At 39.5% G+C, this 57,671-nt stretch carries 54 protein-coding genes (2 of these 54 running past the window's edge); 15 read left to right on the top strand and 39 right to left on the bottom strand.

All coding sequences use genetic code 11. The features are described from left to right. Positions 1 to 961: the 5' portion of a DNA polymerase IV gene (gene dinB / locus HJP15_RS11200; protein ID WP_170173794.1), read on the bottom strand. 92 nt of this gene lie to the left of the window's left edge; only the first 961 of its 1,053 coding nucleotides appear in the window; its start codon is at positions 959 to 961; the stop codon falls past the left edge of the window. Positions 962 to 1,025: 64 nt separating this feature from the next. Beyond that, positions 1,026 to 1,232, bottom strand: a complete 207-nt coding sequence (locus HJP15_RS11195) for a hypothetical protein (protein ID WP_054206172.1) — start codon at positions 1,230 to 1,232, stop codon at positions 1,026 to 1,028. 143 nt (positions 1,233 to 1,375) lie between these two features. Here HJP15_RS11195 and HJP15_RS11190 point away from each other — a divergent pair, with 143 nt between their 5' ends. Both HJP15_RS11190 and HJP15_RS11185 read left to right on the top strand, forming a co-directional pair. Continuing rightward, complete coding sequence (locus HJP15_RS11190) at positions 1,376 to 1,804, top strand: acyl-CoA thioesterase (RefSeq protein WP_054206173.1); 429 nt, start codon at positions 1,376 to 1,378, stop codon at positions 1,802 to 1,804. Positions 1,805 to 1,824: 20 nt separating this feature from the next. Further along, the gene (locus HJP15_RS11185; protein WP_169326795.1) at positions 1,825 to 2,877 is read left to right on the top strand and encodes an aldo/keto reductase; all 1,053 of its coding nucleotides are present in this window, start codon (positions 1,825 to 1,827) and stop codon (positions 2,875 to 2,877) included. 77 nt (positions 2,878 to 2,954) lie between these two features. On the opposite strand, the gene HJP15_RS11180 is transcribed toward HJP15_RS11185, so the two are convergent. From HJP15_RS11180 to HJP15_RS11155, 6 genes are all read right to left on the bottom strand, one after another. Further along, positions 2,955 to 3,569, bottom strand: a complete 615-nt coding sequence (locus tag HJP15_RS11180) for a fumarylacetoacetate hydrolase family protein (RefSeq protein WP_054206175.1) — start codon at positions 3,567 to 3,569, stop codon at positions 2,955 to 2,957. An 18-nt stretch (positions 3,570 to 3,587) separates the two neighbouring features. Next, the gene (locus HJP15_RS11175; protein WP_170173793.1) at positions 3,588 to 5,549 is read right to left on the bottom strand and encodes a response regulator; all 1,962 of its coding nucleotides are present in this window, start codon (positions 5,547 to 5,549) and stop codon (positions 3,588 to 3,590) included. Positions 5,550 to 5,676: 127 nt separating this feature from the next. Next, a complete protein-coding gene (locus tag HJP15_RS11170) occupies positions 5,677 to 6,138 on the bottom strand; it encodes a response regulator (protein WP_054206177.1) in 462 nt (153 codons plus the stop codon). Continuing rightward, the gene (locus HJP15_RS11165) at positions 6,139 to 7,617 is read right to left on the bottom strand and encodes an ATP-binding protein (protein ID WP_170173792.1); all 1,479 of its coding nucleotides are present in this window, start codon (positions 7,615 to 7,617) and stop codon (positions 6,139 to 6,141) included. A 22-nt stretch (positions 7,618 to 7,639) separates the two neighbouring features. Continuing rightward, positions 7,640 to 7,840, bottom strand: coding sequence for a hypothetical protein (locus HJP15_RS11160; protein WP_054206179.1), 201 nt, complete (start codon positions 7,838 to 7,840; stop codon positions 7,640 to 7,642). A 23-nt stretch (positions 7,841 to 7,863) separates the two neighbouring features. Continuing rightward, complete coding sequence (locus HJP15_RS11155) at positions 7,864 to 9,204, bottom strand: sigma-54-dependent transcriptional regulator (RefSeq protein WP_169326791.1); 1,341 nt, start codon at positions 9,202 to 9,204, stop codon at positions 7,864 to 7,866. Positions 9,205 to 9,371: 167 nt separating this feature from the next. Here HJP15_RS11155 and HJP15_RS11150 point away from each other — a divergent pair, with 167 nt between their 5' ends. Beyond that, complete coding sequence (locus HJP15_RS11150; RefSeq protein ID WP_169326790.1) at positions 9,372 to 9,884, top strand: NUDIX hydrolase; 513 nt, start codon at positions 9,372 to 9,374, stop codon at positions 9,882 to 9,884. A 24-nt stretch (positions 9,885 to 9,908) separates the two neighbouring features. Here the strand turns inward: HJP15_RS11150 and HJP15_RS11145 are convergent, their stop codons facing one another. The 3 genes from HJP15_RS11145 to HJP15_RS11135 are packed head-to-tail and all read right to left on the bottom strand — an operon-like array spanning position 9,909 to position 12,072. Then, positions 9,909 to 10,415 (bottom strand): YgjV family protein, encoded by a 507-nt coding sequence (locus HJP15_RS11145; protein WP_054206182.1) that lies wholly within the window; start codon positions 10,413 to 10,415, stop codon positions 9,909 to 9,911. Positions 10,416 to 10,464: 49 nt separating this feature from the next. Next, positions 10,465 to 11,031: a Crp/Fnr family transcriptional regulator gene (locus tag HJP15_RS11140; protein ID WP_054206183.1), complete on the bottom strand. Its 567-nt coding sequence runs from the start codon at positions 11,029 to 11,031 to the stop codon at positions 10,465 to 10,467. Next, positions 11,032 to 12,072, bottom strand: coding sequence for an NAD(P)H-dependent flavin oxidoreductase (locus tag HJP15_RS11135; protein ID WP_054206184.1), 1,041 nt, complete (start codon positions 12,070 to 12,072; stop codon positions 11,032 to 11,034). 192 nt (positions 12,073 to 12,264) lie between these two features. Between HJP15_RS11135 and HJP15_RS11130 the strand changes: the two genes are divergently transcribed. Continuing rightward, entirely contained in the window at positions 12,265 to 13,638 is a 1,374-nt protein-coding gene (locus HJP15_RS11130) for an NAD-dependent succinate-semialdehyde dehydrogenase (protein WP_054455260.1), read from the top strand. A 150-nt stretch (positions 13,639 to 13,788) separates the two neighbouring features. Here HJP15_RS11130 and HJP15_RS11125 read toward each other — a convergent pair whose 3' ends face one another. From HJP15_RS11125 to HJP15_RS11115, 3 genes are all read right to left on the bottom strand, one after another. Further along, on the bottom strand, positions 13,789 to 14,862 hold the full coding sequence (locus tag HJP15_RS11125; protein WP_349304625.1) for an endonuclease/exonuclease/phosphatase family protein: 1,074 nt from the start codon (positions 14,860 to 14,862) through the stop codon (positions 13,789 to 13,791). A 418-nt stretch (positions 14,863 to 15,280) separates the two neighbouring features. Continuing rightward, entirely contained in the window at positions 15,281 to 15,664 is a 384-nt protein-coding gene (locus HJP15_RS11120) for a PH domain-containing protein (protein WP_054206187.1), read from the bottom strand. A gap of 43 nt (positions 15,665 to 15,707) precedes the next feature. Then, positions 15,708 to 16,232, bottom strand: a complete 525-nt coding sequence (locus HJP15_RS11115; RefSeq protein WP_170173791.1) for a DUF2867 domain-containing protein — start codon at positions 16,230 to 16,232, stop codon at positions 15,708 to 15,710. Positions 16,233 to 16,615: 383 nt separating this feature from the next. Between HJP15_RS11115 and HJP15_RS11110 the strand changes: the two genes are divergently transcribed. The 3 genes from HJP15_RS11110 (at position 16,616) to HJP15_RS11100 (ending at position 21,279) form a co-directional block, all read left to right on the top strand. Next, a complete protein-coding gene (locus HJP15_RS11110; RefSeq protein ID WP_170173790.1) occupies positions 16,616 to 18,211 on the top strand; it encodes an ATP-binding cassette domain-containing protein in 1,596 nt (531 codons plus the stop codon). A 111-nt stretch (positions 18,212 to 18,322) separates the two neighbouring features. Beyond that, on the top strand, positions 18,323 to 19,159 hold the full coding sequence (rhlP, locus tag HJP15_RS11105) for a rhombotarget lipoprotein (RefSeq protein WP_054206190.1): 837 nt from the start codon (positions 18,323 to 18,325) through the stop codon (positions 19,157 to 19,159). A gap of 65 nt (positions 19,160 to 19,224) precedes the next feature. Next, positions 19,225 to 21,279 (top strand): TonB-dependent receptor, encoded by a 2,055-nt coding sequence (locus HJP15_RS11100; RefSeq protein WP_170173789.1) that lies wholly within the window; start codon positions 19,225 to 19,227, stop codon positions 21,277 to 21,279. Positions 21,280 to 21,402: 123 nt separating this feature from the next. Here HJP15_RS11100 and HJP15_RS11095 read toward each other — a convergent pair whose 3' ends face one another. Beyond that, positions 21,403 to 22,542: a Na/Pi symporter gene (locus HJP15_RS11095; RefSeq protein ID WP_054206192.1), complete on the bottom strand. Its 1,140-nt coding sequence runs from the start codon at positions 22,540 to 22,542 to the stop codon at positions 21,403 to 21,405. A 396-nt stretch (positions 22,543 to 22,938) separates the two neighbouring features. Here HJP15_RS11095 and HJP15_RS11090 point away from each other — a divergent pair, with 396 nt between their 5' ends. Then, on the top strand, positions 22,939 to 23,607 hold the full coding sequence (locus tag HJP15_RS11090; protein ID WP_170173788.1) for a hypothetical protein: 669 nt from the start codon (positions 22,939 to 22,941) through the stop codon (positions 23,605 to 23,607). A gap of 10 nt (positions 23,608 to 23,617) precedes the next feature. On the opposite strand, the gene HJP15_RS11085 is transcribed toward HJP15_RS11090, so the two are convergent. The 7 genes from HJP15_RS11085 to HJP15_RS11055 form a co-directional block, all read right to left on the bottom strand. Continuing rightward, complete coding sequence (locus HJP15_RS11085) at positions 23,618 to 24,577, bottom strand: helix-turn-helix domain-containing protein (RefSeq protein WP_197279083.1); 960 nt, start codon at positions 24,575 to 24,577, stop codon at positions 23,618 to 23,620. A gap of 28 nt (positions 24,578 to 24,605) precedes the next feature. Continuing rightward, positions 24,606 to 25,181 carry a hypothetical protein gene (locus tag HJP15_RS11080; RefSeq protein ID WP_054455276.1) on the bottom strand — a complete coding sequence of 192 codons (576 nt, stop codon included), beginning with the start codon at positions 25,179 to 25,181 and terminating at the stop codon, positions 24,606 to 24,608. 11 nt (positions 25,182 to 25,192) lie between these two features. Beyond that, a complete protein-coding gene (locus HJP15_RS11075; protein WP_054206195.1) occupies positions 25,193 to 25,915 on the bottom strand; it encodes an SDR family NAD(P)-dependent oxidoreductase in 723 nt (240 codons plus the stop codon). Continuing rightward, complete coding sequence (locus HJP15_RS11070) at positions 25,908 to 26,534, bottom strand: hypothetical protein (RefSeq protein WP_249365849.1); 627 nt, start codon at positions 26,532 to 26,534, stop codon at positions 25,908 to 25,910. The genes HJP15_RS11075 and HJP15_RS11070 overlap by 8 nt, the downstream gene beginning before the upstream one ends. A 268-nt stretch (positions 26,535 to 26,802) precedes the next feature. Further along, the gene (locus tag HJP15_RS11065) at positions 26,803 to 27,378 is read right to left on the bottom strand and encodes a hypothetical protein (RefSeq protein ID WP_170173786.1); all 576 of its coding nucleotides are present in this window, start codon (positions 27,376 to 27,378) and stop codon (positions 26,803 to 26,805) included. Continuing rightward, on the bottom strand, positions 27,371 to 28,003 hold the full coding sequence (locus tag HJP15_RS11060) for a sigma-70 family RNA polymerase sigma factor (protein WP_169326780.1): 633 nt from the start codon (positions 28,001 to 28,003) through the stop codon (positions 27,371 to 27,373). Before HJP15_RS11060 ends, HJP15_RS11065 begins: the two co-directional genes overlap by 8 nt. A 327-nt stretch (positions 28,004 to 28,330) precedes the next feature. Then, positions 28,331 to 30,085 (bottom strand): vWA domain-containing protein, encoded by a 1,755-nt coding sequence (locus HJP15_RS11055; protein ID WP_170173785.1) that lies wholly within the window; start codon positions 30,083 to 30,085, stop codon positions 28,331 to 28,333. Between the two features lie 184 nt (positions 30,086 to 30,269). Here HJP15_RS11055 and HJP15_RS11050 point away from each other — a divergent pair, with 184 nt between their 5' ends. Next, the gene (locus HJP15_RS11050; RefSeq protein ID WP_249365851.1) at positions 30,270 to 31,475 is read left to right on the top strand and encodes an MFS transporter; all 1,206 of its coding nucleotides are present in this window, start codon (positions 30,270 to 30,272) and stop codon (positions 31,473 to 31,475) included. On the opposite strand, the gene HJP15_RS11045 is transcribed toward HJP15_RS11050, so the two are convergent. The 8 genes from HJP15_RS11045 to HJP15_RS11010 all read right to left on the bottom strand — a co-directional run bounded on the left by HJP15_RS11045 (position 31,453) and on the right by HJP15_RS11010 (position 37,997). Continuing rightward, positions 31,453 to 31,680: a hypothetical protein gene (locus tag HJP15_RS11045; protein ID WP_054455286.1), complete on the bottom strand. Its 228-nt coding sequence runs from the start codon at positions 31,678 to 31,680 to the stop codon at positions 31,453 to 31,455. The genes HJP15_RS11050 and HJP15_RS11045 overlap by 23 nt on opposite strands. Before the next feature lie 169 nt (positions 31,681 to 31,849). Continuing rightward, positions 31,850 to 32,101 carry a TIGR03643 family protein gene (locus HJP15_RS11040; protein WP_054206201.1) on the bottom strand — a complete coding sequence of 84 codons (252 nt, stop codon included), beginning with the start codon at positions 32,099 to 32,101 and terminating at the stop codon, positions 31,850 to 31,852. Positions 32,102 to 32,175: 74 nt separating this feature from the next. Further along, a complete protein-coding gene (locus HJP15_RS11035) occupies positions 32,176 to 33,177 on the bottom strand; it encodes a fatty acid desaturase (RefSeq protein ID WP_054455288.1) in 1,002 nt (333 codons plus the stop codon). 251 nt (positions 33,178 to 33,428) lie between these two features. After that, entirely contained in the window at positions 33,429 to 34,088 is a 660-nt protein-coding gene (locus tag HJP15_RS11030; protein ID WP_170173783.1) for an outer membrane beta-barrel protein, read from the bottom strand. A gap of 272 nt (positions 34,089 to 34,360) precedes the next feature. After that, positions 34,361 to 34,828, bottom strand: a complete 468-nt coding sequence (locus HJP15_RS11025; protein WP_170173782.1) for a GNAT family N-acetyltransferase — start codon at positions 34,826 to 34,828, stop codon at positions 34,361 to 34,363. 199 nt (positions 34,829 to 35,027) lie between these two features. Continuing rightward, the gene (locus HJP15_RS11020) at positions 35,028 to 35,279 is read right to left on the bottom strand and encodes a hypothetical protein (RefSeq protein WP_054206205.1); all 252 of its coding nucleotides are present in this window, start codon (positions 35,277 to 35,279) and stop codon (positions 35,028 to 35,030) included. A gap of 53 nt (positions 35,280 to 35,332) precedes the next feature. Beyond that, complete coding sequence (locus HJP15_RS22310; RefSeq protein ID WP_349304624.1) at positions 35,333 to 36,634, bottom strand: sensor histidine kinase; 1,302 nt, start codon at positions 36,632 to 36,634, stop codon at positions 35,333 to 35,335. Further along, complete coding sequence (locus tag HJP15_RS11010) at positions 36,627 to 37,997, bottom strand: sigma-54-dependent transcriptional regulator (RefSeq protein WP_170173781.1); 1,371 nt, start codon at positions 37,995 to 37,997, stop codon at positions 36,627 to 36,629. The genes HJP15_RS22310 and HJP15_RS11010 overlap by 8 nt, the downstream gene beginning before the upstream one ends. Before the next feature lie 173 nt (positions 37,998 to 38,170). Between HJP15_RS11010 and HJP15_RS11005 the strand changes: the two genes are divergently transcribed. The 3 genes from HJP15_RS11005 to HJP15_RS10995 are packed head-to-tail and all read left to right on the top strand — an operon-like array spanning position 38,171 to position 42,538. Beyond that, positions 38,171 to 39,418: an efflux RND transporter periplasmic adaptor subunit gene (locus HJP15_RS11005; RefSeq protein WP_170173780.1), complete on the top strand. Its 1,248-nt coding sequence runs from the start codon at positions 38,171 to 38,173 to the stop codon at positions 39,416 to 39,418. An 11-nt stretch (positions 39,419 to 39,429) separates the two neighbouring features. Further along, positions 39,430 to 40,119 carry an ABC transporter ATP-binding protein gene (locus HJP15_RS11000; RefSeq protein WP_054206209.1) on the top strand — a complete coding sequence of 230 codons (690 nt, stop codon included), beginning with the start codon at positions 39,430 to 39,432 and terminating at the stop codon, positions 40,117 to 40,119. Then, on the top strand, positions 40,112 to 42,538 hold the full coding sequence (locus tag HJP15_RS10995) for an ABC transporter permease (protein WP_170173779.1): 2,427 nt from the start codon (positions 40,112 to 40,114) through the stop codon (positions 42,536 to 42,538). Before HJP15_RS11000 ends, HJP15_RS10995 begins: the two co-directional genes overlap by 8 nt. 184 nt (positions 42,539 to 42,722) lie before the next feature. Here HJP15_RS10995 and HJP15_RS10990 read toward each other — a convergent pair whose 3' ends face one another. Beyond that, positions 42,723 to 43,952 carry a DUF3667 domain-containing protein gene (locus HJP15_RS10990; RefSeq protein WP_170173778.1) on the bottom strand — a complete coding sequence of 410 codons (1,230 nt, stop codon included), beginning with the start codon at positions 43,950 to 43,952 and terminating at the stop codon, positions 42,723 to 42,725. 217 nt (positions 43,953 to 44,169) lie between these two features. On the opposite strand from HJP15_RS10990, the gene HJP15_RS10985 reads away from it, so the two are divergent. Continuing rightward, positions 44,170 to 44,721 (top strand): YkvA family protein, encoded by a 552-nt coding sequence (locus tag HJP15_RS10985; RefSeq protein WP_054206212.1) that lies wholly within the window; start codon positions 44,170 to 44,172, stop codon positions 44,719 to 44,721. A gap of 250 nt (positions 44,722 to 44,971) precedes the next feature. Here HJP15_RS10985 and HJP15_RS10980 read toward each other — a convergent pair whose 3' ends face one another. The 8 genes from HJP15_RS10980 to HJP15_RS10945 form a co-directional block, all read right to left on the bottom strand. Then, positions 44,972 to 45,340, bottom strand: coding sequence for a VOC family protein (locus HJP15_RS10980; RefSeq protein WP_054206213.1), 369 nt, complete (start codon positions 45,338 to 45,340; stop codon positions 44,972 to 44,974). Positions 45,341 to 45,495: 155 nt separating this feature from the next. Continuing rightward, entirely contained in the window at positions 45,496 to 46,308 is an 813-nt protein-coding gene (locus HJP15_RS10975; RefSeq protein ID WP_170173777.1) for a helix-turn-helix transcriptional regulator, read from the bottom strand. A 112-nt stretch (positions 46,309 to 46,420) separates the two neighbouring features. Further along, positions 46,421 to 46,894 (bottom strand): DUF4410 domain-containing protein, encoded by a 474-nt coding sequence (locus HJP15_RS10970; protein ID WP_054206215.1) that lies wholly within the window; start codon positions 46,892 to 46,894, stop codon positions 46,421 to 46,423. A gap of 231 nt (positions 46,895 to 47,125) precedes the next feature. Continuing rightward, positions 47,126 to 48,100, bottom strand: coding sequence for a transposase (locus HJP15_RS10965; protein WP_170173776.1), 975 nt, complete (start codon positions 48,098 to 48,100; stop codon positions 47,126 to 47,128). A gap of 266 nt (positions 48,101 to 48,366) precedes the next feature. Then, positions 48,367 to 50,802: an ABC transporter permease gene (locus tag HJP15_RS10960; RefSeq protein ID WP_170173775.1), complete on the bottom strand. Its 2,436-nt coding sequence runs from the start codon at positions 50,800 to 50,802 to the stop codon at positions 48,367 to 48,369. Continuing rightward, on the bottom strand, positions 50,802 to 53,267 hold the full coding sequence (locus tag HJP15_RS10955; RefSeq protein ID WP_170173774.1) for an ABC transporter permease: 2,466 nt from the start codon (positions 53,265 to 53,267) through the stop codon (positions 50,802 to 50,804). Before HJP15_RS10955 ends, HJP15_RS10960 begins: the two co-directional genes overlap by 1 nt. Positions 53,268 to 53,293: 26 nt before the next feature. Then, positions 53,294 to 54,031 (bottom strand): ABC transporter ATP-binding protein, encoded by a 738-nt coding sequence (locus HJP15_RS10950; RefSeq protein ID WP_054203175.1) that lies wholly within the window; start codon positions 54,029 to 54,031, stop codon positions 53,294 to 53,296. Between the two features lie 17 nt (positions 54,032 to 54,048). After that, positions 54,049 to 55,299 carry an HlyD family secretion protein gene (locus tag HJP15_RS10945; RefSeq protein WP_054456100.1) on the bottom strand — a complete coding sequence of 417 codons (1,251 nt, stop codon included), beginning with the start codon at positions 55,297 to 55,299 and terminating at the stop codon, positions 54,049 to 54,051. Positions 55,300 to 55,839: 540 nt separating this feature from the next. On the opposite strand from HJP15_RS10945, the gene HJP15_RS10940 reads away from it, so the two are divergent. Then, positions 55,840 to 57,189 (top strand): sigma-54-dependent transcriptional regulator, encoded by a 1,350-nt coding sequence (locus tag HJP15_RS10940; protein WP_170173773.1) that lies wholly within the window; start codon positions 55,840 to 55,842, stop codon positions 57,187 to 57,189. After that, positions 57,186 to 57,671, top strand: the 5' end (the start) of a protein-coding gene (locus HJP15_RS10935; protein ID WP_212760669.1) for a sensor histidine kinase. The gene runs 822 nt beyond the window's last position; 486 of the gene's 1,308 nt are visible here — the first part of the coding sequence; the start codon lies at positions 57,186 to 57,188; the stop codon falls past the right edge of the window. The genes HJP15_RS10940 and HJP15_RS10935 overlap by 4 nt, the downstream gene beginning before the upstream one ends.

The raw sequence follows: 57,671 nt of genomic DNA, 5'->3' as shown, positions 1-57,671 counted from the left end.
GTTGATAAGCTTTACTAAATAGCTCGGTAAAAATGCTGCTATCTAATTGATGGTAGGCTTGATCGGCAGAAGTTACGACAAAATTGGCAAACTTTACTTTAACACTCAGTTTACTAATTCGCTGATCTAAACCTTGCTTAGTTAAGCGCCGCGTTAACTCTTCTAACAATAACGGTAACTGCTCAAGACATTCTTGTAGATTAGTTTTGTTATATTCATATGTATGTTCCACACTTAATGATTTACGCACACGATTTGTAGATACACAGCCAATGTGAAGCCCTGCGCATTTTTGATAAAGTGAAACGCCAAAGTTCCCCACATGTTGCTGCATCCAATTAACGCCTTTAGCGCATACATCGGCGCCTGTATATAGCCCTTTTAAATTAAGCTTTTCCAGCGTAACTTTTCCCACGCCCGGTATTTTACCCAGTGGTAACTGAGCTAAAAACGCATCAACTTGATCTGGTAATACAACAAATTGGCCGTTTGGTTTATTTTCATCACTGGCAATTTTAGCAATAAATTTAATAGGAGCGATCCCAGCCGATGCAGTTAAACCCGTGGCGGCATAAATATCAGCGCGTATTTGTTGCGCCATTAAAGTCGCACTGCCATGACATGGCGTGCTGTCGGTAACATCAAGGTAAGCTTCATCTAAAGAGAGAGGTTCTATAAGGTTTGTATAACGCTGAAACACGGCACGTATTTGCTCTGAGGCATGTTTATAAACGTGCATTCGCCCTGGTACAATCACTAAGTCTGGGCATAATTGTTTGGCTCGGTAGTTTGACATAGCTGAACGTACACCATACTCACGCGCTATATAGTTTGCTGTAGAAAGCACGCCACGGCGGCTATTACCACCAATCGCTAATGGCACGTTAGCAAGCGCAGGATTGTCTCGCATTTCAACGGCAGCATAAAAGCAATCCATGTCGATATGAATAAACTTTTTCATTTCCCCAACCAAACAACTGTATAAATAAACAGTTATTATTGATTAACTTTGATCTATTAGCAAGTCATGAGGGAGATGATTCTTCTTGTGACGATTTCTTACGATTAAATAAACGGCTGCCAAACAACCAAAACGCACCTTCAAGTACAAAACCAAGGATCACCAATGCAATTGCGCCTGAGGCATTCCCCATTGCATAACACACGAAGGCTAAACAAATTACCGCCAATAGCGCTAACCATTTTATAGCTTTGTTGGTAGGTATATTCATTATTATCTCCTTTAAATTCAGCTAGACTCTTTATGTCAACGTTAGTCATTAAACTTAGCACATTTCCCTCATTATTCTAATTATCTTGAGCTACCGCCAGGCAATTGTTAACCTAGGTTTTTAGTTTTTACGGGTCATAGTCAATGCAATCATTTATAAAACAATACCCTATTCATACTCAAATTAATGTCGCCTGGGGTGAAATGGATGCCTTACAACATGTTAATAACGTCGTTTATTTTCGGTACTTCGAAACTGCCCGCATTGATTTTTTTAATCAAATAAATTTATTAGAAGATTTGCAAACCACAGGGATTGGACCTGTAATAAGTGAAAACAATGCACGGTATAAACGCCCAGTAACATTTCCTGATACAGTACTGGTTGGCGTAACCATTAGTGACATACAGGCTGATCGTTTTATGATGCATTACAGCGTATTTAGCCAACAGCAAAATGCAGTCACCACGTTAGGTTCTTCACAAGTTGTCATGTTTAACTTTAAAACGGGTAAAAAAGCGCTATTGAGTGAACCATTATTGGCCGCACTTCATACTTATTCACGAGATTAAATTAAAAATAAGGATTTATTATGCGTTATAGCCCACTAGGTCGCAGTGGTATCAATGTGTCACGGGTATGCTTAGGAAGCATGACCTGGGGCGTACAAAACACCCAAGCGGATGCGGATGAGCAGATTGCTTATGCTCTAGAGCAAGGCGTTAACTTTATCGATACGGCTGAAATGTATGCCGTACCGCCGACTCCTGATACATACGGTAAAACAGAGCAAATAATTGGCGACTGGTTATCACGTAATAAAAGTAAACGTGATGACATTGTACTGGCAACTAAAATTGCAGGTAACGGTCTTTCTTGGATCCGTGATGGCGGCGATATTACGCGCCAAGCAATCATTAATGCGGTTGATAATTCGTTACAACGCTTACAAACCGACGTAATTGACTTATACCAACTACATTGGCCAAACAGACAATCCCCCCATTTTAGTAAACAATGGCCCGGTATGATCCGCTTTAGTGACGCCAATACAGAGCAGCACACTGCCGGTATGCTCGATATTTTAGAAGGGCTCAATGACTGTGTAAAAGCAGGTAAAATCAAGCATTGTGGGCTTTCTGACGACACACCGTGGGGCATTAGTCAGTTTTTACGTTTAAGCGAAGAGCATAACCTACCGCGCATGGCCTCTATTCAAAATGAATTTAGCCTACTCCACGCAAAAGATTGGCCCTATCTAATAGAGCAATGTATTCATGAAGATATTGCATACCTACCATGGTCACCGCTGGCTGGCGGCATGCTTAGCGGTAAATACCTTAATGGCGCACGCCCAGAGGGAAGCCGCTGGACGCTAATGCAACGCAATGGCTTATTTCGTGATACCCCACAATCACAACAGGCAATAAGCCAATATGTAGAAATCGCTAAAACATATAAAATGTCAGCGGCACAATTGGCGCTAGCATGGTGCGACCAAGTGGATGGTGTATCGTCATCAATTATTGGCGCAACAACTATGGCCCAGCTAAAAGATAACATTGCTGCATTTAATATTGAACTAAGCGAACAAGCGCTTACCGATATAGGTACTGTTTTTAGACAATACCCAATGCCATTTTAAACAGCCACTAAAAAGCCCAATAAATCATTGGGCTTTTGTTATGCTAAAACCATCTCAGTCCTATACTCAAGGTAAATTTAAACGGCTAACCAGCGCTGCTCTAATAATAACTGCTGCGATAAATACAGTTGAGCTACAAACTCAGATCCCGCATTTACCACTGCGACACCTGCAGGCGTACCAGTCATTATAATATCGCCATCTTGCAAAGTCATAAACTCACTAATTTGCGCAAAAATAGCATCTGGTTTTGTGATCATCAGCTCACAATCACCTTGTTGTTGTACCTGACCATTGATGTTCAAGCTAAAACTAAATGCGGCTTTACTGTCATCTATTAGCACAAACTCACTAAATACAGCAGAACCATCAAATGCTTTAGCTCTCTCCCATGGCAGCCCTTTACTCTTTAAATGTGTTTGCACATCGCGCTTTGTTAAATCAAGTCCAATTCCAACTGCCGCAAGGCGATTATTTTGTACTAAAAAACACAGTTCGGTCTCAAAATGCAATTCATCATCGTTATGGTGGCTTTTTAAATTAGTACTAATTGCGCTATTTGGTTTTATAAAAAGTAACAGTTCAGTGGGCGTTTCATTGCCAAGCTCTGCGATATGAGCTGCAAAGTTACGTCCTACACAAACAACTTTATTCGGACTAATTGACTCAGTAGCACACAATATTGTATTCATTAAAGATGTTCCTTTATGTTAAACATTAATCAGGTCTGTTAACAACGATAAATTAATCGGCTTTAACAGTACTTGTTCTATTTCCAACTGCTTAATTTTCACAGGATCTGGCTCCATACCACTGACAATTACCCGCTGTATTTTTGGATAATGTTGTTTTATATAGCTGGCCAGATCCAAACCGCTGCCATCTGGTAAATGCATATCAAGCAGTACTTTATCAAACTGGCTATCACTTTTTAAAACCGCAAGACAATGAGCATAGCTTGATGCGATCAGCGTTTCGACTCCTAAGCTTTCCAGTAATAGTTGAGTTATTTGCGCAGCATCAGCATCATCTTCAACTAATAAAAAGCGTGCACTACTTTCACTTACTTTATGCTTTATAGCTGTTTCTTCGGGTTGATTATTATTTATAAGCTTATCTTGCAAACACTGATACAATAAAGTTGAATCTACTGGCTTACCGATCACATCATTAAAGCCTAATGCGGATAACTCACTGTGTATTCCTTTCATTGTAGCGGCAGTCAGAGCAATAATAGCTCCCTTAAAACCCATTTTCCTGAGCTCTATTGTTGCCTCTTTTCCACCCATAACTGGCATATGAATATCTAAAAATATAATGTCGAAAGGGGTGCCATTTTGTTGCGCCTTACTAACCTTATCAAGCGCTTGTTTTCCATGTTCCGCATAGTCTACTTTAGCCCCTGCGGAGGAGATCATATGGCCAACTAAAACCCGTAAATCTCTTAAATCATCAACCACTAATACTCGACCAGTAACCTGACATGGCGCGGTTTTATGCTGCATATTTGGCGTTAAATCAAGTTTAAGAAGCTCACGTTCAACTCCCTCAATATTGCCAGGATAGAGAGAAATAGTGAATTTAGAGCCATTACCAATAGCGGACTCCAAAGATATGCTTCCTTGCATTCTACTTAATAACTCAGAGCATATCGCCAAGCCTAAGCCTGCACCACCAACAGATCTAGACTCTACATCCGCAATTTGTTCAAATGGTTTAAATATTAAGGCTTGTTTTTCAGGTGCTATACCAACTCCTGAATCTTTTATACTAAAAAATAGCATTTCCCGATTATTAACCACCTCGGTCCAGGCTCTAACAACAATTTCACCCTCATCAGTGAATTTAATAGCATTATTGACAATATTAATCAGAATTTGTCTAAACCGTGTCGCATCAACATTAATAATCAACGGCAGAGGTTGCAGTGACTCAAATCGAAGAGACAACCCTTTATCCAACGCCGATACGCGCATCAAGGTAAATACATCAGCCATTAAGCTATCTAAGTTTACATTACTGCAGCTGAGTTCAAGTTTATCTGCAGCTATTTTTGATAAATCAAGCACATCATTTAACAAACTAAGTAAGTGCTTACCGTTACGATAAATCACCCCCAATTCGTTATTCGCATGCTCACTAAAGTCACTTTGCATAAGTAACTCAGTGTACCCCAAAATAGACGATAATGGCGTACGTAATTCATGGCTTAAGTGCGCTAAAAAGCGATCTTTCGAGCGGTTTTCTGCCTCTGCTTTTAATCGTTCTAAACGTTCATCTTCAACATCACGTCGAGCTAACGCGTAACGAATTGAACGTGCAAACCGGCTACTACTCATCTCATTTTTTACAAGGTAGTCAACGGCTCCGGCATCAAGTGCAGCTGAATCTAGCGCATCATCTGATTGCCCCGTTAACATGATTATTGGGCCAGCAAACCCATTTTCTACCGCTTGTTTTAATACTGTTAACCCATCTGATGCACCTAACCGGTAGTCAAGGAGGCAAATATCATGTTCGTTTTTGCTTAGTACTTCAACAGCACTCAGAGGATCACTGATCCACTCTATGTCAAACGTATGCGCACTTAACTGCTCTAGATAATCACAAGTGAGTATATAATCATCTTCATCATCTTCAACAAGCAGCAATTTGGTTGCTTTAGTTAACATAATATCTCCCTATGCTAAAAAGCCCACTTAAACATATCTAAGTAGGCTCAAACCTAAACACCTCAAAACAACATTTACGACTCTTAATCAAAGCGGTTATTTTTAAGGAGTTTGGGTGTGTCTATTATTAATCGTTAAAAGTACTCGGCAGCTCAACAAACTCTACCCAATATTTTCCTAACGTTTTCATTAATTCAACCAACCCCTCAAATGTGACAGGCTTAGTAATGTATGAAGCAGCACCTAGATCATAACCTTTTACCATATCCTCTTCTTGCTTAGATGTGGTCAAAATAACAACTGGGATCCCTTTTAAATTAGGGTTAGCCTTAATTGCTTGTAAAGCTTCTCTACCATCCATACGAGGCATATTCAGGTCTAATAAAATTAAGCCCGGTCGTGGTGACGACTCTTTGCTTTCAAACTTTCCTCTGCGCTCAAGGTACTCTAAAAGCTCAACGCCATCTTCAACAAAGTATAGCTCGTTAAGTACGCGGCTTTCGGCTAATGCATCCTGTGCTAGTAAACGATCATCTTCATCGTCATCAGCCATTAATATCGTAATTGGTTTTACTTTAGTGAATGGCATTTACGCCTCTCCTTGCAGTGTGAAAAGCTCACTTTCCACAGGTAATTTTATGACGAAGGTTGCACCCTCGCCGCTTTCGCTTTTTGCAGTTATTGTGCCACCATGGCGCTCAACTATACGTCGACACACAGATAAACCAATACCAGTGCCTTTGTATTGCGATCGCCCGTGAAGACGCTGAAACGGCACAAAAATCTTATCTGTATATTCGGGATCAAAGCCAATGCCGTTATCTGAAACCCTAATAATTTGCCACGATAACTCAGTATTATGGTCATCGCTAAATTCACTATAATGCTCATGTTCAATAGTGATTACAGGCGCTTCATTTGGCCGCCTAAATTTAACTGCATTAGATATTAAATTTAAAAACAACTGCTGCATTTGACTTGGATCAGCCTTAATAATGGGCATTTCAGCTACGCTAACTTGTGCATCACTTTCTTTTATCGCAATTTCTAAATCACTTAATATCTCAGTCATCACAATGTTTAAGTCAGTGTCTGTAAAGTCCTTACCACGTGTTGTTACACGTGAAAACTCTAGCAAATCGTTGATTAGATTTGACATACGCTGCGCCGCATTTTTCATTCTGCCAATGTAATCAATGCCTTTTTCACCTAACTCGTCTTTATACATTGTTTCCAAGCGGTCGCTGAATGCCTGAATTTTTCGCAGGGGTTCTTGCAAATCATGACTTGCCACAAATGCAAAGTCTTCAAGCTCTCGATTACTGCGACTCAACTCATCTGAGTACAACGTAAGCTCTTGCGTGCGCTCGTTAACTTTGTTTGCGAGCGTTTCATTTTGATGTTCAAGTTTTAAGCGATACCTAGCTTCATTTCGCAAATTTAACCGCGTCAAAATAAACATGCCGATAATTAACAAAGCACTCGTAATCGCTGTAATCGCAAACGTTATTTTTGCTTCATTTTTAATTTGCCTTAACTTTGCAAATAAATGCGCTTTAAAAATAATTTCACGATCTTGAATTTTTGTTACAAGCGCTCTAATTTCTTTATAAAGTTCTCGGCCCCTATCAGTATTAAGTATACCTAATGCACGGCGCTCCTTATCATCTTGAGCCAAGTTAACAGTAAGCTTTAGCTCGTTAATTTTAGCGTCAACCAATAAAAATAATTCAGCTATATGCTGAGCTTGCTCATCAATTTCTGATCGCAATGACTTCAAATGCTCAGTTTGTGACTCTAACTGAGTGATCGCATCAAAATAAGGAAGCAAGTAATCTTCTTTCTCTGTCAGTAAGTAACCCCTCTGACCGGATTCAGCTTGCACAACGGATAAATGAAGCTGTTCTATTGCAGCTGTCAATGAGTTTGTGTTATCTAAACTGCCTTGTGTTTTAGTTAAACTTTGAATTGTGTTCAATGCTAAAAAAGCATTACCTACAATAATACAGAGCACAACGGCGATAAAACTTGCCCATACTATGTTTGTTTTTCCTTGCTGTTTCTTCACGCGTAGTTATTTCCTATATGCTTTATTGCGTATCACTAATTTTTTGCAAGCTATCACTGCATTGCTGACAATTACTGATGATTTTATCTAGTGCAGCAATTGCCTTATCTTTAGGCATGTCATTTTCTAGCACAAGCTTTATCAGTTCTGCATTCATTGATATACGATTAAGTGGTGCACGCGCATCATGAACTAATTTATTTAAAGGTTCTTTATCACTCATATTGCCCTCTATGATTACCTTGTTTACTTGTATTCACCTATGCCGCCGTAAGCATTTAGCCGGTTATAAAGTGTTTTAGTACTGATCCCTAGCATTTGAGCCGCCAAAGTCTTATTGCCTTGTACTTTATCTAAAGTCGCGTGGATCAGTTCTTTCTCAACTTCCTCAATAGTTTGACCGGCACTAACCTGATTAGCTTGGGTTTGCTTATTTGCACGTGAAAAAGGCGATTCTAAATTACCTGGTAACGTAATTACTTTCCCTTTTGGATCGCTCATTATAAAGGCACGATGGATTGCATGGCGTAATTCTCGTACATTACCCGGCCAATCATAGCTTTCAAGCTCTTTTAACTGGCTTGCTTGCCAGTTGAAATCAGTACCATTTTCATCATTTAACTGATCTAAAAAAGCTTTAGCAAGTAGCTCTATATCTTCCTTGCGCTCGCGCAATGCAGGAATATCGATAGGGAACACAGCCAACCTGAAGTAAATATCCTCACGAATAACATTGTTTTGCGCCAAATCAGTTAACGAACGGTTGGTAGCTGATATAACACGACAATCAACAGGTAGCTCACGGTTTCCACCTACTCGTGTAACCTTTCTACTTTCTAGAACACGCAGTAAATTTGGCTGCATATCAATAGGCATTTCAGTTACTTCATCTAAAAATAAGGTTCCTGTTGCTGCTTGCTCAAACACCCCCTCTTTACGGGCGATAGCCCCTGTAAATGCCCCTTTTTCATGGCCAAACAGTTCGCTGCCTATTAGTTCTTTTGATAAAGCACCACAGTTGGTTGCCACAAGCGGCCCCTCACATTGGCTGGCATTATGGATAGCCTGAGCGACTACCTCTTTACCTGCACCACTTTCTCCCATTAACATCACATTTGCGCTTGTATTCGCAACGCGTTCAATCATGGTATACAAACTCTTCATCACTTCAGATTCGCCGATTAGCGTACCAAAGTGCTTTTCAATGCTCGGCTTTGCTTTTTTCTTATTTGCTTTCTTTTTAGGGTTAAGTACTCGCTCAATATCTTCGCGCTGCAAAGGCTTAACCAAATGCCCTACGTTAGGCTCACACATCTCAGCTAATTTACCTTTAACTGAAGGATGACCAGAAATTAACGTGATCTTTGGAGTTTGCCCAATACTTTTTAAGTGCTCAACCAAATGCAAACCGCTGCCATCTGGCAGCATAAAATCTAAAAAAACATGGTCAAAGGTATTATTAACAAACCATTGTTCTGCTTCTGCCAAATTGGCTGCGGTATCAATGTTATGACCTAAAAATTCAACTATATGGCATACAACATCACTAAACTCGGCGTCATCATCGACTAAAAGTATGTTTAACATTTTAAATCCCTATGATTTTTTTCCTATTCTACGCACCCTAATAAATAAATAAAAGGTTCTGACTTTCTCTTATGACATAGAATACGCACTTAACTATATATGTACGCTTAACTGATACAATTGGTTTACTTAATAAGGTATTTTTTTAAATTTAAACAAGGAACTCTATGCGCTTATTAAAAACAGCAATCCACCCGAGTATAAGTAATGCAACTTCAACGCAGTTTACTCGCTTAACGGGTCGCGCAATTGTCCTACGTGATAATACTATTTTGCTTATGTTTACTAAACGCTATGAAGATTACAGCCTACCCGGCGGCGGCATTGACGAAGGTGAAACTATTGAGCAAGGGCTTATCCGCGAGCTACAAGAAGAAACCGGCGCCCAAAATATTAAAGTACTTGGTGAGTTTGGTTTATACGAAGAATTTAGGCCTTGGTACAAAGATGACTTTGACGTTATAAACATTAAATCTTACTGTTATTTTTGCAGTATTGATGCGCAGTTAGGACAATCGCAGCTTGAGCATTACGAGCAGCAAAATGGCATGGTTGCTAAGTGGGTTGATATTCATGAGGCCATAGCCCACAACGAGCGCACACTGGCCAACAGCGATAAACAAGGGCTATCAATTATCCGCGAAACTTACTTACTAAAAGAAATTGTAAAACAACTTTAATGCTCTGAATAAAAATTAAACCTGCTAACTTGCAGGTTTAATATCCTTAGGCAGCACATAAAAACGAAACAACCCAATCAGGTTACTCATTAAAAATAAACACTCCATTAATACCGCAACAGGTGAACCCACCAATATGTTGTGACTTATCCAAAAAGCAGTACCGAGCACCATAAATAGTCGCAACAATACATCCCGCTGTCGAAATGAAGCAAATGTTTGTATCAAGGTTGCGATTAACGCCAAACCGCTCAGCCAATCTTGCCAACTTAGAGCCACGGCAACACAGCTTAATAACATAAACCCTAACATCGCCCATTGGCTACGGTTAAAAATACAGTAAAAGTATCGTGTAGCGGCAATCAGCATCAATAAAGCGGCACTCATTTTATTCAATAAGAAAAAATGAGTGGCAGTTAAAAGCACCGAACTAAACAAGCACAGTAATATAAGTTTTCGGGACTTAAATTGAAACGATGCTAAATCTAAAAGTGTGGCAACTGCAACCAAACATTGTGAAAGTATGAACATAGCGACTCCTGTAAAAACAGCAGTCTAACTAGCTTTATGTCGTTTCCCCTTAACTTAAGTTAAGGCGCTTACGAATTCTTGATAATGATATAGCCGATATCCCAATATACAGTGCGACTTCAGTTAAATTCAGTTGAGCAAGCCAATGAGGTTTTTCGTTCACTAAATAACAATACCGCTGCTCAGGTGTATTGAGCAGTAAAAATGCTTCTTTTGCTTCTTTAAAAATAAGCTGTTGAGTAATTAATTGCTGCTTTAAACATTGCCATGCAGGCTGAGTAAAAAGGCTAAGTGGCACAACAATTACTTTTGCAGATTTAATAACTTTCAATTGATAAAAAGCATCTGTATCCGTTAGCCAATTAGTAAATAGCAATGCAAACTCGTCTTTAAAATAAAACTCTTTACACTTCTGACCGCCATCAGCAGTTGCATGTAATGCCCCAAGCACACCATCAAGTAACAAATACCCATAATATTGTTTTTGCCCTTGCTGCACTAACACGTCATCACGCTCAAATTGCTTTGTCGGATAACGCCCCGCTAATTTATCAGCCAAAGCATGCGCTAATTCACGGTTACTATCGCCCAGTGGTAATATGTGTGATTGTGGCATCTATACAGACCACTTACTCATTAATACCAACGACACTTCAGCTGCGCTCACATTCACTCGAGGAATATACTTTTGCCCACACCAAAGCGGTGAAAAACCACTTTCCTTACGCTCCTCGGCTTTAGATCTAAGCGCCGTGATTGCAATACTTGCATAAGGAAATGGCGGAACATGCTCAGGTATTGAGCCGAGTTCATTCATTACACGATTACAAATGCCTCTGGCTACACGCCCTGAAAACAACGTTGTTAATGATGTAGATCCATCGCCTTGCTTTAATATTGCATCACGATGAAGTGCAGATGTTGTTGCCTCATTACACAGTAAATAAGCACTACCAACCTGCACACCACTGGCGCCTAGTAGCTTCATATTCAGTACGTCATCCGCATCAGCAATACCGCCAGCAGCAATAATAGGAACACTCACGTTAGCCACACATTCTTTAACAAGCTCTGTGGTTGTTTTATGTAAATTCAAATCCATTGATAAAAAATGCCCACGATGTCCTCCGGCTTCTAAACCTTGCGCAATAATTGCATCCGCACCATTGTTATTAAGCCAAATAGCCTCGTCGAGAGTCGTCGCGGTTGAGATTACTTTGCCCCCCCAACTCTTGATTTGTTGCACTATATTATTTGCAGGTAAACCAAAATGAAAACTCACTACTGGCGGCTTAAATGGGGCTATAACATCGACTATTTTTTGAGTTATGGGCTGTCGGGATGCCTCACTACTTAGTGCTCTTTCATCAACACCATACTCTGCAAAATAGGGAGCTAAAAGACAATGCCACTGCTGTGTTTGGATTGGCGTATAATCTGATTGCGCATGACAGAAAAAGTTAAGGTTATAAGGTTTATTAGTAATTTGTGTAAGTTGAGTTAATTGAGCTATAAGTTGCTGCTCACTTAACATCGCACATGGTAATGAGCCAAGCCCACCGGCTTCACACACGCTTGCTGCAAGCTTTGCATCTTGCACGCCGGCCATAGGCGCTTGAATAAGCGCAAGGGGAATATTAAAAAGTGACCTTATCATTAGACTCTCCTTGTAACATTTTCTGTTACGTGCATTTTTTACAGAATACAGCTACTTAATAATTTATATAAATAAAACCAAACAAAACACAAACCCCATTATTAACAAGTGGTTAAAAAGCTTATTTAGCTAAAAAATAAAGTGGCGTTAGCTTTGCAATATCTTCTGCACATGATTTGTAAGGAGATAAGTATGACTAACACAGTAACCACTATCAATCCGGCAACTGAAGAAACCATTGCTCAGTATACATTACTAACATTGGAGCAAGCACAGCAAGCCGTGGATAAAACCCACGATACCTTTTTAAAATGGCGCCAAACATCATTTTCTGAACGCGCTGATTTACTCAATAATCTTGCCAGTATATTTGAAAAAAATAAACAACAACTGGCCGAGTTAATGACTTTAGAAATGGGTAAACTCTATTCACAAGGCTTACAAGAAGTCGAGCTATGCGCTGCAATTTGTCGTTATACCGCTGAAAATGGCGCGTCGCAGTTAGCGGATGAAACACGTCAAATGCAAAATGGTAAAGCAATTATTACTTACCAACCGACCGGGGTTTTATTGGGCATTCAACCGTGGAACTTCCCACTATATCAAGTGATCCGCTACGCTGTAACTAACATAATGGCAGGTAATACTACCGTACTTAAACATGCCGGTAATGTATTTGGCATGGCTGAAAAAATCGAATCTCTCTTTATTGAAGCGGGCTTTGAAAAATACTGCTTCACTAATTTATTAATTGACGGTAAAACTGCCAGCGAGTTGATTAGCCACCCAGCTATTCGTGGCGTGACCTTTACTGGCAGTGACGGTACAGGTAAAAAAGTAGCTGAACGTGCAGGTAAATACGTTAAAAAAACGGTATTAGAACTGGGAAGTAACGATGCCTACTTAGTCCTTGATGATGCAGACTTAGCGCTTGCTGTAAAAACCTGCTTACAAGGGCGAATGGTAAATAATGGCCAAACATGTGTGGCGGCTAAGCGCTTTGTCGTTGTTGATGCCCTTTATGATGACTTTAAAAATGCCCTCAGCGAGCAACTTAAAAGCATGAAAATGGGCGACCCGATGGATAAGGAGACTAACCTTGGGCCAATGGCGCGTGAGGATTTACGCGATCAAATTCATCAGCAAGTGCAAGAATCAGTTGCAAAAGGGGCTACTGTCGTCGCAGGTGGCAACATTCCAGAGCAAACGGGTTTTTACTATCCGCCCACGCTACTTGAAAACTTATCGCCAGGTATGCCCGCATACGATGATGAACTTTTTGGCCCTGTAGCATCGTTAATTAAAGCTAAAGATAACCAAGACGCTATGCGTATCGCTAACGACTCACGTTATGGTTTAGGTGGTGGTATCTTCTCAAAAGATGAAAACAAAGCTATTGAGCTTGCCAAAAATCATTTTGAAACCGGTATGATCAATATAAACGGCTATGGTTTAGCGCAACCAAATTTACCATTTGGCGGAGTAAAAGACAGTGGTCACGGCCGTGAACACGGCGGTTTTGGCATACGAGAATTTGTAAATATTAAAACAATTATGATTAGCTAATTGATTACATCATTGCAAAGGGCCTTTATTGGCCCTTTTTTTATGCATCCATCACCTTAATGTATATACCCAAGCCACCTCACAATGCAAAATGCAGCGTTCCACAGGTGTTTAATATCAAGGCATTACTTTGCTACAATGACACACCCTTTAAAATGTAGGCACTTGGCCTTTATCTAAATGCTCCATCATTAATGCATCAACATCCTCTTCTAACTCGGTATTCTCATCAAGATTTGAATGCTGCTCAATATCTTCATAAACCAACTCAGTTAGTAACGCAAAGTGATCAGAGCCATACTTGGCCAAACGCTTAATGCGCTTGACGGTAAACCCTGTACTATGAAAAAGATGGTCCAGCGGCCAGCGCATAAAAAAGTAACTCGCATGAAATGTATTAAAAAAGCCACGCCCTTTACGTGGATCTAATAGGCCACTTACTTGCATAAATAAACGAGTACTGCGAGACCAAGCCACATCGTTTAAATCTCCAGCGACAATCACAGGGCGCGTAGCATCTTTAAGCGCTTTGGCCACCATTATCAACTCACTATCTCGCGGGCGAGAGGAATCTTCTTCTGTTGGGCTCGGCGGTGCTGGATGAATGAAGTGACCTTGTATCTCTAAACCCTCATCATTAACAAACAAAATGTGAATTGAAGGCACATCACTTTCAACAAGCTCACAAATTTGCGCCTGTTTAATTTTGTATTTACTAAATAGATGCATGCCATAGCGATTATCTTTTGGACAATCAATTGTATAAGGGTAGTCTTTTTTGAGCACACTGAGCTTTTGCTGCCACCAATCATCTGACTCAAGCGTGATCAGTAAATCGGGCTGATACTTATCAACTAACTTTAGCAATGCATCACTATTATGGTTCGACATTAATACATTGGCTGACATAATACGAATACTATGCTGCGCGTTACTTTGGGCACTTTTAACCTCATGCGCAGCGCACCATGTGTAAGGAAATATCCACCAACCTTGAACACTAACAATAATACTGTTAGCCACCGCTACTGCTGCCCACCACAAATAATCTCCACCAAAAATAAGGAGCATCGACATAACTATAACAAGGTTAAACAACGCCAAATAAAAAACCTGCAGGCGAACAAAATCACAACTTCTCACTAAGTAATGCTGGCTATAAGACATAGGTAATACAGTAAAAATAAATAAAATAGTGGTTATTATTATCTCTGCTATTAACACGTTAGTTCCTTAATTAGGTTAAATATATACCCAAGCCACCTCAAGATGTGAGCGTCGTTGGAATTAAAAGCGATTTAGGCAAGGCATTGATTGCAAGTAATAGTGGTTCTATTTTTAAAATCAATCCCTTATAAAAATAACGCAGTATAAATCGCTTTTAAACCAACCCATTGGGCGTTTCACAGGCACTTACTCTGTTGTGGTCCTTCTTAAAAGGGATTGCCATTGTTGCAAAGCAACGCCTTGATATTAAGCCCCTGTGAAACGCTGAATTCTGCATTTTGAGGTGGCTTGGGTATAAAGCCATTTTAACTAATAATATACAGTACAGGCTGTTCATTAAATTTATTAGCCTAGCAAGATCATCTGAATTAAAGATGAAGAAATATAAGAGTTTCTCTATCTATTAACATTATTTTTATCGTTTTATTTGCTGTTTTTCATCATCGGTTAACGGCTGATACCAGCGTGGATAGGACCAACCATATCCCCACCTAAATGATGTTGGTAAATAAGGACTCCCTCCCACTCGAACACCCGCTAACATAAGCTGTGCTATTGCAGGTTCGCCAACTTGAGCCACACAGTGTTGTAACTGCTGATCAGCTGTTAAACGCTGCTCATACGTGCCCCCCTGCCAATAAGCATAATCATGCTCTGTACAACAATTTAGCCATAGCTCTTTTTGCTCAAACGTACCATCAGGAAAAGCGCTGCACCCATCTGACGTAAAAGGCTTAATCTCTTCACTATGCGCGCTGTATGAGATTATAAAAAATAATAAAGTAAAAATATAACGCATAAATATTCCGTATCTTGAAAATATAAACCACCTGTTTACAAACCTAACAATCCGACGTGGGCTCGGCTCTTTTAATCGATGCCGGTACTATCATTTTATGCATTGGTTTTACAAACAACATATAAAGCTTACCTAAAAAATTATGCACATGAACCACTGTCGAAATTGAAATGAAATTACCTTGTATCTCATCCCTAAAAATAGAAACTTGCACGTCTAAATGTTTATCTGAATCACCTAAAACAACTTCTTCATCACTTAAATAAAGTAAGGTAAATATACCAACCCTATCACCAACTTTATAATCACTCTTTGGTTTACTTGAATCGAAACCACCTAAAGCACCCAGGTTTTTCAGACCAAAAAGGCCAACAACTCTATTGCGAGTTGCCATTAAAAAATTAACCCAAGCAGGTGTGGTAGCTGCATGATCTAACCACACTTGCAGTGAGCTTCTATTTTTAATATGTGAGTGAAATGAATACACATCAAAAAAATAAGCGTCATACAATACTTTTGATATTTGACTATTATCTGGCACCTGCGTTTTCACAATATCTACGGACACGACTTAACACTCCTTTACTATTAAACCTTAATCGCCAAGTAATCAAAACAATTGAATATACCTCACGAATCCCTGCATCTCTAGCTGCCACTTTCAATAATCATACCCTATAGTCTCAATATAAACAGTTGATTATCTAAACTATTAATATGCTAAAACCACCTCTAAAAAATAAAAGCGTGACAACCTTATCCTTTATTGTTTAAGATAATCGCACTTTCCTAATGGAGTTTGCGCATTAATGACTAACTAACACCTGTTGAAATTCGTTTTATTTATTTGAATTTACAGGGTTAGTGGGCGCAAAATTCGTCATATTTCGACCTATCACAGTATAAAAATACTATTTTTGCGCGCCATGCCCTGCACTATCCAGAGGCATTATGCATACATTACACGTTCACAATTTGGGTTTTCAATACCCTGATGGTCACAACCAATTCAAGCAGCTTAATTTTTCAGTCACTGAAAAGCTCACTGCAATCATCGGCGCTAATGGCAGCGGTAAATCATTATTGGCAAACATACTAGCTAATAAGATCCAACCAACAGCTGGGAGTGTTGAATTTAGCGCCAATGTGTTACTCATTTCACAGCAACAGGTAAATGAGCAGCCCAAAAGCGCAGCTTCGCAAACAATTGCACAATTACTCGCTATAGATACAAAACTGGCTGCACTTACGCGTATTGCACAAGGCAGCAGCTGTGAAGCTGACTTTAACGCTGTGAATGATGATTGGTTGTGCGAGCAACGCTACCAACAAGAACTTTTAACCCTCGGTATTGATGCACCACTAAAACACAAGCTGACTGAATTAAGCGGCGGCCAACAAAGGCGCTTACTGCTATATTGCGCATTACAAGCTGCGCCAGATTTACTTATTTTAGATGAACCAAGTAATCACCTCGATATCCCAGCAAAGCGCTGGCTAATAGCACAATTACACGCATTTAAAGGGCTGGTAATTATAGTAAGCCATGATCGGCAACTGCTTAATGAATGTGATGCAATTATTGAGCTAAATTCACAAGGTGCTCATTATATGACGGGTAATTACCAACATTTTAGCGAGCAAAAAGCGCTGCAACAAACCGCGTTAATAAAACAGATTAATCACCTTGAAAAAGATCAAAAAAAGCACCAACAGCAAACGCAGCTAAATCACGAAAAAGCCCAACAGCGCGCAGCACAAGGTAATAAAATCCGTAGCAATGCTAGTCAGCCAAAAATGATGTTGGATTTTAAAAAAAATAATGCACAAGCCAGTAAAGGTAATAGCGAACGTTTAGCAACAGCAAAACACCAAGCCATAATAGATAAACGCCAAGCGTTGAAAGAGCAACTGCCCACAAGTAGCACCATGAAGCTGCAATTTAACCTACAAACAACACATAAACGGCTGCTATTTGTTGAACAGTTAGTGCTTCCTTTTAAATCTGCATCGCCGATAACATTTAGCGTATTTAACAATGATAAGCTGCATATTAAAGGCCCAAATGGCTGTGGAAAATCAACCTTATTACATCTTATAAGTAACTCAGTTAACCCCCCGTCACGTTCGTTTTCAGGCGCAGTACAATTAAATAGCAAGATACTTTATATTGATCAACACTGTGCATTTTTAACATCATCACAAAATTTAGTTAATGCATTAGAGGTATATTGTAGTAACCTCGACATGCAGCACATGCGTCATTTACTGGCAAATATTGGTTTTAAGGGCGATGATATTTACCGCCCTATAAGTCAATTAAGCGGCGGTGAAAAAATGCAACTAGCAATGTTAATAGCAGCCCACAACGCACAAGCGTATTTACTGTTACTTGATGAGCCCGACAACCATTTAGACCTTGATAATAAGCAGTTACTCGCCAACTGCTTATCCGAGTTTAAAGGCAGCTTTATGCTGGTAAGCCACGATGAGGAGTTTATTTTGCAATGTAATGTCACGGCTGAAATCGACTTAAGCCTAGACTAACAGAACTTTTTAGGTATTTTACGTTCAAACTTATCGGATCGCTTATCACACCAATGTGGGGTTAAATTACCTCGCATTAGTTCATTATAATAATGAATAATAAGGAATAATATGAAAGTTCAGCAATTAATATTGGTGATTATCGTCACCTCTTTAGCAGGCTGTAGCACTTTTTTCAGCCAAAATACGAATCAAAAAACTCGCTCTAGCAGTTTAGTCGATTTTTTATACCCAGATGAGCAAAGCCGTCAGGCACATCTACCCAGTATGCCAACGCTGAATCTTCCTGCAACAGTAGGTATTGCGTTTATTCCAAACAAATATGATTCCGGTATACGCAGCAATGATGAAATAGCCTTACTTGAAAAAGTTAAAAACCAATTTATGCAGTATGACTATATTGACCGGATTGAAATTATTCCAAGTAGCTATTTAAAGGGAGGTCAAGGATTCACAACCCTTGAGCAAGTATCTCGCTTGTATGATGTCGACATTATGGCGCTTGTGTCGTACGACCAGGTGGCTCAAACGCTGGAAAATAATGCCGCTTTTTTATATCTCACCATCGTCGGTTTATACGTCATTCCGGGTAATGAAAATACGGTACAAACCTTTGTTGATACAGCCGTGTTTGATGTAAAAAGTAAAAAAATGTTATTTCGCGCCCCTGGTATTAATAAAGTTGACAAGCGAAGCACTGCCGTTGGTATTGATGATACTTTAAATACGCAATCTCAGCACAGTTTTAACTTAGCGGTTGATGATATGGCAGCTAATTTAGACGCAGAGCTTGGCCGTTTTAAAACACGCGTTAAAGAAGAAAAAATTGCCAAAGTAACCCACAAAAATGGCAGTAGTGGCGGAAGCATTTTTTGGCTACTCGCTTTGCTCAGTGGCGTATTTCTAATCAAGCAACGCAAATGGTTTATTTCAAATATTAAAGACTAAAGCTTTGTAACAACTAAAAAGTTATATACCCTTTAGCTTTAGAATTAATTAGGTAAAGGGTTTTCATGTTATATCGCTTACTGAGCATGGTAATAATTACACCACTGGCTTTTAATTCATTTGCCACACAAAGCCCAATTGAACGCATAACAACCACCGCATCGCGCACAGAAACATTAGCTGATCCGCTGCCTGTCGTAGTAAGCACTATCAGTGAGCAACAACTAGCCCTCATTGCCCCGACCCATATTGAGCAAGTATTAAAGCAAATAGCAGGTGCGAATATTCAGCACGGCAATGGCCAAGAATATTTACCCGCGTTACGCTCTGCGGTTTTAACTGGTGCTGGTGCCTGCGCCAGCTTACTTAGTGCTGAGGATGGCATTCCTTTACGCGCTGCTGGGTTTTGTAATATCAACGAGCTATTTGAAGCGCACACCGAAATGGCAGAGCGTATTGAGGTTTTAAAAGGCCCAGGCTCTGCGCTATATGGCTCAAACGCTGTGCATGGTGTCATTAATGTCATCACCCCTGATACCACTTACGGCGATAGTTTACTGGGTATTGATACCGGTTCGTACGGCTATAAACGCCTAAAATTACGCAGCGGTAAAGACTTTGGCACACAAGGAATAGGCTTTAATGCCAGCATCACTCGCGATAGTGGTTACCGAGATGATGAAAGTGTATATCAAGAAAAAATCAACCTTCGTTATCGCTTTGAGAGTAACGATCTGCTACTCACCTCTGGGCTTACTTACACTCATTTAGACCAGCAAACTGCTGGGTTTATTACTGGCTTTGAAAGCTACAAAGATCAAAACCTTGCACAAGCTAACCTCAACCCAGACGCATTTCGTAAAGCGCGTTCATTTCGTGCTTGGTCAAAAGCACAGTGGCAATCAAGTAATAATATCGTCACTATTACGCCCTATTTTCGTAATCAAAGTATGGACTTTTTAAAACATTTTTTACCCGGCACACCGCTTGAAAAAAATGCACAAACAGGCTTTGGTATTCAGTCTTTATGGCAGCATAACTACAATAACGACATTCGTATTCACCTTGGTTTTGATACTGAATACACCGCGGCTGATTTTTTACAAAACCAGAACGAGCCAACACAAGGATCTGCGTTCTTAGTCGCAACAGTCCCCCAAGGCAAGCATTATGATTACGATGTAAATAGCACGCTTTACGCGCCTTTTATTAGTGTTAATTGGCACGTTAAGGCGCTTACCATAAGCGCAGGCGCTCGCTTTGAACATATACGTTATGATTACGACAATAACATGCTAGCTGGCCGCACTCGTGATGATGGCACAGTATGCGAAAAAGGTGGCTGTCGTTACTCCCGTCCTGCGAGCAGCAAAAATAGCTTTAGCAATTTATCGCCTAAACTGGGGCTAAGTTATCAATTAAATAACAATCACTATATCTACGCGAACGTGTCACAAGGTTACCGCGCACCGCAAGCCGCAGAGTTATATCAATTACAACGAGATCAAGAAATAGCTGAACTAAAATCAGAAACCGCTGATAACTTAGAGCTTGGGCTAAAAGGCCACTATCAACAGTTGCATTATGTGCTTTCAGCATATGCGATGAACAAACAACACAGTATATTTCGTGACAGTGATTTTTTTACTGTGAATGACGGCAAGTCACACCATAGGGGAGTCGAGGTCGAACTTAATTACGCACTCAGTAAATCGATACAATTGGCTCTTGCTGCCACACATGCTAAACACAGTTACAGCTATAACCAAATTTTAAACGACATTAATATTAACGGGAATGATATAGACACCGCACCGCGTACCCTCGCTAACATGCAAATAAACTACCAGCCAACGGATACAACACAACTCGCTTTAGAATGGCATCATGTCAGCCGTTATTTTACTGATCCTGAAAATCGTCATGAATATACGGGTCATCATCTATTCAATTTGCGAAGTGCTTGGCAGCTAACACCACAACTAACTCTCGCAGCACGCATTACTAACCTTACCAACAAAGCTTACGCAGAACGAGCTGACTACACGAGCTTTAGTAGTGAGCGTTATTTTCCAGGAAAACCTCGCAGCTTTATGCTCTCAGCTAGTTATACGTGGTAATAACGCCATTGATGCTGCTTTTAATTCCAACGACGCTCGCATATTGTTTGGGTATTAAAAAGCGCTATTTTGAAAATTCAAAATAGCGCTTTTTAATTATTATATTCGCTCAAATGATATTGACTAACGTACCGCTAACATGATTAATCCTGGTACTATAAAGAAAGATCCTAATACATAACCCAGCGCCGCAGACTTATTATTTGCACCCACTTTAGCTAATTTTTCAGCAAGCGTAATTGGAATTTCTCTTAATACGGGTGTGCCGTAAATTAATGCCACTGCAAATACGTTAAACATGACATGCACCAAAGCAATTGTTAGCGCCACTTCAGCCATTGGACCTGTAATTGAGGTTGCAGCAAGTAATGCTGTTATTGTTGTACCAATGTTAGCACCTAGCGTAAATGGATAAATTTGACGTGTCGTGAATACACCGCTGCCGGCCAGTGGAATCATTAAACTGGTTGTTGTTGACGATGATTGCACCATGACTGTCACTGCCGCACCAGAGGTAATACCCGCGATAGGACCGCGACCAATAGCGCCATGTAATATGTTTTTAGCTTTACCAACAAGTGCTTTTTTCAGTAACTTACCCAATGCTGTTACTGCAAATAAAATCAAACCGATACCAGCCAGTACCATGGCTACACCAAGCATTTTAGTGTCTAAAAAACTAAACGCATCTTTAATCAAGCCCACTGCAGGCTTTACAAGTGGCTTGATAAAGTTATAGCTCTTTAATGACAAATCAGCATCGCCAACAAATAAGTGCGATAGACTCGCCGACATCTTTTGTAATAAACCAAACATGATTTCTAACGGTAAAAATATAGCAACCGCGAGTAAGTTAAAAAAATCATGTACTGTAGACGCTGCAAATGCACGCTGAAACTCTTCTTTAGAGCGAATATGACCAATCGATACGAGAGTGTTGGTAATCGTGGTACCAATATTTGCACCCATTACCATTGGAATTGCAATACTAAGCGGTAAACCACCTGCGACCAAACCCACAATAACCGACGTAACCGTTGAAGATGATTGCACTAATGCGGTTGCTAGTGCGCCAAGTAACAGCGCCACAAATGGGTTAGTTGCAAAAGCAAAAATTTCTTGTGCGCCCTGTGTACCGCCCGACGCTAGTTTAAAACCACCACTTACACTACCCACTGCAACAAGTACTAAATAAACTAAAAAGGCAATGGCAGCCCAATTAAGCGTTTTCATTAATAGCGTGTTCTGGTTTGATTCACTCATGTTTAAATCTCGGTTTTTGTCTTACCAATTATGGCATTTTGATGACGTTTTTGTTTCGCGACGCATTAGAACACTCAAATATTACAGAAATATTTCAGTCAGATTAACACGCAGATTAATCACGTTTAATAAACAATGAAAATACTGGATGAAATTTTACATCATCAAAAAAGCAATCAAATTCAATGGATTAAAAAACACTAAAGATAAATAGATCATACAGAGTGTTTTACATTCGTTTACAGTCAAAATAGACGCTATAACGATTATCTCAACCTCATTACAGCAATATGATTTAGCGAATCAAAATAAATATTAAATGGCGTGAATCTACAATTTTTGTTCATTACAAAACATTATGCTTATATCCAAATCCAATACACGAAAAGCAGCACTATGAATCCACAATTAAAATCGCTCAGTTTGTTTGCACTGTTCAGTATTAGCTTTGTTACAACAGCAAGTAATAGCGTGACCATAAATACATTAGTTAAACCTAATAGCCACCAGCTTAAAATTATAAAAAACGACCATTTACTTTATCATGCTAATACACAGTGGAGTGCATCCGATGTTGTACTTAACGTTAGCGTTGGACATCAAACTCAGCGCGGTAAAATAGTTATAAATCGCAATTCGGTCAGTGCTTTTAATGAGTTAGGTGAGCCGCTTTGGCAAGATGATAGGTTAGATAATAAAGTGTGTTTACCTGAGCTTTTTGCTGAGTTTATTCGCGCTAATTTAACCGAACTTAAAAAAGAGCAATCCATTACCTGTGTAGGTCCTGTTTTAAAAGCTAAAAAGCTAGCGCCTTTCAAAGTAACTTTGTTATCACAAACCCCAGAACAACTAATTGTTAATATTGGTCCAGGGTCTTTTGGTATGTGGTTTTTTATGGATAATATTGAATTGATTTTAAATAACGATGCTACTTATGTATTAGCTTATAAAGGTATTACACCAGCCCCCTCATCCCTATCGGGTAAAATGAGCTACTTAAATATGACAGCCTCTTCTAAAGTAAATTACCCGATAGCAAAAATTGAAAACACTATTTTATGGTAAAGGCTTAATGTTATTTTTGCATAGAAAGTTGGGCATACTGCTTTGGTGTCATGCCCGTCCATAACTTAAATATTCTCGAAAAATGCGCCTGATCAGCAAAACCACAAATAAAGCCAATTTCAGCTGCGCACGATGACTGTTCTAGTAAATAGTGGCTAGCGCTATTTACCCTAACTTCTTGCAATAACTTAGCAAAGCTATGGCCTTGAGCACTTAAATGTCGCTGTAACGAACGCTGTGAGAGTGCTAAATAACGTGCCACTTTATCTAACTCAATATCTAACAGACCCAGTGCGATGATTGCCTGTTTAGTGTTATCAACAATAGCCTGAGATGATGCCTGCTTTCCCTGTGCAACATGGCTCGTAACACTCGTATTTATTGATGTACTCCAGTGAATATACCAAGGCTCATCTGAATTTAATTCAGCTTGGTCACATGCTAATGCAGGATAGCTAAACATTCCTGTATTTACTGACTCGCTGCGACTTAAGTAAACAGTGTGCGCCGAGGTTTCATGCAACAATGCACATAACACACCTAAAACAACTAAGTCTTCCTCAAGGCTAGGTTGCTCTATTGCTGTGGATTTGTGCTTTACCTGTACACAGTTTTCAAAAAATTCGAATTCAACAAAATGCTGGCTATGAACATAACGCTCCAGCCGCTGCCACTTCTTTAAAAGCAGCAACGGGTCCTTATCATGCAGTAGCGCTTGCCCTATGGGCGAATCTACAAATTTAGTCACCCCTGCGCCTATCTTTAATAACGCAGCAAGCCCATACTGCTCACTCACTGCATTTATAAACGCCCGCTTAGTCGCTAAGGGGATATGTGCATTGGATTGTAGTGGTGGGTGCTCATTCGCTTTTTCCAATAATATATCCAACCCAGCACATAAAATATTAAGCATGGCTTTGCTAGCAAACGCGTTTGAATTACTTTTTTCATTAATGAGCATTGCCACCATACTTAATCGTTCCCTATTTGATATAAACTTAATCGCTCTGTAATTTAGGGCTAATCAGCTTTTCTATTTTCTTTCCTATTATAGGAAGTTTCATTAACCAATTTGGTGCTATTTTTATGACGCTTACAACACTGAAAAACCAAACCAACTTACCAATAAAAACAGTGCTTATAATGGTAGGTACACCTAAACCACTTAAAAAACTCAGTACCACCATCAATCGTGGCGGAGTGGGCAATAACGACATAGCTGCCAATGCAATAAAGCCATACTCTTTTATATAACCTTGCAATTCCACCCACCGTGAATACATTTTGCTATCTTGCGTTGGAACAATTAATTGTAAGTAACTATCTAAAACTGTTACTAAAAACAGTAAAATGCACGCCCCAACTGCAGCAGCACTGGCAAACGCCAGTGCTGTCAACGCCGCCTTTTTAGGTTGTAGCCATGCCAGTAATATAACGGATGTTTGCGTCGGTAATGCAGGTATAAAAAAATCACCTACGGAGACAAATGCCAATGTAGGGATCGCATTAGGCTTAGCACCATTTTTACCTATCCATGCTATAACTCGTCTTGAAACGGACTGCTGCTTTTTCATGTTCGTCCCTTTTATAGCTTAATCATAACGTTTTCGATCAAATTAGGAAATAAAGCCCGTACTTTCATTAATATACGCACCTTACCAACATGAATCTCTTTTTGGCCCTTTGCTGCACCTTTTATGATTTCGCGCGCTGCTTGTGCAGGACTTATTTTTCCTCGGCCATAGCCATTTGTCATGTCAGTTTCAACCATAGGCAGTATTGCTTCACACACGGTTATACCGCTTTTATGGCGTGTAACTTGACCATTAAATGATTTACAAAACGCTCGAATACCGGCTTTGTTCGCACAATATATTGGCGAACTTTGCTTAGGCGATACAGCCAAGCCAGTTGTAATAAATACCCACGTACCCGCCACTTTCTGCACGTTTGAAAATAATAAACGAGTTAATAAAATGGGCGCGGTAAAATTAATCATGGTTTCGTTTTCAATACTAATAAGTTCGTTATTAGCCGTAAATAAATCTCTTTTTTGCTGCACTGCGGCATTATGGATCACAACATCAAACGACCTATTAATAATAGAAGACGCTAAGTTTTCTATGCTTTTAACACTCATTAGATTACATACTAGCCACTGCACATCAGGAAGTTCTAGGTTACTTTTAGCCACACTGTTTTCATTACTACCCGTTGCATAAACGCTGTAACCCGCCGCTAAATACTGCTTAACTAAAGCTCGACCAATGCCTCTCGTTCCGCCGGTGATCAATACGGTTTTATTCATTACCGTACTCCTTAAAAATAGAAAGGTCGACGGGATTATCAAAAATTGATCGGCCTAAATACTCCACATATTTACCGCGCAAATTACGATCCCTAGGCTCAAGCAAGCCCTCTATTTTAACAAGTGCAGGGACATCGCCTTGAAAATAATAGTTGGTTGAGCCAAATAACATACGCCAAAACCAGCTATTGGGAGTCACACTCACTACACGGTAAGATCCTTGTTTTTGCATACGAAGGCTAACCCCCGTATGTGCTTGGACTTTTAGTACAGCATAATCAAATGACACAACTTCCCCCGCTAAAAGCGGCGTCCAATGATGTGTAATTTCAAATAATATACTCAGTAAAGTGCATGGTCGGCGTGTAAAAGTTAGTTGCTTGATGTTTTGTTGATAGTTCGTTTTTTTGCTGTTTAGCACATTGGTGCTGCTATCGTGATTAATGTCTAAACTAGCCGATTCATCAAGGTGTGGTTGATGCATTGTAGCCTGTAGCAATCCTGCTTCAGGGCTCCAAAGTACTGTTTCCATGGCAATATAAGGTGACTTTTCACATGGTAACGTATTCCCCTGCCACACTCGTTTAGCTTCAAATAAGCCATCTTTGCGCAACTGCATTGAGATCTCATATTCAAATGTAACTCGTGTGCTTTGGTGTTTAAGATTAAACACCTTTGCCGTGGTAGAAAGAGCTTGGGGCTGATTTGCTAAATTCAAAATAACGTCTCACTTTATCAATAGGTAAATACATAAAATATATGCAGTCACATTACCTGTTGAGCTAACGTTATTATTGAATATTTACGCCACATTTATCACAATTGTGAAGCTATACCCAAACTGAGGTGGTTTGGGTATAAGTAGCCTTTAAGTTATCTGCCATTTATTATTTTAAACCCATATTATTGCCAAGCAGTTCTTTATATTTAGGCGCTAACTGTACTTTTTGTTCGGGGTATTTTTCCAATAACTCAATTAGCAATAACTTGGCCTCTTCAGGCTGGCCTTTAGCAAGAAACATATCAACCTGCTTTAACGTAACAGCAAAGTCATTCGCAGGTGCTTGCTTTTTCATGCTACGACTACGCAGTAACTCTGTTTGCACTTCAAGCTTTAGCTCATCAGCCATTGGTTCTGCGAGTAACGAGGTTGGGGCTGCACGCTCACTTCGCTTAATGACTGGCGTTGAATTAATGTTCGCGTCAGATTCCACAGCAGGTAAGTCATTTACAGAGGTAAATTGATCTGTATTTTGCCAATACAGCAAACTAACTAACATTAACGATGCTGCTGTTGATAGCTGCCCATACCACGTTTGATAAAAGCGTTTTGATTTTACTTTGGGCTGCACTGCATTCACTGCGTTTTGCAATATTTGTTGATCCAGCGCTGAACTTGGTTGCTCTGTTGCACCATCACGATAAAGCGAAGCAATGTTATTACTAGTGAATTTATCAGTCATCTATTCCCCCCATTTTATGCATGATGCACTGTTTTAGTTTGGCCAATCCATAACGTATCCTACTTTTAATATTATGAGCGGACTCCCCTACCAACTCAGCAATTTCATCTAATGTAAAACTTGCTTCATGCTTTAATAAAAAGGCCTCTTTTTGCTGGCGTGGTAATTGAGCTAAGCATGCTTTTAAGTAATGTGCTTGTTGCGATAAATAAAGCGCTTCATCATGCTCACGCTGAATACTTGCATGCTCACTCGACACACATTCACTTGGGGTATACTCCAAACTACTCCCTGATTTATCATCAATATTGTGGTCATCATTCGCAGCTATTACTTTATTGTAGGTGGCACTACGGCGGTAATAATCGACAAGCTCATTATGGGCGATCCGATACAACCAAGTCGTAAACTTTGCGCTGACTTGATAATTTGAACGCGCTTTAATCAGTTTATTCCACACCTCTTGAAAGAGCTCTTCGGCTAGCGCTACCGATGAGCACTGACGAACAAAATAGCGATAAAGGCTGCTTTTGTGCCGTGTGTACAAAAGTGTAAATGCTTGCACATCACCTTGGCCATATTTAAGCATTAGCGTTTCATCTGCTACGTTTTTCTCGTCTTTCATGGCGCCCCTTTATGAATGGCTGATTTTTATATATTAGCCTCTTACATTAGGGCGTGTTGACCTTTCGTGATTAATTTTACAGCAGTATGTTTGGTATTTAGGCAAGGCAGCGCCTATGCAGTGTGGTTGTTCCCCATAAATAGGCGATAACGCAGTATAAATGCCAAACATGCGCTGCCCAAAGGGTTCTTCCTAGGGGCGATTGACTCTTTGTTGCTCGGTTTTGACTTAGCCCGCTAGGCTACAAACCTCGCGCCGCGATTAAATCGCCCCTAGATTGAACAAATTTCAATCCACAAAGGTCAACACGCCCTAGTACTTTATATTTTAGTGAAGGACATCAGCAGTTTTTACCAGCTGAATAAACTCACTACGATAGCCAAACGGGTCATTCCCCTTATTTTTTATCGCTAATTTAGCGCAATCTTCATAGTGCCAGTCGCTGGTGTATTTTGCACCTTTAAGTAACTGAGCAAACCCAGCAACCGCAGTCGCAAATTTAAAATCTGTACTTGTATCTAACCAGTCACTATCGTTTTTTGGCATAAATACTGGAGTGCTGATTAATTCACTGCGCTCACTATTTGGTTGTTTATAACGCACTTTAACAAACGCAAGCTCTTGGCTATCGTTGCTTTTGTGCTGTGTGGTTTTATAACGTAAGTCATCAATACGTTTATTAGGCGAGTTTGCTAGTGTAATTTCATAAAGGGCTGTTACCGTGTGCCCCGCGCCAAGCTCTGCTGCATCAACTTTATCGTTATTAAAGTCTTCCGTTGCAAGTAGCCTATTTTGGTAGCCAATCAAGCGATATTCAGCCACCTGCTGCGGGTTAAATTCCACCTGAATTTTTACGTCTTTGGCAATAATTTGCATCGTACTACTTAGCTCATCAACCAGTACTTTACGTGCCTCGTTGATGTTATCAATGTAAGCATGTTGTCCATTGCCAATGTTGGCTAATTGTTCCATCAAACCATCGTTATAGTTGCCTTGACCAAAACCCAGCGTAGTTAACGCAATCCCTGTTTTACGTTTGTCGGCCACCAGCGCTTTAAGCGCCTCGGTCGATTGTAAGCCGACGTTAAAATCGCCATCGGTGGCTAAAATCACTCGGTTCACACCTTCTTTTTTAAAGTTTTGCTGTGCTATTTGATACGCAAGCTCAATGCCTTGCTCACCATTGGTTGAGCCTCCCGCAGCTAATTGTTTTAGCGCGGTGGTTATTGCCTGATGATCATTACCTTTAGTGGCAGGCAACACAACACCAGCTGCGCCGGCATATACAACGATTGCCACGGAGTCATTTTCATCGAGTTGTTTAGTCAACATGGCTAAACTGGTTTTTAATAAAGGCAGTTTGTCTGGCGTATTCATTGAACCCGATACATCCAATAAAAAAACCAAATTAGCAGCTTTTAAATCTGCTTTTTCAATTTCAAATCCTTTAATACCAATTTTTACAAGCTGCCTACGTTCATCCCACGGTGCAATACCCAGTTCAGTATGCACGTTAAAGGGCGTGTCTATACTTGTAGGCGCGCTGTAATCGTAGCTAAAATAATTAATAAACGCTTCTTCTCGCACTGCATCAACTGGTGGTAACTTGCCTGCATTTAGTATACGACGAACATTACTGTAACTGCCTGTATCCACATCCACCGAAAAAGTAGAAACAGGCTCAATAGCAGCCTGTTTAACGGGGTTTTGTTGTGACTTTATGTATTTTTCACGATCTTGCTCTGTCGAAAATACAATATGATTACTTGGATCAGGGCGTTTTTCTATCATAACGTTTGAAAGCATTAACCCTTGTGGCTGCGCGGCATAACTAACAGGAGCCAGACGTCGCCTTGCTTGCACATCTGCTTGTATTGCATCATTGACTCGTGCATTAGTTTCTTGTTTGCTTTGAATTATTACAATTGCCTCAGACTGCTGTTTTTTCTCATCATTTGCCTTTTCGCTCATTTTATTTGAGCTTTGGTTACAGGCCGTTAGCCCTAACAAAACACTAAAGCTAATTGTTGCTAAACGATAGTTACATTTTATACCATTAATTTTTTTTGAAGAGTTGTTCATAGAGTCACCTTGTTTAATACACTGCTACTAATGCTATTAACGGATGACCTTTGGAAGTGGGGTTAAATTTTTAACTAATAAATTAAATAATATTTTATTCCTCCAAATTTATTACTTTCACCTCATTTATTACCAAGTTCTCTGACGATTAGTTACCATAGGGCTACGTTTTTCATAATTGATGATGTTAGTTTTGTATTCCACTCCAGCTAATCGCACTTTATTTTCTTCTGCTATTTTAATTCTCGGTATTTTTTTTATTGCCGCCAATTTACGCGCACCTGTCACAGGAATTGCACCGGTACTTGATCAAATCATTTTGGCGTTTAGCTTAACGCCAACACAAGCCGGTATGCTCACCACGTTACCTTTAATTGCATTCGCTTTAGCCAGCCCAATGGCAGCAAGCTTAGCCAAAAAGCAAGGGCTTGAAATCTCTCTTTTTATTGCGCTTTTACTTATTGGTGCAGGCCTTAGCTCTCGATTAATTGACTCTGCTTCCGCTCTTTACTTCGGCACAGCGATTATTGGAGTGGGTATAGCCATTGGCAATGTACTCTTACCAAGCTTAATTAAACGTGATTTTCCTCATAAAGTCGCTGTGATGACCTCTTCTTACGTGCTTGCCATGGGTATTTTTGGTGGCAGTTATTCAGCATTAATTATCCCTTTGGCCGACTACAAAAATATGGGCTGGCAACTGGCGCTAGCCTGCTATGGCTTACTCACGATTGTAAGTCTTGTCATTTGGTTGCCGCAATTAAAGCTACATACAAAACCTGATAAAGCACTACTCAATAATACCAACAGCATAAAAGTATGGCGTCAGCCGCTGGCGTGGCAAATTACTTTACTACTCGGGTTAAATTCGTTTTTTACTTACATAATGATTGGTTGGTTACCCAGTATTTTAATTGAAGGTGGCCACTGTGCACAGCAAGCTGGGGCACTCCAAGGGAGCTTTCAGGTAGCATCAGCGATACCAGGCATCATACTAATTCCTTTATTGGCCAAATTAAAAGATCAACGCTTACTTACCTGTATATTGGCATTATTAGCAGCTTGCTGCTCACTGGGGCTACTATACTTGCCTGAGTTTGCATCTATTTGGTCAATCACATTAGGGTTTTGCTCTGGGGCATGCTTTATTTTGGGGCTGTCGTTTATAAGTTTACGCACGCATGATTCTCGCCAAGCGACTTCGCTCTCAGGTATGGCGCAATGTTTTGGTTACTTACTTGCCGCATCAGGGCCTATTTTAGCTGGCTCGTTACATAGCCACTTTGGTAGCTGGTCAACCACGTTGTGGTTATGCGCGCTCGCCAGCGGCTTATGTGCCATATTTGGCTACTTCGGTGGACGTAATGTCACCATGCCAAATAACGTTTAAACCATTGTAGTACACTAAAATGAGTGGGCGATTTTACAGCATGCTTTTGCGCCCACTTTTTATTAATAGCCTCACGCTGCTCACGGCGCACTTGCGCCAAGTTAGCTTTAGCGGCAAAGCTTAGTCGCTGCTGATCACTTAATTCGTTATCAAAGTTGATCTGCGATTTTTTTACTGCTCGGCTACTTTTCACTGATGAACACATATTATTATCTCCAAATAACTCGCATTACTTATATAGAAGACATGGCGTGATGTGTTTTTATTTCAAGCATCATTAAAATAACGATTTGATAATGAGCAAAACAGTCTCAGCTCTTTTAGCGCTGTGTGATTTAGTGTTACTTAATACTTGAATTCAAGCAACAAAAGCTTTAACGATTTTTATATTGTGTTTTGCAATGGCTTCGCATAATGGCGGGATCGCGTAACTTAAGATGCTTTGTTGTTCGCCCTGCATGGCGTTTACGCCATACTTTAAACGAACCCGCAGATACATTGCTGCGCATAAAGCCAACTAACTGGGAGTGATTTAAACTATATAGGTTTTCTATCGCTTCAAATGGCGTGCGATCTTCCCACGCCATTTCAATAATTCGAGATTTTTGACTATCACTGAACTGCATATTGCACCTAAATTGATTTTATACGCAGTAGCGTCAATTTCGGTGCAATAAAGTGCTAAAGAAATACGAACGCCTTACGTATTATTTGCTTGGTACAGATTAGCTTGCTTTATACTAGCAAAATCATTGAATCGCACACCGTGATGCTTCATTACTTCAAGGATTTTTTTGCTGATCATTTGGCGTAAATAAAACGGCTGATTAGGCACAAAGTGATGAATAGTATGGGTATGACCAAAGTTAAAACAAAACAGGTTAAATGGCATAAACACACGACTAGTTAACACATGTGTTTGTTCAAGCATGTTATTCACTCCCCCGTAGTAATGCATTGATGAGGTAACAAAGTTAAGTGAGCTTGAGCGAATAATGTTAGGCACGATTAATACCACCATTAAAAACTCAAACACAGCCATAATATCCAAAAGCCACACCGGTGAACTTTGTTCAAGCGGCATAAATACGTTAACCCCATGAAACACAATCACACTGTATAAAATAGCAAAATACACCGTTGTGACAGGAAAACCTGCATTAAATACGTTTAAGAAACTAAAGCCTTTGATTTCTTTACTAAAGCGCTTAGCGTTAATTAATAATCCAAGTAACCCATCAACAATCACTAATACGCGTAAGAATGGGTTTTTAATACCATTACCGACTAAACGCTCTTCGAGGTCTTGCTCTGTGCCGGACACCTTATGATGATGTAAGTGCATTTTACGGCGATACCACGGGTTAACCGTATTAGGTCGCATAAGCCATACTGTCAGCATCATAAAATTATGCATAAATGGCTGATTACTAAAATATTGCTTATGAATAAGGTCGTGTTCTAGCTCATGCGAAATCGACGCGGCAATAGCAGCTAAAATAATACACAACCACGCAGGGATGATTGCAAAGTAATATAAAGTCCCCACACCAATAAATGCACTAAGCGATAAGAGCAAAATAATTAACCCTAAGGTATTTTGGTGGGTTAACAGTGGGTGTTTTTGACGAAGCCGTGCTTCTTCACTTTTAATAGCCTTAACAATGGCTTGAATGTTTTCCTTGGCACTTAACGTGGTCATAAATAGCAACTGAGAATCAAAGTTGCACAGATGATACCCGAATCAAGATAAACCTTCCATAGTGATCAGCGGATACGTACCCCCGCCCCTGATGAAATAAGCACTGCACTTAAAAGTATTAATAGCTCAGCAAAATATGAAGAGCAGCTATTTAATCCGATGTATTAATGCCTAAAAGCAAAAAGTAAGAAACAACCCATTTTGCGCTTCAAATGGGTTGTTTTTGAAATCAAGTTATCTTGCTTTAGTAATTAAAACTTCCAACCAACAACTAATAATAAGTCTTTTACTTTATGTTCATATGAATGAGTGGCAACACCAAGGTCAGTTACCTCTGCTTTGTCTTTCGCTTTAAATAGTGAATACTCTAAACCTACATACAAATTTTTTGTTAATTTGTAATCAAACCCCAGTGAAGCATATGGAGCGTTACCACTTTTGCCAATATCATAATGCGATGAAGGATGAGAAAGTTTTAAAGGGGTGCTCCCAGTATAATTCCAATGAGCAAGACCAAACCGCCCGTTAACTGAAAAATCATCAAATAATTCAAGCTCGCCTTTGACACCAAATCGTATCGATTCTATATCTATTGGAATCTCAACCTCGAAACGGTGCTCTAAAAAACCATTTTGCTCAGGCATAATTACTGTAGCGATATTATCACTACTACCATGCTTATGTTTCGATAATTCAACGGTTAAGTAATCTGTAAAATTTAAACCTACCCTAAAACCGGTAGAATTCGTATTTTGCTTGGATGAGTAATGCTTTTTAGCGCTTTCTGATTCCGTTAAAGAGTAAATATCGTTACTCGATTTACCAATTAAAACTTCTGTTATTATTTTTGTTTCTGCGTGAGAGAATAAAGGAAGTACACAAAGAGCTCCTCCTATTATAATTTTTTTCATTTAAGTCTCAAAGTTAATGTAATTGTTAAATATAATAAACACTTAACATAAAAAAAACCAGACTACCGGACAATTTAGTTCCGATTAATAAAACAGCATTACTTTACTTGTGACATAATTCAATTACCTAGTACAGCCCCGCGTCAAGATTGGATTCTGGTTTTTGTAACTAAAAAAACGTTACACTTTAAATAAAAAGTAATATTTAAATTCAAGTACTTGAATAATGAAATAACTATTTTTAGTAAACTTATTATTGAGGTTTCAGGTTATTAATTCAGGTTTTCTGCCAGCATTGCTAACTTTTCTATACCGTGATCTGGCATCCACCTTTTAAACTCAACAAAACCATGTTTTTTATACAGCTTAATAGCAGGCCCATTCAGCACGGCAGTTTCAACGACTGCGGTTGTTATGTTGGTTGGCGCTACAAAGCTGTTTAACACATAGTCTATTAATTTATCTGCGATACCCTTTCTAAAGTGATCGGGGTCTACCGTTAAACTATTTATTTCTAACTGCTTACTCGTTATCGCTAGTTCAATTACACCCGCAAGGCACTCTTCTGCAAAATAACCATAAAAAACTGTTGTCGAATTTTTTATATTATTAACGGTGCGAGATAATGGAGGAAAGTTAAGCGACCCGATTAGCTGCGCTTCAATTGTATAAGAACGTTGAAAAATAGTATAAATTTGCTTTGCCACTGCATCATTGGCGCTATCTAACTTTGCAATCATTTACTTAAATCCCTATTGCCACTTACTTTAGTTAAATACAACAATCCATTCACGTGTTTTAAATTCTTAACTGTGGTTGTGCCTATGTACAATCCATTCAAACTTGTATTCTAGCGCTTAGATGACTGTTTATCATAAATAAAGCAACGTTTATAACATTAGGTTCAAGACGCTTCAATACTAGATACACCACCTATAACTATTTACTACATGACTCTTCGGTTTTTAATTTTGCAATAATACCGAAATAAACACATACCAAAACCATAACGAAACACCAAACTATACCAAAGTAAAATTTGACGGGGTTGCTACTTGCTGTGATTGTAATTTCACGCCCCATAGAGTTGTAAGAAAGCGCACCAACAACTAATAAATTATATAAAAGAAAACTAAAAGCTAAACCAAAAATGCGCGCTATAAGACGTGACTTTTTATCGACCGTTTTCATTTAATGTACCAATAACAAGCCACCTCAAGATGCGTTTTGGGTATAATCCCCCATTATAAAACCAACGTAAAACTAGCCCCCAAACCAACTTCAGACTCGACCTTTATCCGTCCTTTATGACGATGGATTATTTGTTGGCTCAACGCCAACCCAATTCCTGAGCCTTTTGTTTTGGTGGTGAAAAAGGGGATAAAAATTTTCTCTAATGCACTTGATTCTATGCCATCGCCATTATCGTTAATTTTAATCTCACTTTTGCCATAGCGATTAATTTTTGCCGAAATCGATATTGTTTTTTCAGGCTTACAACTCAGCTTTAGGGCCTCTACTGCGTTACTTAGCAGGTTAATAAGCACTTGCTCTAACATTTTTTTATCAACCGAGATACTAAGCTGCTTAGGTTCAATTTCAAAGTTGCATGTAATATCACAGTCGAATAACTGAGCATTAATCAAAGGCTGCAAATCGTCAAAAAGGTCCTGAACCAATATTGGCTGTAAATCTAAATGCGGTACATGGGTCAACTTCCGGTAGTCTTCCACAAAACCCAACAAAGATTGGCTACGAATACCAATCGCATTAAGGCTTTGTAGATAGTCATCTACTAAATCTTTATCTGCCAATTCATGGACGAGCTGCTGCTCAGTGATAGTGACAAGCGTGTTTGCTAATGAATGTATTGGTGCAACTGAATTACCTATTTCATGAATAAGAACGCGAATCAGCTTTTGCCAAGCGTCTATTTGGGTACTTTCTATTTGTTGAGAAATGGCCGTAAACAGCCATAATTCATATTGGTTATTATGATAGGTAAAGGCAAGGTATTTAAACAACATATCATTTGCAACACTCTCTCCCTGCTTTGCCAGCTCGAGGACAGGCAGTGATGCCATAAGTTCGTTGACCGTGTTGGTATTACGAATGTCCAATGCTTGCTTTGCACTATTATTACACACCACTATATCGCGCTGATTTTTAGTGAGGATAACACCTGCATCAACGTGTTGCAGCATGGTCTCAAAAAGCGCGACTTGTTCGGCTTGTTGGAATTTATCGGCTTGAACACGCTGAATCAGATCGTTGCAAATTGCTTGCTCTTTGGCGCCCAGTGTATGCTCTGCACTCAGTCTAAAACTGCTATCTTTATATTTAAGCGCATTGATAACTTCATTAAATTGCGCCTGTTGTTTATAAAATATTTTTAAGGTCAAGCCCACACAAATTAACGCAGCCATTAAGGAGATGGTACTGAGTAATATTGCATGACTAAAAAACACACCATACAAACCTAAGCAACTGAATATTAATGCAACAATAAATAGTGTTAATACATGATAGCTGGTTTTATTAAACACCGTACTTCTCCATTTTTCGATATAAAGAAGGACGGGTGATCCCCAGTGCTTTAGCTGTATGACTGATGTTGCCTTTAAAATCAGCAAGCGCCTGCTCGATAGTTATTTGTTCAATCTCCGCTAAATTATAAGTAATCGGTTTAAGTGCTATTGCTTCGCTGTGTTGTGTATTTGCAAGCTGAAAATGTAATTGATTACCATCTGATAAAATAACCGCCCGCTCAACTAAATGTTGCAACTCTCGAATGTTACCAGGCCATGCATAGGTAAATAATTCACCTAAGGTGTTATCACTAATACTCTTTACAGGAAGCTTATATTTTTCACTGTATAAGTGAGTATAAAACTCAACCAGCAATGGAATGTCTTGTGGCCTATCTCTGAGTGGCGGAAGTGTGATCTCAACGGTATTGATTCGATAGAGCAAATCTTGTCGAAAGCTACCTTCGCGCACCCTATCGTAAAGGTTCACATTAGTGGCAGTAATAAGCCTAATATCTATCTCTATTTGTTTACTGCCACCAACGGGAGTGATCACTCTATTTTGAATGGCTGTTAACAGTTTGCCTTGTAATTCTAAGGGAGTGTTAGCTATTTCATCTAAAAACAAAGTCCCCATATCGGCCAATTCAAATCGCCCTTGTTTGTTCTCTTTGGCGTCAGTGAAAGCCCCCTTGGTATGCCCAAACAACTCACTCTCAAAAAGCGAGCTTGCGATAGTCCCCATATCAACTGATAAAAATGTGTCTTTTGCTCTCAATGAATGTTTATGAAACTCCCGTGCAATCACCTCTTTACCTGTGCCGCTTTCACCTAAAATCAATACGTTAGCATCTGTTTTTGCTGCTTTTTCGATGGTTGTAAAAACCTGCTCCATAGCGGGACTTGCTGCAATCAAGTTTTCAAATGGGCGATTCTGTGCTGCAAGCGACAATTGGGCTATTTGATTAAGCTTTTTAGTTTTTTGTCGCTGTGTACTTAAGTCAATACAATTGGCCACCGTCGCCAGTAACTTCTCATTCTGCCAAGGCTTAAGTACAAAGTCACTAGCACCGAGCTTAATGGCTTCAACTGCCATCGACATATCTCCAAAGGCGGTAAACAGCACAACCACGGCATCTTCATCAAGCGCTTTAATTTGTTTCAACCAGTAAAAGCCTTCTGCGCCTGAGGTTGAGTCACGGGTGAAGTTCATATCAAGCAGAACCAAAGAAAAAGACTGTTTGGCAAAAGCTTGCGCAATATCGTGAGGGTTATCCAGCGTCATTACTTTTTTGTAGTGCTGTTTTAATAGCATTTTAGTGGCTATTAAAATTTCGGCATTATCGTCTACCACTAAAATTGCTTTATCTGAGAGGCTCATGGGTTATTCCTTCAATCGAACTGTACGATATCGTACATCAAGTGTTTAATTTTTTTACACCTTTATTTTTTAAATTAGTAAAATAAATAGTAACAACATGTTTTATAAGAGTTATATTTTTTGGCACACAACTTGTTGTATCTATACCAACGTTGAGTTTTAGATGGATAGTTATGGATAAGTTGATTACAAAAAAGCGCACTTTTAAACTCTGGTGGTTAGCCTTACCAGCAGTGGCAATTAGCTACTTCCTGTTAAGCAATACAGTCAGTGGCAGTGGTAGTCGGTATAACATTGCAAGCGACAAGGTAAAAGTTAGCACTGTGATAAAAGGCGAATTTAGCGATATGATCCCATTACGGGGTAATATCACCCCCAGTAAATCAGTTTTTCTTGATGCCATTGAAGGCGGCCGTGTAGAGCAACGCTTTGTTGAAGAAGGAGCAATCGTTAAAAAAGGCGATAAGCTCCTCGCTTTGAGTAACACAGGTTTACAGCTAGATGTAATTTCCCGTGAAGCACAAATCTCAGAGCAGCTAAACAACTTGCACAATACCCGATTAGCCATTGACCAAAATAGGCTAAACCTAAAGCGTAATTTGTTAGAACTAGACTTTGAAATTAAGCAAAGCGAGCGAAAAATGGCGCAACACAAAAAACTGGTAGCAAACAACCTTGTTTCACAAGATGAGCTAAAAACAGTGATTGATAGAACACTGTATTTAAAAGATCGCCGTACGCTTGTGGTAGAACAACAAGATCAGGATGAAATAATAAGAACGACGCAAATAGCACAACTTGAAGACAGTGTGAGCCAGCTAAATAAAAATCTACGCTTTGCACGTAAAAACCTTGAAAACTTGATAATCAAAGCCCCTATTGATGGCCAACTGACCTCGTTTAATGCCGAATTAGGAGAATCTAAAGCACGCGGTTCACGCCTTGGTCAAGTCGACATTATGAATAAATATAAAGTCACCGCTTTTATTGATGAATTCTACCTTGGCAGAGTTTTTGCGGGGCAAACTGCCACGCTTACTCATCTTGGACAAGCCTATACCTTAACCCTGAGCAAGGTTTACGCTGAAGTATCAAATGGTCGCTTTGAAGTAGATTTAACTTTTAATGACTTATTACCACAGCGTATTCGTCGAGGGCAAAGCTTGCAAATGGAGTTATTACTCGCTGATGCAAAGCCTGCCACAATGCTTTCAAATGGTGGTTTTTACCAAGATACTGCGGGCAAGTGGGTATTTGTCATTGAAGAAGGTGGCCAAGTGGCTGTTAAAAAACAGGTAAAATTTGGCCAAATAAATAATAAATTCATTGAAGTGCTGTCGGGCTTAAATGTAGGAGATCGCGTGATCACCTCAAGCTACAGCAATTATAAAAACATAGAATCAATCAAATTAACAAATTAAGGGCAATTGCCATGATCAACCTTAACAACATCAGCAAAATATTTAGAACGGAATCGGTCGAAACCTACGCCCTAGACAGTGTATCTTTAACCGTTGAACGCGGTGAGTTTGTAGCTATTATGGGCCAGTCTGGTTCGGGTAAATCAACCTTACTGAACATTGTCGGTATGTTAGACCACATAGACCAAGGTGAGTATATTTTTGACGACAAGGACATCAGTGGGTTTACCGAAAACAAATTAGCTGATATTCGCAAAGACAACATTGGCTTTATCTTCCAAAGTTTTAACTTAATTGACGAACTTACCGTATTTGAAAATGTTGAACTCCCTTTGGTCTACCAAAGAATTAGCAAAAAAGAACGCGAACAACGCGTATTAGCTATTTTAGAAAAAGTAAATATTGCCCATCGTAAAGATCATTACCCGCAGCAGTTATCAGGGGGACAACAACAAAGAGTTGCAGTAGGACGAGCGATAGTTGCTGAGCAAAAAATGCTGCTTGCCGATGAGCCAACTGGCAATTTAGACTCTAAAAACGGCGAAGAAGTGATGCAACTTTTAGCGCAATTAAACCGTGAAGGAGTCACCATCGTCATGGTCACTCACTCTGATCATCATGCTAATTATGCACACCGCGTGATCAACGTATTAGACGGCCATATTGTATCTCAGAATATGCAGGAGGCGCGTAGTGCTTAGTAATTACTTAACCATCGCTTATCGAAGCCTTTTAAAACAAAAGCTATATTCAAGTATTAATATTTTAGGTTTAGCAATCGGCCTTGCTATTTGTATTAGCATGGCTATTTTTGTGGAGTCGGAGCTTGGCTACGACACCTTTATTGAAGATCATAACAACATTTACCGTACTTCGTTAAAATTAACTGTACCGGGCTCCCCAGAGCAAAATTTTGCTCCGGGCTCTGTGTATAACGCTGAGCGTTTTAGCGCTTATTTTGATGAGATAATTGAAGCTGCTCGCCTTCGTGAAATAGGTGCAACCTTAGGTTACGGCACCCAGCACTTTAGCGATGACGGCATACTACTGGCTGATAGTAATACCCTTGATTTTTTCTCATTAGAATTACTCCAAGGGGACAGTGCTACAGCATTAAGCGCACCTAATTCAATTGTTCTAACTGAATCTGCCGCCCAGAAACATTTTTCAAATCAAAATGCGGTAGGTGAGACATTAATATTAGCAAACCGTATTTCACTTAAAGTAACGGGTGTTATCAAGGATTTACCTAAACGTACCCACTTAGATGTATTTGCACTCATTAGTATGAGCACAGCGCCTGCATTTTTGAATAATCCAAACTGGGATCAAAACCCAAGCTTTAACTATTCGACCTATTTTAAGTTAGCGCCACTTACTGATGTAGCAGCACTTGAAGCAAAAATCCCTGATTTTTTAGACAATCACATTCGGGCTAACACCAGTGACTCTTTGCATTACACCTTAATACCTGTGACTGATATTTACCTAAAATCAAATTTGTATGCTGAACTTAAAAACAATGGTGACATAAATATCGTCTATTCGTTCAGTATTATCGCTGCGCTGATCCTATTAATTGCCTGCGTTAATTTTATGAACCTATCTACTGCAACCGCAACCAAACGAGCCAAAGAAGTCGGGGTTCGTAAAACCTTAGGCGCTAAAAAATATAGCCTGGTTGCGCAGTTTATGATTGAAGCAATCATGCTTTGTTATATTGCGCTATTTATTGCAATGGCGTTAGTTGAAGCAAGCTTACCCATGTTTGCGAGCTTTATTGGCAAAACACTGAGCTTTAATTATTTAGATGGCACACTCCTACTCACTTTATTATTATTGGGTCTTGTGATTGGAGTTATTTCTGGCGCCTACCCCGCATTTTATTTAAGTGCGTTTAAACCTGCAAAGGTACTCAAAGGCGAAGTAACTCAAGGTAAAGCTGGGGCACTCCTTCGCCAAGGGCTAGTAGTATTTCAGTTTAGTGTGGCAATTATTTTAATTGTTGCGACCACAGTTGCCAGTTCACAGCTAAACTACGCACGTAACATCGAGCTTGGCTATGATAAGTCGAACACCTTTGTAATAAGAGGTTTATATACTAACGAAGCGAGCAGTAAACGTGATGCATTAAAAACTCAGCTGCAATCACACCCCAACATTATTAATGTAACTGCCAGCTCACGTTTTCCTACAGGCACATTAACCGACTCTTTTGGTCTTATAAACCCAATCACAAATGTATTTCAGATGATGCCAGTATTATCGGTAGATGAAGATTACTTTACTGGTTACAACATCAATATTATAAGCGGTCGCAGCTTTAGTCTTGATTTTCCTGCAGATAAATACCAGCAACCAAGTGACGAAAATCCAACCCCCGCCTTTTCTGTAGTAGTAAACCAAATGGCGGCAAAAAGTTTAGGATTTAGTGCGCAAGAAGCGGTAGGTAAGCAATTTAAAGTACTCGCCGGACGCCACGGCAAAGAAAGCATTGCAACGATTGTGGGTGTATCAACTGATTATTACTTCTCATCGCTAAAAACTGAGATTAGCCCCACTTATCATTTATTAAATAGCGACGCGGGCTATTCAATGTCAATTAAGTACGACACAAATGCAACTCAAGTTCGCGACTTTATTGAGCAAACGTGGGCAACTTTAATCCCTGAGCAACCTATATCACTTGCTTATTTAGAAGAGACATTCGAACAAATGTACCAACAAGAAGACAAAGAATTTATTGTATTTAACCTGTTCTCATTACTCGCCATATTTATTGCGTGTTTAGGGTTGTTTGGTCTGGCGTCTTTTACAACCCAGCGTAGGACTAAAGAAATTGGCATTCGTAAAGTATTAGGCGCCTCGGTATTTGATATTGTAATGCTGATTAATAAAGAGTTTTCAAAGCAGGTATTAATCGCCAACGTTATAGCTTGGCCTATCGCTTACCTCATCATGCAGCAATGGTTAAATAATTTTGTATACCGTGTTGATTTGTCGATATTCCCGTTTGTGTTAGCAGCATTATTAGCATTCGTGATTGCATGGGTAACAGTTGGCTCGCTATCAGCCATTGCAGCTAAGGAAAGACCAATTAACGCACTGCGATATGAATAATATAAGGTTATAAAAATTAGCCATATTTCGAGGCTACAAGTTACTTTCTAAGATAGCTAAAGCTTGTGTATTTACCTCTACCACTGATTGCTCGTCTAAAACACGCGCAATTAAGTGGTATTAGGGTTAATAATACTAAGTGCACAAAGATTACAGCGGTTCTTTTTATTATTTATTTTAAAGTCTAAATTTCGGTTAAACCCCAAACAATTGCCACAACCGTCGTTAATGCCATTAATATAAAGTAGATAATACCGACAAAACCATAAGTGAAAAAAGCGAATATATAACCTTGTTTGTAAATACGTTTTTGCATTATGAACAAGTAAATAGGTATCCATATCAGCAAAGCAAATCCAATGAATCCTAAAATACTCGCCGCAACAGTAGCAAACCCACCACCCAGCGCTTCAAGATGATCATGTGCGACATCTAACAGATCAATTGATAATGAACTGACAAAAATAAAGCTATGACTATGCAGTGCCACAGTTAAGTGCTCCATATAAAGACGCTTTGAAAAGATAAAAATCACCTTAAGTAACAGCGCAAATATAGGCAAAAGTACAAACATTAATTGTGGTAGTTTTCCTAATACTTCATTGATTAAACGATTAGTATCCGTGGTAAACGTTTTCTTCGCTTTTTCTGCTAGTTTTTTAGCAGAATCATCAAGCTTCTTATTACTTTCATCTGATAAAAAATCAAATGACAAACTACCATCAGCACTATTTGAAATAGTAATACTATTGCTTTTGTCATCTGTGCCTAACTTAACGCGCTCAAGCTCTATGGTAGCAAGCTGTCGAGTCGTACTCACCAGTTTGGCATTTTCAGCAATAGAAATATCAAGTTTTAAATCATCAAGGTAGCGATTAAACCTCGCTAAATCAGCATCAATGCTCGCTATATTTTTATTATCTGGTGTCGGCTGAGCTTGTAATTTTTTTTCATTAAGCGTTTTAATATGCTCTGTAACTTGAGTAATAGCAGCTTTGTTATTATTCATTTCAATCGTCTGTTGGTCTTCTCCAGAAACAGTTAATTTTAGAGTTAAAAAAAACATAATACTAATGAATAAATATAAACGCAGTGGCGGCACGTAATGCACTCGCCTACCTGCAAAATACTCATTAGTTAAAAAACCGGGGCGAAATATTAACGGCCATAAAGTACGACTGGCACGGGAGTCAAAGCTAAAAATATCATCGAGTAAATGTAAAATAACCACCCAAAAATACTTTAACGTGGAGTCGAGCGACTGCCCGCAGTTAGAGCAAAATGCCCCTTCAACTGATTGGTGGCAATTATCACAAAGCGTTTGAGCCACCGCCTCACTATCATTAATAACGGAGACTTCTTCTTGTGAAGAAAGTGAACTATTTATATTCACTACCTGATTTTCTTGAGACATAAGCTCACTATGACTATTTAAACTATCAATTAAGTAATACATAAAACAATAGCACGATGTAACATGTAAATTACAAATATTTTATAAAAAAGCAACTATTAAACGTGCTGCCTGCCAAAGGATCTGCTAAATTCAACAATGACAATAAGCTAATGTTAATGTTGTCTGTCATAGCGATTATTTACTGTGACCATATAGCCAATACAGGAGAATTATAATGGCGTTTGAAGTTAAGTTTGAATTATCAGATACCGATTTAGAGCACTTTCGCGATGTAATGCGTAAAGCACAACAGGGCGCTAAATTACTAAGTGAGCAGGTAATAATTAATAATGCTAAAAAAATCAGCTCAAATATAATAGACAATGTGCCTGAGTTTGTTCGCCTTCGCATCCAAAAATTAGAAACATTTGTCGCAATGATTGAAGATACTGAATGGCAAATCCCTGAAGAAGAACGCGTAGAAATATTAAGTGCCTTGGCTTACTTTAGTGATCCTGAAGATTTAGTGCCTGATCATATTCCCGTACTAGGCTTTTTAGATGACGCGATTATGATTGAACTGGTTGCTGGCGAGTTTAGTGACGATGTTGAAGCATTTGAAGAGTTTTGCGCCTATCGTAGCCGTGAAGAAAGCCGCAATGGTAACGCAACCGTTACTCGTGATGAATGGCTAGACGCAAAACGTCGCGAACTACACAGCCGCATGCGTAGTCGTCGCAATGAGCGTCGCTCATCTGGACGCTCTTCATTTCGCTCAGTGTTTTAAGCACGACCAACTACAAGGCAATAAAAGGTGATTTAAGCTCTTTTATTGCCTTTAATTCCAATTATAGTAACGCATCCAGCCCTAATATTTATTGATAATAGATACGCCTTGTATACACAACATAAAGCCATTCCCCGAATTAAATATCTAAATTTACAGCATTAAAAGTGGGAGGCTTTTTTGCTCCACTTTCTTAACGTCATCTTCTTAATGCCCTTATCAAATTTAAACAGTCTAAAATATGAGCTACTTAGTTAGGTGAATGTAAACCAAGTCTATTTCCTTCGGTATCTATAAACAATGCGAAAAAGCCACTTTCGTCCGCATGGGATGTTTTGGATACAAGTACTTTCCCGCCATACACTTCAACCTTAGATAGAACGACTTGTAGGTCTTCACCTGCATTTAAATACAATGTAAGGCCAGCAGTAGAGGGTAAATAACCTTCTCCTTGAATAATGATACCAACCGTAGATTGATCCTTATATGGAAATAACCCCATCTTCATTCCTGGAATATCCATAGTTTCGATGGTTAAAGTAAAAATGTTGCTATAAAATTTTACAGCGCGATCTAAATCGGTCGCAGGGATCTCAAAAATCGATGCCAAACTTTGCATTTCACTCTCCTTATTATTTACGTTTTACAGTCAGTAAACCGAGTCACTAACACTATTATTGATGGGAACGTTCTCACTCGTATTTCTTCGAACGACCACATTTTCAATATAGGCATAGGAAAGCATAATAAATTGTAAAAAAACGACAGGGCCGTTTATTTATAGAAAAGCAAAGAAAGAGCCATACTTTTGTCACCAAGAAAGTTACGCGGCTTTACCCCTGTAAACTCTTTAAAGTCTTTAATAAAATGAGATTGATCATAGTAATTGCATTTGTACGCTATATTAGTAAGGCTTTCGTCATGATTAATTAATAACTTCAAAGCAGTTTGTAAGCGAATAAGCTTACTCAACTTCTTAGGGCTAACTCCAACTATATCTAAAAATTTTCTTTCTAATTGTCGTTTTTGATTGGGATCTGAATTTATAATTTTGTTAATGGGTATATTGCCATTGTTCGAAAAGAGAATCTCAACGGTTGCTTTTACAACATTTTCAATAGTTCGCGGATTACTAAGTTTTGAAAAAAGAAATGCTTCAAGTATTTCAATTCTTTCACTTGTGTTTAGAGCTTTAATAATACTTTTTTCTAGCTCCTCTGATTCATTGCTTTCAAACAATTCATAAATTGATGTTTCTTTATTTTTTAGATTATTGATGGGTTCAGAAACGAAATTAGAAAAAGCATAAGGTAAAAAGCTGGCAGCAAAGGTATGAACATAACCTGTCGGTTGAATATAAAAAGGGGAAACGGTTTGCCCAAGTACCATTGCACGTGGTTGAATTATGTAATGATTATCTGAAGTGTACCTTTTAATGTCATCACCTAAAATGAAAGCCAATTCAATACTTCCATCAGGTACAATTCTCTGCTTTTCTGAATTTTCTTCTGGAGAGACCTCGAGTGTCCAGAAAAAATTAACAAAAGAGGCTATATCTTTACTTGGTAAAAATGTTTTGTAATCCATAAGCCATCCAAATCAGTACGAAATTTACACTGAGTATACTAACATGCCATATGTATCAGATCTTTCTGGTGACTTTTAATGTTTTTACACAACATATAAAAAGACCTCCGACTTAATACTTCCCTGTTTTAATATATGTTACGATTTTATCTGCATGATCCTCAATAAGTCCCTTTGATGTCCCTACTGCAGCTTTATTTCTTGACGTAACCTTTAACCTAGCGATAGTTTCATCGCTTTTTACATCCTTAATAACAACTATCGTTGAAATATTATCTGTGCCAGCCATGAAACCGCCTAACGCTCTGGCTGCGCCATGCCTCATTTTATAATCAATGAAAGTAATTTCAATTTTCTTATTAGCATCATTACTAGTGCTTAGTCCAAATTGACTCATTTGTGCTTCTAGCCTTGCTTTGAATAGAGACATCCCTTTTTCTGGAACGCTCGCTTCATCAATAACCTCTTGAGTAAATACATCTGACAATTGGTAGGTGTAACTACGTTCAACTATTAATTTTGTACTTGAACAACCTGTTAATACAACAAAGCTTAATATAATCACTAAAAATCTAACGTTTTTCATAATTTCTCATGGTAAACAGAACTTAAGTTGACACCCATCTTAATTATTTATTGGAAGCAAAACAATAAACACATCGCTTGAAGTCATTAGTAAGTGAACATTTTCGACATAATCACGATTTAAACACAGTTTCAATGAATTTGACTAAATTCAAAAATGCAGGAGTCTACATTGCGGGCACATACGCTTTTCCCTTGAAGAGCAATTTTAAGTTTTAAATGAGTGTGAACACTACGCCAGAAGTTTTTCGCAGTTGCTGAGGTTGCTGCGTCGTTTTCTGTTTAAATTTTCACAGTAACTTGTGTGTGATGACGGTCTACCAACTGCACCATGAAATACGCGGGTAAAGTGTGTAGTGAGTTTTAACCAGTTTTCAGGGGAGATATTGATGCGATCTAAAAGTGGTAAGTTTGCCTCTTCAATGTGGCCGCGCTTATCTTCACGCAAGCATCGCCCTGTGAGCTCTACTAATTCAAGATAAGATTTTAACTCAAACGGTAATCCTTTTGCCATTTGTTGTCTGGGCATGCCTGCAAAGCGCAGTAGTTGTTTGGATTGTTTGCCTTCCTTTGCACTTTCAATGCGTTTTTGTACGCTGGTGCGGGCTGACTCTTCAGGGATATTCGCCATTTTGGCTCTGATGGGGTTTAGATCGACATAAGCCATGCAAGCAGCTATGGCGGCTTCATCTAATAATGCGTGTGATTTGAATCTTCCCTCCCAGAATCGGCCTGTACAACCATCTTCTTTATTAGCTTTACGCGCAATGTCTTCATTTAATAGTCGCATAAACCAACTGATGCTTGCTAAGCGCTCTCGATATTGCTCAACCGTTTGGTTGAAAAATATGCGCTCTGTTTTACTTAGCTTTTCACCTTGCATGTATTTTTGAGTAAGAAAAGTACCCTTACAGAGTTTATGCCAGCGGATAATAATGGCTTTATCATTCAGCCTCTTTGCTTTTTTATCATCAACATAGAGCACTAAGTGCGTGTGGTTACTCATTACTGCATAAGCACACACATCAATACAAAATACCTTGGCTAGACTCAGTAGCTTCTCTTCAACCCACCCTCTGCGGTGCTCATAAGACTTCCCTGTAAAACAGTCTTCACCGCATAAAAATGCTTGGCGTACACAGCGAGAAATACAATGATAGTATTTTGTATCAACCAAACTTATTTGACGCTTTCTTGCGATTGCCATATTACACCCTGTTTGTTTTTTGCACTAATTAAAAGTTAGTGCAAAATATAGAAAATACAAACTTTAGGATGGGTGTCATCTTTGTTGATAGTTTGTTGTGAATTTCGTTGGGTTTAGTGGTACTCAACTCAACCTATGCGGATGCTTTGAATAGTAATATTTTAGGGTGCGACGTATTTTAAAAAACAAAAAAGGCAGGTTCACTTTACCTGCCTTTTTATGCTTAGCCTTTTATTTGTTACTCTTTTATTTGTTGAGCAGCTACATTACTCAGCTCGCCCTTGCACACCGTAAATTGCAGGGCGTTTTAGCTGGGCATTTAAAGGTAAGTAACACGCTAGTGCACCGAGGCTAATTACAAGCAATAACGTCATAAATAACATACCAAACTGTATAATTTGTGGTATGCCACCAGCAATGAATTGCAATGGTTGCTGTAAGGTCAGCAGTAACGTAATACTCAGTATTATGCCCGCTATTATTGCGCTGCCATTTTGCTTAAATACCAACAAAAACAATGCCAGTGGCTTTGCGCCAATACATAAATGAATGCCTATTTCAGCGCGGCGTAACAATACCGAGTAACGCATAATGCCTATCAAACCAATGCTGGTTAGGGCAATGGTTGCTGCGATAATCATCAACGTTGTCGCCGATACCACATAATGGCGAAACAGTGCCGTGTCGCGCTGTGCATTTAACGGCTCTAACTGATGCACCGACAACCCTGAGTTGCTATTTTGCAATAACGTATTAAGCGTATTTTTTGTTAATTGCTGGCCCTGCTTAAGCGCTACAATAAATGAACGATAGCCTTTACGTGCTAAAAACGCTTTTGGTTGTGCCTTACTTTGCCCTGGAATGGGCATTGCTTTGACTATGCCTATAATTGTCAGGTCATTCTCGCGCCCTGAGGTCATATCAAAACTTAGCCGCTTGCCTAACGCATTGCCATCTGGCGATAACTGCTTTGCAAACACATCGTTAATAATAATGACCTTTGTATTGCTTTTAGTATCCTCGTTTGTAAAACCTCGCCCCTGTAACACGGGTTGTTTAAGTAATGAAAAATACTGTGCATCAACTGATTTACCATAGGGTAGTACGCTTTGATTGCTTGCCACCTCAACCAATGACCAAGTAATTAAATTATCGTTAATCGGTGATGAAGAACGACTTACTTGCCTAACCTCGGGTAATAAAGCAATCTCGTTAGCTACTTGATTTAATAATTGATTTGCTTGTTCTCTATCTGCCGCTACATGGCTTGCTAAATTAACCTCTAGACTGATTAGTTGATCAAGTGGCACTGTAAAAGCATTGTCAATATTGGTTTTATTCACGTTAAAGACTAAAAAATTAATAAATAATAATGTACACGCTACCGCTACTTGAAAGGCGACCAAGCCTTGCCATACGCGCTTACCTACCTGTACTGCTGTACCTTTACCTGCTGATTTTAAACCGCCAATTAATTGTTGATAATTTATAATTCGCGTACATAAAAAGGCGAACAACGTGGTTAATATTAAGCCGCTAAACAATGTGATAAGAAATGATACTGCGTTGATAGAAAGCTCATTAGCGCGCGGTAATATTGCCATGGCAAAATCGCTTAAGGTTGCTAAAAAAGCCGCCGCGAGCGCAAGCCCAATGCTACTTGCCAAAGCAATGAGTAAGGCAACCTCTAGCCAAAATTGCTTAAACAAAGTAAGCCGTGTTGCACCCAGTGCCGCACTCAGTGCTAATGTATGTTTGCGCGCTGCTGTTCGTACTATAAACACGTTACTAATATTTACGCAGGCAATAATAACCAAACCCGCAACGGCTAAAATAAGCCAATAAATATTTTGTGGCGTTTCTTTTAAAATCACTGTTTGCAAGGTGTTTAGCTCAAGCTCGATATGCCAACCTGCAAAAAATGCTTCTGTATCAATATGCTGCTGCCATACGTTATCCACATACTGCGATAACGTTTTACTTGCCTGCTCAAGGCTTATATTACTTGGTAATTTGGCTACAAAATGACTGCGCGAATAACGGTTCCACCAAAACGGCTTAGCTTCTGCTGAGGTTAAATTGTAATCCCACGGGAGCCACACAGCGGTCGTTTGCCCCTTTTTGATAAGTGCAGGCGATTTAAAATCAGCCGCTGCCACACCTATAATTTTAAACTGCTGAGCACCTATGCTCAGTGTTTGGCCTATTATATTATCTTTGCCGGCAAAGTCATTTTGCCAAGTTTGATAGCTTATAACTGCAACGGGGTTAAAGCTATCAAGGACTTCAGTTTGCGTAAAACCACGCCCTAAATGCAACTTAATGGCGAACATATCAAACCACTGCGGGGTAACAAATGAGGTGTTTACTATGGGTAAGCCCGCTACATCATCTAAGCGTTGTTCACCGTAATACACCAATGCCACTTGCTCAAATAAATTATGGTTTTTATATAAATCAATTAGTGCTGGGTAATTAAAAGCGCGGGTATTGAGCGTGCCTGTTTGGTCAATTTGAGCGTACTCAGCTTTAACTAAACGCGCTTGGTCAGGATACGGTAGCGGTTTTAACAGCATAATATACGCCAGTGTGAGTACGGTAATTAGTGCAGCTAACACTACACTTAATGTTGTAATGACACTTAGGCTATAAACCCGATGATTTATTAAATTAGCAACGGCACTTTTAAGGTTGTAGCTCATTATTGTGCCCCCGTTAGTAATTGATTAACCGGCTTAGTGACGTATTTTTGCATTACCAACACAATAGTCATAAAAGTTAGTAAGGTAATAACCAGTAAAGTAACCCCGCCTAAAGCAGCGCTTAATGGGTTTGCTAACGAGACTGTGGTTAAGTTAAAAATTCCTATTTTTGTAAACACAATAGCTAACACAATGGTAAAGGCACTCACAAAGCCAAACAGCAGGTACTTGGCATGATCAAACAGCATTAATAGCACAACCTGATAAGGCTTAGCACCTATAGCCATTCGCGTAGCAATTTCAGTAAGCCGTATTTGTAAGCTAATACTTAGCACACCATACAAACCAATTGCGGCAATAAACAGTGCGCTTACGGCGGTGCTAATTGCACCATAGAGTGTGAGTTTGCTATGGCTAAGCTGCTGCGCATGTTGCTGCTCAAGGCTTATAAATTCACTAATTGCTAAGCGGCTATCAATGTTATTAAGCACACTTAATAGCTGTTGCCTTGTTATTGTTTGTTCGGTGTTTGTTTGTTCGGTATTTGTTTGTCCTGCTTTCGTTTTAATTAAAAAATTAAGTGCTCCAGGGTTTGAGGCTTGATACATTACAAATCGCTCGCTATCAACGTTAGGTAAGTATTTGTCTGCAACCACGCCAATCACTGTAAACTCACGCTGTGTTGGTGTAATGCGCGTGCCTACGGCGTTGCCTTCTGGACTTAGATAATGAGCAAACGATTGGTTTATAACAATGCCTGAATCGCCGTCTACTAGCTCTTGGTAATTAAAGTTACGCCCAGAAAGCAGTGGTAAATCAAGTAATGAAAAGCTGTGTTCGTCGGCTAGATTTATAAAGCTGGTGTATCGCTCTTGGCGTTTTACATCGTTTATTGGCCAGCCCCAATGATGTGCAAATGGCGAGCGAGCCCGCGATACTACCTCTACACCCGCTAGGCTATTGAGTGCTTTAACTGTTGCTTGTACAAACTCTTTACTTTGCTCGCGGCTTATTGGCTGCGCGCCTACGGCTTCTACCGATAAGCTATAACGATCAGCCACAGCAAAACCCAGTGGTTGATTTACTTTTTTAAGCGCGTCGTTTATTACCAGTGTTGATGCAAACATCAGCACGCTGGCAAAAGTGATCTGTAAAACAATAAATACTTGGCGTTTGACGTTGTTAATTTGACTACTTTGCCCTTTTCCTGAGCCACTCAATTGTGATTGTAGTTGCCTATAACTTAAATGTGGCGTACTCACCTTTGCTAAAATAACACAGGTAAACACCACAAATAATACAACTGTAAAATAAGAAACCCACCCGAGCGCAAGCTCATTCACTCTTGGTAAAAACTCGCCAAACTGTGCTTTGATCAGCATTAACGCTAATTGTGCAAGTACTAACGCCAAGCAACTAGCAATGATCAACAAAGTCACAATATCCACTAAGTTACGCATATAAATGTGCTGTATTTTTGCCCCAACAACATGATGAATAGCAATAGTGTGACTTTGCAGCTGATATTTAGCTAACAATAAATTAGCTACGTTTGTTAAGGCAATCAGTAGTAAACCCACAGATGCTGCAATAAGCACCTGTAAAATAGTTTTACTGTCGCCTAAAATAACTGTGTGTAATGGCGTTACTTGCATATTAAGCTGCCAACCTTTTAAAAAGGCACGCTCGGTCACTTGTGGCAGCCATAGTTGATTAGCGCGCTGTGCAAGCTTTAAAGCAAGTTGTGCAGGGTCAATATTAGTGTTTAATTTAGCTAACATAGCTATCATTGGGCTGATACCAGCCCAGCTCTGCGTTTGATCTTTACGTGGGTTATAACTAAACGGCAGCCATACCTCTCGTGTTTGTGAAGGTCGGTGCATTTGCGGTTCATGAGCAAACTCGTCAAGTACACCGCTGACACTAAAATGGCTCCCTCCAACGCTTAAGGTTTTGCCTATCACGTCGGTATTTGCAGCAAAATGTTGCTGCCAAAACTGATAACTAATCACCGCTTGAGGCCGTTGTTGATCTAAAGCGGTCGTGTCATTTATTACGCTTAAAGGGCTCCCTAGGTGCATTTTCCAACCGAGTAAGTCAAACCACTGCGGGGTAACATAACTCACAAAAACTTTAGGCTGGTTTGGCAACGAGCTAATAATAGCCTCGTCATAATAATTAAGGGCTGCCACACCAAACTCACTTTGATTATTATAAACATCAAGTACACCTGGGTAAGTGAATGCACTATTATCAATTGCGCCATTTTGCTTTATTTGTTGTTGTTCTATTTTATAAAGTGACGACTGATCTGGGTACGGCAATGGCTTTAAAATAACGTTATACGCCAAAGTAATAACACAAATAAGTACCGCAAGTGTTAAGCCTACCGTTAATACAAAACTGGTATTTAACAGTGGTTTTTGTTTTAGGTTTTGCCACGCTGTTTGCAAAAAGTATTGCATAATGTTCTCACTAAATTAGCTGTTTATTATGCGCTTAACGCCTCATTGGTATTTACTGCACCGAGCATTTCGCCATCTAATAACTTTAATTGCCTAGTGGCCATATCGCCGTAACGCGGGTCATGTGTGACCATACAAATAGTGGTACCTGCAGCGTTTAGCTCACTGAGAACTTGCATTACTTGGTCGCCCGATTTTGAATCTAAATTACCCGTTGGCTCATCCACTAACAGGATTGCGGGTTGAGCCACCAGCGCCCGCGCAATCGCCACGCGCTGTTGCTGACCGCCCGATAACTGGTTCGGTTTATGGCTCATACGATGCCCCAGCCCTACTTTTTCAAGGCACGCTTTTACTTTTTCAGCAATTACTTGCTTGTTTGGTTTAGAGTGATGATAACGCAGTGGTAACGCCACATTGTCAAACACGCTTAGCTCGTCAATTAAATTAAATGATTGAAAAATAAACCCTATTTTTGCATTACGAATTTCAGCCGCTTGATTAAGCGAAAGCGCCGACACGTTTTTCCCTTCAATTAAATACTCGCCGCTGGTTGGCATATCAAGTAGGCCCAATAGTGAAAGTAATGTTGATTTACCACAGCCAGATGGTCCCGATATCGACAAATATTCACCACGATAAATACACAAATCAATACTGCGCAGTGCGTAGGTTTGTAGCTCTTGGGTTTCAAATACCTTACTAATGCCCTTCATTGCTAATACGACATCGGCTTGGGGGTGCGTTATTTTTTGCTCTGTCATTATTTTCATCCTGTTCATTAGTTAATTAAGATTTCGCTATTGCTGCGAGTAAGGTTGGTTAAATCTGAAATAATTAGTTGTTGTTCTAACTTTGCGCCATTAAGTATCTCGATAAAGCGCCCAGCTTCGCGGCCAAATTTTATATTAACCAAGCGTGCGCTTTGCTGCTGTGCGTTTACCTGATACAGCGCTGTTTCAGTGTGCGGTTTTACATTTGCTGGGCGCTCAATATAAGTCACGTTTTTTAGCTGCGCGACATTAATATTGGCATCAACTGTTAATTGCGGCCTGACATTTTCAGGAAGTTCTTTAGGCAGAGATAATTCTACCTCTACTGTATTGTTGATCACCACAGGGCTTATACGTGCTACCTTTGCCGTTACTATACCGCGGCGTGTATCTACTTCTGCTAGCTGCCCTAATCGAATATCATCCACTTGATTTTGTGGTACTTGAATAATCGCAATGAGTGAATCAACCGAGCCGATAAGCGCAATTTCTTGCCCTGCGTTTACACTTTGCCCAAGCTCTACTGGTAAGCGCTGTAATACGCCATTCATCCCAGCCACCACAGATAAGTTAGCCAATTGTGTTTGTGCCATACCCACTAAACCTTGTTGCTGCTTTATTTGCTCAAGCTGAATTTTTTCAGACTCTATATGCACGGCTTTTAGTTGCTCAGCACGCTGCTTGGCGATCGCTAATTGCTGACTCAGTTGTTGCTCGTCTAGCACGCTACGTTGATAATTAAGCGTTGAAACAATACCCTGCTCAACTAAACTTGTTTCAGCTTTTAATTGTAATTTAGCATTTTCGTAAGCGGCATGGCTTTGTGCTACATGAGAGCGTTCATTTAAAAGTTCGCGGGTATTATTTAACCTTAACTGGCGTAAATTAGCGTTGAGTTTATTAAGCTCTTGTTGGGCGCTTTCAAGTTGCTGCTCAAGTGTTGGATTGGCTAATTGCACTATTACCGAGTCACTGGTCACAATTGCACCGGGCTTTAATAAAATAGCCTGTACTGTGGCGGGTGTTTTTGCCGTTAGCAATTGCTGCTGCGCTGATTTAAGCTCGCCATAACCTGTAACTGTAACCGCAAGCGCGCCTTGACGTACATTAGCGACAATTATATTACTGCGCGCCACAGACACCCCTACTTGGCTACTGCGCTGATAAATCACTCCTGCAATTAAAATAATAGCCAGTAGTAAAATTAACTTATGCCAAAGCGATAACTGCTTTACTACTTTTGTTTTTGCTATGTCCATATTTCACCGCGTTATGCTTTGTATGTTTAAGCTATTGCGAAACACATGCCAACATTAAAATCTAATAAATACATAGCATTATAAATTTACATTATTTAAAAAACCTTATAGAGCTGCGATACCGGACTACCCAGTACCAGTTTGAAACTGGCCATGGTCTAGCGCTTTCAATATGCTCAAAACAGCAACCCCAAAACCGGACTCAAATAGTCCATAATCGGACTAAAAAACCTTATATACCCAAGCCACCTCAAGATACAGTTTCAGTTGGAGTTAAAAGCGATTCAGGCAAGGCATTGATTGCAAATAATGGTTGTTCCCTTGTTAAAATCATTCCCTTATAAAAGTAACGCAGTATAAATCGCTTTTAAACCAACCCGCTGGGTGTTTCACAGGCGCTTACTCTCATCGTTGTTACTTCTTAAAAGGGACTGATCATCTTTAAATAACTAACAAGCTGAAATACAAAAATAAAATCACTGGCATAGAAATCGCTATACACTACAATCATCCTGCGCTTATTCACCTATTTGGAAGTTTATGTCTGCCACTATTTTGATCATCGAAGATAGCCCTGAAATCCGCCTAAGCGCGCGCTTTATATTAGAAGATAACGGCTATCAGGTGCTCGAATGCGATTCGCCTTTTACAGCACACACACTAATTGAAGACAGCCAAGCGATTGACCTTATTTTGCTTGATATGAATTTTACCCGCGACACCACCTCAGGTGACGAAGGCATGGCGTTTTTACAGCACTTACATAAACAGCAATTAGACATTCCCGTCATTGCAATGACTGCGTGGTCGAGCGTCGATCTGGCGGTGCGCGCTATGCAACTAGGTGCATGTGACTTTATTGAAAAACCATGGCAAAACCAGCGTTTATTAAAATTGCTCGATCAGCAACTCACGCTTAAAAAGTTAAATAAACAAAACCAAAAATTGCAGCAACAGCTTAACGATCATACCTCGCCTACATTTGTGTATCAGTCACACGCGATGCAACAGCTGATAAGTCAGTTAGCTAAAGTATCTAAAACCGATGCCAACATTTTACTAACCGGTGAAAATGGCACGGGTAAAAGCCAATTAGCACAATGGCTTCATCAGCAATCTACGCGCCATACACAACCGTTTATTGCGGTGAATATGGGGGCTATAGTTGAATCGTTATTTGAAAGCGAAATGTTTGGTCATAAAAAAGGTGCGTTTACTGATGCTAAAAATGAACGCATTGGCCGCTTTGAACTGGCCGATAACGGCAGTTTATTTTTAGACGAAATAGCCAATATACCGCTACCACAGCAAGCGAAATTACTGCGGGTACTCGAAAGCCAAGAGTTTGAGATGGTTGGCGCGAGTCAAACTAAAAAAACCAATGTACGTTTAATAAGCGCCACCAATGGCGATATTGCCACACTGATAAAACAAGGTCAGTTTAGAGAAGATTTATACTACCGGGTAAACACGTTGGAGTTTGTTATACCGCCACTGCGTGAACGAATGGAAGATATAGTGCCTTTGTGCGAGCACTTTATAAATTTACATGCTAAAAAATACTCAAGCGCTATGCTTACCCTAAGCGAATGCGCTAAACAGGCATTAAACCACTATCCTTGGCCAGGTAATGTACGCGAGTTAAGCCATGTAATTGAACGGGCAATATTACTAGCAGCAACCGATACATTGACCGCCAATGACTTAAATTTACAAAGCAATCAAAGCAGTAACACATTACCATTAATGACACTAGAGCACGCTGAGCGCCAACTAATTAATTTAGCGCTAAAACAAACTCAGGGGCATATTCCTAACGCCGCAAAATTATTAGGTTTAGGCAAATCATCTATGTATCGTCGCCTTGAGAAATACGGTATCACTGTATGAAAAACTGGATAACAAACGGTATAAAAATAAATAGCCTTTATCACTCATCGCTTGAACGCAGCTTAATTGGCTTTGCACTGTTAAGTGGCACTTTAGCGGCGTTGGGTTGCTATTTTATTGGCCAATATTTTGCTTTATCTGTTGTTACTTCTACCGTTATTTCAAGTCTATTTTTAGCTATTTACCTTAAACTGTTTACTCGTACCTACAAAAAAGTGATCAACAGCTTTAACCGCAATCACGCCCACTTAGATGCCATTTTAAACGAAGATTACAACCAACTCGTTAAGCCCAGCTATCAGGCAGGGAGTATTCACAAATTACAGCAAAGCTTGATTGAGTTAAGTGAAGAGTTATTTAAAAAGAAGTCGCGCTACGATCAGCATGTGTTTTTGGTGTATCAATTAATTGAGCATTTTAATGTGCCGATCATGGTGCTCGATCAACACAATAAACTCAGCTATGCCAATAATGCGTTTAGT

Source organism: Pseudoalteromonas sp. NEC-BIFX-2020_002 (genome assembly GCF_013002825.1).
In the GTDB taxonomy this organism is placed as follows: domain Bacteria; phylum Pseudomonadota; class Gammaproteobacteria; order Enterobacterales; family Alteromonadaceae; genus Pseudoalteromonas; species Pseudoalteromonas neustonica.
Note: the sequence above shows the minus strand (reverse complement) of the source record. Positions and strands in the feature narration are given on the sequence as shown.

What these genes read in the sequence shown, in the direction of transcription:
- HJP15_RS11045 (WP_054455286.1), bottom strand. Translation starts at nt 31,680, where the DNA reads ATGTGTTCATCAGTGAAAAGTAGCCGAGCAGTAAAAAAATCGCAGATC.
- HJP15_RS10965 (WP_170173776.1), bottom strand. Translation starts at nt 48,100, where the DNA reads ATGGCAATCGCAAGAAAGCGTCAAATAAGTTTGGTTGATACAAAATAC.
- HJP15_RS11060 (WP_169326780.1), bottom strand. Translation starts at nt 28,003, where the DNA reads ATGAAAGACGAGAAAAACGTAGCAGATGAAACGCTAATGCTTAAATAT.
- HJP15_RS11145 (WP_054206182.1), bottom strand. Translation starts at nt 10,415, where the DNA reads ATGTTCATACTTTCACAATGTTTGGTTGCAGTTGCCACACTTTTAGAT.
- HJP15_RS11035 (WP_054455288.1), bottom strand. Translation starts at nt 33,177, where the DNA reads ATGACCACGTTAAGTGCCAAGGAAAACATTCAAGCCATTGTTAAGGCT.
- HJP15_RS11120 (WP_054206187.1), bottom strand. Translation starts at nt 15,664, where the DNA reads ATGCGTTATATTTTTACTTTATTATTTTTTATAATCTCATACAGCGCG.
- HJP15_RS11175 (WP_170173793.1), bottom strand. Translation starts at nt 5,549, where the DNA reads ATGTTAACTAAAGCAACCAAATTGCTGCTTGTTGAAGATGATGAAGAT.
- HJP15_RS11020 (WP_054206205.1), bottom strand. Translation starts at nt 35,279, where the DNA reads ATGAAAACGGTCGATAAAAAGTCACGTCTTATAGCGCGCATTTTTGGT.
- HJP15_RS11050 (WP_249365851.1), top strand. Translation starts at nt 30,270, where the DNA reads ATGTTAGTTTTGTATTCCACTCCAGCTAATCGCACTTTATTTTCTTCT.
- rhlP (WP_054206190.1), top strand. Translation starts at nt 18,323, where the DNA reads ATGAAAGTTCAGCAATTAATATTGGTGATTATCGTCACCTCTTTAGCA.
- HJP15_RS11010 (WP_170173781.1), bottom strand. Translation starts at nt 37,997, where the DNA reads ATGAGCCTCTCAGATAAAGCAATTTTAGTGGTAGACGATAATGCCGAA.
- HJP15_RS10990 (WP_170173778.1), bottom strand. Translation starts at nt 43,952, where the DNA reads ATGTCTCAAGAAAATCAGGTAGTGAATATAAATAGTTCACTTTCTTCA.
- HJP15_RS11030 (WP_170173783.1), bottom strand. Translation starts at nt 34,088, where the DNA reads ATGAAAAAAATTATAATAGGAGGAGCTCTTTGTGTACTTCCTTTATTC.
- HJP15_RS10980 (WP_054206213.1), bottom strand. Translation starts at nt 45,340, where the DNA reads ATGCAAAGTTTGGCATCGATTTTTGAGATCCCTGCGACCGATTTAGAT.
- HJP15_RS11095 (WP_054206192.1), bottom strand. Translation starts at nt 22,542, where the DNA reads ATGAGTGAATCAAACCAGAACACGCTATTAATGAAAACGCTTAATTGG.
- HJP15_RS10945 (WP_054456100.1), bottom strand. Translation starts at nt 55,299, where the DNA reads ATGGACATAGCAAAAACAAAAGTAGTAAAGCAGTTATCGCTTTGGCAT.
- HJP15_RS11070 (WP_249365849.1), bottom strand. Translation starts at nt 26,534, where the DNA reads ATGCAGTTGCGCAAAGATGGCTTATTTGAAGCTAAACGAGTGTGGCAG.
- HJP15_RS11180 (WP_054206175.1), bottom strand. Translation starts at nt 3,569, where the DNA reads ATGAATACAATATTGTGTGCTACTGAGTCAATTAGTCCGAATAAAGTT.
- HJP15_RS11090 (WP_170173788.1), top strand. Translation starts at nt 22,939, where the DNA reads ATGAATCCACAATTAAAATCGCTCAGTTTGTTTGCACTGTTCAGTATT.
- HJP15_RS11025 (WP_170173782.1), bottom strand. Translation starts at nt 34,828, where the DNA reads ATGATTGCAAAGTTAGATAGCGCCAATGATGCAGTGGCAAAGCAAATT.
- HJP15_RS10950 (WP_054203175.1), bottom strand. Translation starts at nt 54,031, where the DNA reads ATGACAGAGCAAAAAATAACGCACCCCCAAGCCGATGTCGTATTAGCA.
- HJP15_RS11130 (WP_054455260.1), top strand. Translation starts at nt 12,265, where the DNA reads ATGACTAACACAGTAACCACTATCAATCCGGCAACTGAAGAAACCATT.
- HJP15_RS11005 (WP_170173780.1), top strand. Translation starts at nt 38,171, where the DNA reads ATGGATAAGTTGATTACAAAAAAGCGCACTTTTAAACTCTGGTGGTTA.
- HJP15_RS11085 (WP_197279083.1), bottom strand. Translation starts at nt 24,577, where the DNA reads ATGGTGGCAATGCTCATTAATGAAAAAAGTAATTCAAACGCGTTTGCT.
- HJP15_RS11185 (WP_169326795.1), top strand. Translation starts at nt 1,825, where the DNA reads ATGCGTTATAGCCCACTAGGTCGCAGTGGTATCAATGTGTCACGGGTA.
- HJP15_RS10955 (WP_170173774.1), bottom strand. Translation starts at nt 53,267, where the DNA reads ATGCAATACTTTTTGCAAACAGCGTGGCAAAACCTAAAACAAAAACCA.
- HJP15_RS11160 (WP_054206179.1), bottom strand. Translation starts at nt 7,840, where the DNA reads ATGAGTGATAAAGAACCTTTAAATAAATTAGTTCATGATGCGCGTGCA.
- HJP15_RS11135 (WP_054206184.1), bottom strand. Translation starts at nt 12,072, where the DNA reads ATGATAAGGTCACTTTTTAATATTCCCCTTGCGCTTATTCAAGCGCCT.
- HJP15_RS11110 (WP_170173790.1), top strand. Translation starts at nt 16,616, where the DNA reads ATGCATACATTACACGTTCACAATTTGGGTTTTCAATACCCTGATGGT.
- HJP15_RS11140 (WP_054206183.1), bottom strand. Translation starts at nt 11,031, where the DNA reads ATGCCACAATCACACATATTACCACTGGGCGATAGTAACCGTGAATTA.
- HJP15_RS11150 (WP_169326790.1), top strand. Translation starts at nt 9,372, where the DNA reads ATGCGCTTATTAAAAACAGCAATCCACCCGAGTATAAGTAATGCAACT.
- HJP15_RS11100 (WP_170173789.1), top strand. Translation starts at nt 19,225, where the DNA reads ATGTTATATCGCTTACTGAGCATGGTAATAATTACACCACTGGCTTTT.
- HJP15_RS11195 (WP_054206172.1), bottom strand. Translation starts at nt 1,232, where the DNA reads ATGAATATACCTACCAACAAAGCTATAAAATGGTTAGCGCTATTGGCG.
- HJP15_RS11170 (WP_054206177.1), bottom strand. Translation starts at nt 6,138, where the DNA reads ATGCCATTCACTAAAGTAAAACCAATTACGATATTAATGGCTGATGAC.
- HJP15_RS10960 (WP_170173775.1), bottom strand. Translation starts at nt 50,802, where the DNA reads ATGAGCTACAACCTTAAAAGTGCCGTTGCTAATTTAATAAATCATCGG.
- HJP15_RS11075 (WP_054206195.1), bottom strand. Translation starts at nt 25,915, where the DNA reads ATGAATAAAACCGTATTGATCACCGGCGGAACGAGAGGCATTGGTCGA.
- HJP15_RS10975 (WP_170173777.1), bottom strand. Translation starts at nt 46,308, where the DNA reads ATGGATTACAAAACATTTTTACCAAGTAAAGATATAGCCTCTTTTGTT.
- HJP15_RS11000 (WP_054206209.1), top strand. Translation starts at nt 39,430, where the DNA reads ATGATCAACCTTAACAACATCAGCAAAATATTTAGAACGGAATCGGTC.
- HJP15_RS10940 (WP_170173773.1), top strand. Translation starts at nt 55,840, where the DNA reads ATGTCTGCCACTATTTTGATCATCGAAGATAGCCCTGAAATCCGCCTA.
- HJP15_RS11080 (WP_054455276.1), bottom strand. Translation starts at nt 25,181, where the DNA reads ATGAAAAAGCAGCAGTCCGTTTCAAGACGAGTTATAGCATGGATAGGT.
- HJP15_RS10970 (WP_054206215.1), bottom strand. Translation starts at nt 46,894, where the DNA reads ATGAAAAACGTTAGATTTTTAGTGATTATATTAAGCTTTGTTGTATTA.
- HJP15_RS11190 (WP_054206173.1), top strand. Translation starts at nt 1,376, where the DNA reads ATGCAATCATTTATAAAACAATACCCTATTCATACTCAAATTAATGTC.
- HJP15_RS11155 (WP_169326791.1), bottom strand. Translation starts at nt 9,204, where the DNA reads ATGTTAAACATACTTTTAGTCGATGATGACGCCGAGTTTAGTGATGTT.
- HJP15_RS10985 (WP_054206212.1), top strand. Translation starts at nt 44,170, where the DNA reads ATGGCGTTTGAAGTTAAGTTTGAATTATCAGATACCGATTTAGAGCAC.
- HJP15_RS11055 (WP_170173785.1), bottom strand. Translation starts at nt 30,085, where the DNA reads ATGAACAACTCTTCAAAAAAAATTAATGGTATAAAATGTAACTATCGT.
- HJP15_RS11040 (WP_054206201.1), bottom strand. Translation starts at nt 32,101, where the DNA reads ATGCAGTTCAGTGATAGTCAAAAATCTCGAATTATTGAAATGGCGTGG.
- HJP15_RS11065 (WP_170173786.1), bottom strand. Translation starts at nt 27,378, where the DNA reads ATGACTGATAAATTCACTAGTAATAACATTGCTTCGCTTTATCGTGAT.